53 protein-coding genes and 10 pseudogenes (1 of these 63 cut by a window edge) are annotated in these 56,080 nt (G+C 60.2%); 21 read left to right on the top strand and 42 right to left on the bottom strand.

Translation table 11 applies throughout. The features are described 5' to 3' along the window. Positions 1-630, bottom strand: the 5' portion of a protein-coding gene (locus tag KHP60_RS20050) for an SDR family NAD(P)-dependent oxidoreductase (RefSeq protein WP_213566072.1). It extends 174 nt beyond the left edge of the window; the window shows 630 of its 804 coding nt (coding positions 1-630); its start codon is at positions 628-630; the stop codon falls past the left edge of the window. Between the two features lie 192 nt (positions 631-822). Further along, the gene (locus KHP60_RS20045) at positions 823-1,479 is read right to left on the bottom strand and encodes a TetR/AcrR family transcriptional regulator (protein ID WP_213566071.1); all 657 of its coding nucleotides are present in this window, start codon (positions 1,477-1,479) and stop codon (positions 823-825) included. Between the two features lie 157 nt (positions 1,480-1,636). Between KHP60_RS20045 and gap the strand changes: the two genes are divergently transcribed. After that, positions 1,637-2,644: a type I glyceraldehyde-3-phosphate dehydrogenase gene (gene gap / locus KHP60_RS20040; protein WP_213566070.1), complete on the top strand. Its 1,008-nt coding sequence runs from the start codon at positions 1,637-1,639 to the stop codon at positions 2,642-2,644. Positions 2,645-2,706: 62 nt separating this feature from the next. Here gap and KHP60_RS20035 read toward each other — a convergent pair whose 3' ends face one another. Beyond that, positions 2,707-3,405, bottom strand: coding sequence for an IS6 family transposase (locus KHP60_RS20035; protein ID WP_213566069.1), 699 nt, complete (start codon positions 3,403-3,405; stop codon positions 2,707-2,709). Between the two features lie 282 nt (positions 3,406-3,687). On the opposite strand from KHP60_RS20035, the gene KHP60_RS20030 reads away from it, so the two are divergent. Further along, positions 3,688-4,113: a hypothetical protein gene (locus KHP60_RS20030; protein WP_213566068.1), complete on the top strand. Its 426-nt coding sequence runs from the start codon at positions 3,688-3,690 to the stop codon at positions 4,111-4,113. Between the two features lie 40 nt (positions 4,114-4,153). Here KHP60_RS20030 and KHP60_RS20025 read toward each other — a convergent pair whose 3' ends face one another. Then, positions 4,154-4,609 (bottom strand): nuclear transport factor 2 family protein, encoded by a 456-nt coding sequence (locus KHP60_RS20025; RefSeq protein ID WP_213566067.1) that lies wholly within the window; start codon positions 4,607-4,609, stop codon positions 4,154-4,156. A gap of 254 nt (positions 4,610-4,863) precedes the next feature. Here KHP60_RS20025 and KHP60_RS20020 point away from each other — a divergent pair, with 254 nt between their 5' ends. Further along, a complete protein-coding gene (locus KHP60_RS20020; RefSeq protein WP_213566066.1) occupies positions 4,864-5,253 on the top strand; it encodes a hypothetical protein in 390 nt (129 codons plus the stop codon). A 280-nt stretch (positions 5,254-5,533) separates the two neighbouring features. Here the strand turns inward: KHP60_RS20020 and KHP60_RS20015 are convergent, their stop codons facing one another. From KHP60_RS20015 to KHP60_RS20005, 3 genes are all read right to left on the bottom strand, one after another. Then, positions 5,534-6,451 (bottom strand): alpha/beta fold hydrolase, encoded by a 918-nt coding sequence (locus KHP60_RS20015; RefSeq protein WP_213566065.1) that lies wholly within the window; start codon positions 6,449-6,451, stop codon positions 5,534-5,536. A gap of 34 nt (positions 6,452-6,485) precedes the next feature. Continuing rightward, complete coding sequence (locus tag KHP60_RS25725) at positions 6,486-7,397, bottom strand: M23 family metallopeptidase (protein WP_213566064.1); 912 nt, start codon at positions 7,395-7,397, stop codon at positions 6,486-6,488. Positions 7,398-7,460: 63 nt separating this feature from the next. After that, complete coding sequence (locus KHP60_RS20005; RefSeq protein ID WP_213566063.1) at positions 7,461-7,631, bottom strand: hypothetical protein; 171 nt, start codon at positions 7,629-7,631, stop codon at positions 7,461-7,463. A 94-nt stretch (positions 7,632-7,725) separates the two neighbouring features. Here KHP60_RS20005 and KHP60_RS20000 point away from each other — a divergent pair, with 94 nt between their 5' ends. The 4 genes and pseudogenes from KHP60_RS20000 to KHP60_RS19985 all read left to right on the top strand — a co-directional run bounded on the left by KHP60_RS20000 (position 7,726) and on the right by KHP60_RS19985 (position 11,740). Continuing rightward, entirely contained in the window at positions 7,726-8,253 is a 528-nt protein-coding gene (locus KHP60_RS20000; protein ID WP_213566062.1) for an AAA family ATPase, read from the top strand. Between the two features lie 155 nt (positions 8,254-8,408). Continuing rightward, positions 8,409-8,761: pseudogene (gene irr, locus KHP60_RS19995) on the top strand (Fur family transcriptional regulator Irr); the annotation flags it as partial. A 282-nt stretch (positions 8,762-9,043) separates the two neighbouring features. Beyond that, positions 9,044-11,032, top strand: a complete 1,989-nt coding sequence (locus tag KHP60_RS19990; protein ID WP_213566061.1) for an alpha-glucosidase — start codon at positions 9,044-9,046, stop codon at positions 11,030-11,032. 279 nt (positions 11,033-11,311) lie between these two features. Continuing rightward, the gene (locus tag KHP60_RS19985) at positions 11,312-11,740 is read left to right on the top strand and encodes a VOC family protein (protein ID WP_213566060.1); all 429 of its coding nucleotides are present in this window, start codon (positions 11,312-11,314) and stop codon (positions 11,738-11,740) included. A gap of 213 nt (positions 11,741-11,953) precedes the next feature. Here the strand turns inward: KHP60_RS19985 and KHP60_RS19980 are convergent, their stop codons facing one another. Genes KHP60_RS19980 through KHP60_RS19965 form a run of 4 tightly spaced genes read right to left on the bottom strand, consistent with a single transcriptional unit; the run spans position 11,954 to position 13,853 of the window. Then, positions 11,954-12,388 carry a nuclear transport factor 2 family protein gene (locus KHP60_RS19980; protein ID WP_213566059.1) on the bottom strand — a complete coding sequence of 145 codons (435 nt, stop codon included), beginning with the start codon at positions 12,386-12,388 and terminating at the stop codon, positions 11,954-11,956. A gap of 1 nt (position 12,389) precedes the next feature. Next, on the bottom strand, positions 12,390-13,064 hold the full coding sequence (locus tag KHP60_RS19975; protein WP_213566058.1) for a glutathione S-transferase family protein: 675 nt from the start codon (positions 13,062-13,064) through the stop codon (positions 12,390-12,392). Between the two features lie 46 nt (positions 13,065-13,110). Further along, positions 13,111-13,536 carry an SRPBCC domain-containing protein gene (locus KHP60_RS19970; RefSeq protein ID WP_213566057.1) on the bottom strand — a complete coding sequence of 142 codons (426 nt, stop codon included), beginning with the start codon at positions 13,534-13,536 and terminating at the stop codon, positions 13,111-13,113. Next, the gene (locus KHP60_RS19965; RefSeq protein WP_213566056.1) at positions 13,533-13,853 is read right to left on the bottom strand and encodes a helix-turn-helix transcriptional regulator; all 321 of its coding nucleotides are present in this window, start codon (positions 13,851-13,853) and stop codon (positions 13,533-13,535) included. Before KHP60_RS19965 ends, KHP60_RS19970 begins: the two co-directional genes overlap by 4 nt. 99 nt (positions 13,854-13,952) lie before the next feature. Here KHP60_RS19965 and KHP60_RS19960 point away from each other — a divergent pair, with 99 nt between their 5' ends. After that, entirely contained in the window at positions 13,953-14,426 is a 474-nt protein-coding gene (locus KHP60_RS19960) for a VOC family protein (RefSeq protein WP_213566055.1), read from the top strand. Positions 14,427-14,742: 316 nt separating this feature from the next. Here the strand turns inward: KHP60_RS19960 and KHP60_RS19955 are convergent, their stop codons facing one another. The 3 genes from KHP60_RS19955 to KHP60_RS19945 form a co-directional block, all read right to left on the bottom strand. After that, a complete protein-coding gene (locus tag KHP60_RS19955; RefSeq protein ID WP_213566054.1) occupies positions 14,743-15,183 on the bottom strand; it encodes an NUDIX hydrolase in 441 nt (146 codons plus the stop codon). A gap of 3 nt (positions 15,184-15,186) precedes the next feature. After that, positions 15,187-15,879: an NnrU family protein gene (locus KHP60_RS19950; RefSeq protein ID WP_213566053.1), complete on the bottom strand. Its 693-nt coding sequence runs from the start codon at positions 15,877-15,879 to the stop codon at positions 15,187-15,189. A gap of 89 nt (positions 15,880-15,968) precedes the next feature. Continuing rightward, positions 15,969-16,586, bottom strand: coding sequence for a TetR/AcrR family transcriptional regulator (locus KHP60_RS19945; protein WP_213566052.1), 618 nt, complete (start codon positions 16,584-16,586; stop codon positions 15,969-15,971). Between the two features lie 133 nt (positions 16,587-16,719). Here KHP60_RS19945 and KHP60_RS19940 point away from each other — a divergent pair, with 133 nt between their 5' ends. Next, complete coding sequence (locus KHP60_RS19940) at positions 16,720-17,574, top strand: NAD(P)-dependent oxidoreductase (protein WP_213566051.1); 855 nt, start codon at positions 16,720-16,722, stop codon at positions 17,572-17,574. Between the two features lie 319 nt (positions 17,575-17,893). On the opposite strand, the pseudogene KHP60_RS19935 reads toward KHP60_RS19940, so the two are convergent. After that, positions 17,894-18,121, bottom strand: a pseudogene (locus tag KHP60_RS19935) (IS6 family transposase); the annotation flags it as partial. Between the two features lie 219 nt (positions 18,122-18,340). Beyond that, on the bottom strand, positions 18,341-18,562 hold the full coding sequence (locus KHP60_RS19930; protein ID WP_213566050.1) for a DUF2934 domain-containing protein: 222 nt from the start codon (positions 18,560-18,562) through the stop codon (positions 18,341-18,343). Positions 18,563-19,005: 443 nt separating this feature from the next. On the opposite strand from KHP60_RS19930, the pseudogene KHP60_RS19925 reads away from it, so the two are divergent. Next, positions 19,006-19,209, top strand: a pseudogene (locus tag KHP60_RS19925) (PRC-barrel domain containing protein); the annotation flags it as partial. 57 nt (positions 19,210-19,266) lie between these two features. On the opposite strand, the gene KHP60_RS19920 reads toward KHP60_RS19925, so the two are convergent. The 7 genes from KHP60_RS19920 to KHP60_RS19890 form a co-directional block, all read right to left on the bottom strand. Then, positions 19,267-19,674: a response regulator gene (locus tag KHP60_RS19920; RefSeq protein WP_311925213.1), complete on the bottom strand. Its 408-nt coding sequence runs from the start codon at positions 19,672-19,674 to the stop codon at positions 19,267-19,269. Positions 19,675-19,774: 100 nt separating this feature from the next. Then, a complete protein-coding gene (locus tag KHP60_RS19915) occupies positions 19,775-20,923 on the bottom strand; it encodes a histidine kinase dimerization/phosphoacceptor domain -containing protein (RefSeq protein WP_213566049.1) in 1,149 nt (382 codons plus the stop codon). A gap of 67 nt (positions 20,924-20,990) precedes the next feature. Then, the gene (locus tag KHP60_RS19910; RefSeq protein WP_213566048.1) at positions 20,991-21,368 is read right to left on the bottom strand and encodes a DUF6481 family protein; all 378 of its coding nucleotides are present in this window, start codon (positions 21,366-21,368) and stop codon (positions 20,991-20,993) included. Further along, positions 21,365-21,556: a hypothetical protein gene (locus tag KHP60_RS19905; RefSeq protein ID WP_213566047.1), complete on the bottom strand. Its 192-nt coding sequence runs from the start codon at positions 21,554-21,556 to the stop codon at positions 21,365-21,367. The genes KHP60_RS19910 and KHP60_RS19905 overlap by 4 nt, the downstream gene beginning before the upstream one ends. 121 nt (positions 21,557-21,677) lie before the next feature. Next, on the bottom strand, positions 21,678-21,887 hold the full coding sequence (locus KHP60_RS19900) for a cold-shock protein (RefSeq protein ID WP_036369095.1): 210 nt from the start codon (positions 21,885-21,887) through the stop codon (positions 21,678-21,680). 430 nt (positions 21,888-22,317) lie between these two features. Then, positions 22,318-22,665, bottom strand: a complete 348-nt coding sequence (locus tag KHP60_RS19895; RefSeq protein ID WP_213566046.1) for a response regulator — start codon at positions 22,663-22,665, stop codon at positions 22,318-22,320. 9 nt (positions 22,666-22,674) lie between these two features. After that, positions 22,675-23,064, bottom strand: a complete 390-nt coding sequence (locus KHP60_RS19890; RefSeq protein ID WP_213566045.1) for a response regulator — start codon at positions 23,062-23,064, stop codon at positions 22,675-22,677. A 329-nt stretch (positions 23,065-23,393) separates the two neighbouring features. On the opposite strand from KHP60_RS19890, the gene KHP60_RS19885 reads away from it, so the two are divergent. Continuing rightward, positions 23,394-24,392 carry an alpha/beta fold hydrolase gene (locus tag KHP60_RS19885; protein WP_213566095.1) on the top strand — a complete coding sequence of 333 codons (999 nt, stop codon included), beginning with the start codon at positions 23,394-23,396 and terminating at the stop codon, positions 24,390-24,392. Positions 24,393-24,429: 37 nt separating this feature from the next. Here KHP60_RS19885 and KHP60_RS19880 read toward each other — a convergent pair whose 3' ends face one another. The 4 genes from KHP60_RS19880 to KHP60_RS19865 form a co-directional block, all read right to left on the bottom strand. Continuing rightward, on the bottom strand, positions 24,430-24,666 hold the full coding sequence (locus KHP60_RS19880) for a hypothetical protein (protein WP_213566044.1): 237 nt from the start codon (positions 24,664-24,666) through the stop codon (positions 24,430-24,432). A gap of 356 nt (positions 24,667-25,022) precedes the next feature. Next, positions 25,023-26,105 (bottom strand): metallophosphoesterase, encoded by a 1,083-nt coding sequence (locus KHP60_RS19875; RefSeq protein ID WP_213566043.1) that lies wholly within the window; start codon positions 26,103-26,105, stop codon positions 25,023-25,025. 323 nt (positions 26,106-26,428) lie between these two features. Next, positions 26,429-27,736 carry a protein kinase domain-containing protein gene (locus tag KHP60_RS19870; RefSeq protein WP_213566042.1) on the bottom strand — a complete coding sequence of 436 codons (1,308 nt, stop codon included), beginning with the start codon at positions 27,734-27,736 and terminating at the stop codon, positions 26,429-26,431. A 32-nt stretch (positions 27,737-27,768) separates the two neighbouring features. Next, complete coding sequence (locus KHP60_RS19865) at positions 27,769-28,473, bottom strand: vWA domain-containing protein (RefSeq protein WP_213566041.1); 705 nt, start codon at positions 28,471-28,473, stop codon at positions 27,769-27,771. A 547-nt stretch (positions 28,474-29,020) separates the two neighbouring features. Here KHP60_RS19865 and KHP60_RS19860 point away from each other — a divergent pair. Continuing rightward, positions 29,021-29,722: an IS6 family transposase gene (locus tag KHP60_RS19860; protein ID WP_213566040.1), complete on the top strand. Its 702-nt coding sequence runs from the start codon at positions 29,021-29,023 to the stop codon at positions 29,720-29,722. A 152-nt stretch (positions 29,723-29,874) separates the two neighbouring features. Beyond that, positions 29,875-30,018, top strand: a pseudogene (locus tag KHP60_RS25905) (hypothetical protein); the annotation flags it as partial. Between the two features lie 348 nt (positions 30,019-30,366). Here the strand turns inward: KHP60_RS25905 and KHP60_RS19850 are convergent. Together KHP60_RS19850 and KHP60_RS25900 are read right to left on the bottom strand one after the other, a co-directional pair. Next, on the bottom strand, positions 30,367-31,305 hold the full coding sequence (locus tag KHP60_RS19850; protein WP_311925212.1) for a patatin-like phospholipase family protein: 939 nt from the start codon (positions 31,303-31,305) through the stop codon (positions 30,367-30,369). Positions 31,306-31,719: 414 nt separating this feature from the next. Next, positions 31,720-31,848: pseudogene (locus KHP60_RS25900) on the bottom strand (IS256 family transposase); the annotation flags it as partial. 169 nt (positions 31,849-32,017) lie between these two features. Here KHP60_RS25900 and KHP60_RS19845 point away from each other — a divergent pair. Then, positions 32,018-32,716, top strand: a pseudogene (locus KHP60_RS19845) (IS6 family transposase). Positions 32,717-32,880: 164 nt separating this feature from the next. After that, positions 32,881-33,889, top strand: a pseudogene (locus tag KHP60_RS19840) (zinc-binding alcohol dehydrogenase family protein). Between the two features lie 125 nt (positions 33,890-34,014). Here the strand turns inward: KHP60_RS19840 and KHP60_RS19835 are convergent. The 5 genes from KHP60_RS19835 to KHP60_RS19815 form a co-directional block, all read right to left on the bottom strand. Further along, the gene (locus tag KHP60_RS19835; protein ID WP_249688955.1) at positions 34,015-35,640 is read right to left on the bottom strand and encodes an ABC transporter ATP-binding protein; all 1,626 of its coding nucleotides are present in this window, start codon (positions 35,638-35,640) and stop codon (positions 34,015-34,017) included. 10 nt (positions 35,641-35,650) lie between these two features. Next, complete coding sequence (locus KHP60_RS19830) at positions 35,651-36,823, bottom strand: ABC transporter permease (protein WP_249688954.1); 1,173 nt, start codon at positions 36,821-36,823, stop codon at positions 35,651-35,653. Beyond that, positions 36,820-37,827: an ABC transporter permease gene (locus tag KHP60_RS19825; protein WP_213566036.1), complete on the bottom strand. Its 1,008-nt coding sequence runs from the start codon at positions 37,825-37,827 to the stop codon at positions 36,820-36,822. The genes KHP60_RS19830 and KHP60_RS19825 overlap by 4 nt, the downstream gene beginning before the upstream one ends. 74 nt (positions 37,828-37,901) lie before the next feature. Next, the gene (locus KHP60_RS19820) at positions 37,902-39,758 is read right to left on the bottom strand and encodes an ABC transporter substrate-binding protein (RefSeq protein WP_213566035.1); all 1,857 of its coding nucleotides are present in this window, start codon (positions 39,756-39,758) and stop codon (positions 37,902-37,904) included. A gap of 283 nt (positions 39,759-40,041) precedes the next feature. Beyond that, positions 40,042-41,535 carry an alpha-glucosidase/alpha-galactosidase gene (locus tag KHP60_RS19815; RefSeq protein ID WP_311925211.1) on the bottom strand — a complete coding sequence of 498 codons (1,494 nt, stop codon included), beginning with the start codon at positions 41,533-41,535 and terminating at the stop codon, positions 40,042-40,044. 283 nt (positions 41,536-41,818) lie between these two features. Here KHP60_RS19815 and KHP60_RS19810 point away from each other — a divergent pair, with 283 nt between their 5' ends. Then, complete coding sequence (locus KHP60_RS19810) at positions 41,819-42,625, top strand: AraC family transcriptional regulator (RefSeq protein WP_249688953.1); 807 nt, start codon at positions 41,819-41,821, stop codon at positions 42,623-42,625. A gap of 448 nt (positions 42,626-43,073) precedes the next feature. Here the strand turns inward: KHP60_RS19810 and KHP60_RS19805 are convergent, their stop codons facing one another. The 4 genes from KHP60_RS19805 to KHP60_RS19790 form a co-directional block, all read right to left on the bottom strand. Continuing rightward, the gene (locus tag KHP60_RS19805) at positions 43,074-43,922 is read right to left on the bottom strand and encodes a carbohydrate ABC transporter permease (RefSeq protein ID WP_213566033.1); all 849 of its coding nucleotides are present in this window, start codon (positions 43,920-43,922) and stop codon (positions 43,074-43,076) included. Beyond that, on the bottom strand, positions 43,919-44,782 hold the full coding sequence (locus KHP60_RS19800) for a carbohydrate ABC transporter permease (RefSeq protein ID WP_213566032.1): 864 nt from the start codon (positions 44,780-44,782) through the stop codon (positions 43,919-43,921). The genes KHP60_RS19805 and KHP60_RS19800 overlap by 4 nt, the downstream gene beginning before the upstream one ends. A gap of 77 nt (positions 44,783-44,859) precedes the next feature. Continuing rightward, positions 44,860-46,131 carry an ABC transporter substrate-binding protein gene (locus tag KHP60_RS19795; protein ID WP_213566031.1) on the bottom strand — a complete coding sequence of 424 codons (1,272 nt, stop codon included), beginning with the start codon at positions 46,129-46,131 and terminating at the stop codon, positions 44,860-44,862. A 37-nt stretch (positions 46,132-46,168) separates the two neighbouring features. Further along, complete coding sequence (locus KHP60_RS19790) at positions 46,169-47,302, bottom strand: mandelate racemase/muconate lactonizing enzyme family protein (RefSeq protein ID WP_213566030.1); 1,134 nt, start codon at positions 47,300-47,302, stop codon at positions 46,169-46,171. Between the two features lie 119 nt (positions 47,303-47,421). On the opposite strand from KHP60_RS19790, the gene KHP60_RS19785 reads away from it, so the two are divergent. Next, the gene (locus tag KHP60_RS19785; RefSeq protein ID WP_213566029.1) at positions 47,422-48,444 is read left to right on the top strand and encodes a LacI family DNA-binding transcriptional regulator; all 1,023 of its coding nucleotides are present in this window, start codon (positions 47,422-47,424) and stop codon (positions 48,442-48,444) included. Positions 48,445-48,509: 65 nt separating this feature from the next. On the opposite strand, the pseudogene KHP60_RS19780 reads toward KHP60_RS19785, so the two are convergent. Then, positions 48,510-49,474: pseudogene (locus KHP60_RS19780) on the bottom strand (IS5 family transposase). Between the two features lie 354 nt (positions 49,475-49,828). Further along, positions 49,829-49,978, bottom strand: a pseudogene (locus tag KHP60_RS19775) (helix-turn-helix domain-containing protein); the annotation flags it as partial. Positions 49,979-50,203: 225 nt separating this feature from the next. Here KHP60_RS19775 and KHP60_RS25895 point away from each other — a divergent pair. After that, positions 50,204-50,446 carry a DUF6894 family protein gene (locus KHP60_RS25895; RefSeq protein WP_409366304.1) on the top strand — a complete coding sequence of 81 codons (243 nt, stop codon included), beginning with the start codon at positions 50,204-50,206 and terminating at the stop codon, positions 50,444-50,446. Positions 50,447-50,559: 113 nt separating this feature from the next. Here KHP60_RS25895 and KHP60_RS19770 read toward each other — a convergent pair whose 3' ends face one another. Next, a complete protein-coding gene (locus tag KHP60_RS19770) occupies positions 50,560-50,943 on the bottom strand; it encodes an NUDIX hydrolase (RefSeq protein ID WP_213566092.1) in 384 nt (127 codons plus the stop codon). Positions 50,944-51,134: 191 nt separating this feature from the next. Here KHP60_RS19770 and KHP60_RS19765 point away from each other — a divergent pair, with 191 nt between their 5' ends. Both KHP60_RS19765 and KHP60_RS19760 read left to right on the top strand, forming a co-directional pair. Beyond that, a complete protein-coding gene (locus KHP60_RS19765; RefSeq protein ID WP_213566027.1) occupies positions 51,135-52,661 on the top strand; it encodes a CYTH and CHAD domain-containing protein in 1,527 nt (508 codons plus the stop codon). A gap of 215 nt (positions 52,662-52,876) precedes the next feature. Then, on the top strand, positions 52,877-53,722 hold the full coding sequence (locus tag KHP60_RS19760) for a metal-dependent phosphohydrolase (protein WP_213566026.1): 846 nt from the start codon (positions 52,877-52,879) through the stop codon (positions 53,720-53,722). Between the two features lie 163 nt (positions 53,723-53,885). Here KHP60_RS19760 and KHP60_RS19755 read toward each other — a convergent pair whose 3' ends face one another. Next, on the bottom strand, positions 53,886-54,749 hold the full coding sequence (locus KHP60_RS19755; RefSeq protein WP_213566025.1) for an ABC transporter substrate-binding protein: 864 nt from the start codon (positions 54,747-54,749) through the stop codon (positions 53,886-53,888). A 677-nt stretch (positions 54,750-55,426) separates the two neighbouring features. Here KHP60_RS19755 and KHP60_RS19750 point away from each other — a divergent pair. Next, positions 55,427-55,936: pseudogene (locus KHP60_RS19750) on the top strand (IS6 family transposase); the annotation flags it as partial. Positions 55,937-56,080: the final 144 nt, after the last annotated feature.

Below are 56,080 nucleotides of genomic sequence, written 5' to 3'. Positions count from 1 at the left end.
GCGAACACTGGTTCTCGTGTAGCCTGGCGCAATGGCATTGACCCGCACACCATGCCGCGCCCCCTCCAGCGCAGCGGCTTTTGTAAGGCCCTCAATCGCATGCTTGGCCGCAACATAGGACCCACATTGGGGAAAGCCGACTGCGCCATAGACCGAGGTCGTGTTCACGATGACGCCATATCCCTGCCCAATAAAGTGGGCCATTTGGTACTTCATGCACAGAAGCGTGCCACGAACGTTGGTCTCAAAGACCTCGTTGTAGTTCTCTACGGTTTCGTCAGCGATCAAATTGGGAGAGCCCAGAACCCCTGCATTGTTGAACGCGATGTCGAGGGCCCCGAAGCGGGTAAGGCAGCCCTGAACCAGTTGCTCAACGTCGCTGGGCGCTTTTAAATCGCACGCAATGAAGTGAGCCTTGCCTCCTGCGGCAACGATCGACGCGACGATCCCATCTCCGACTTCACGCCGGCGTCCGCTGATTACAACGCTGGCTCCGACCTGAGCAAAAGCAAGAGCGGTCGCCTCCCCAATGCCGCTGGTTCCACCCGTGACAAGCGCAACGCGGCCCGCCAGTACCTTACCTCCAGCCTGCTCATTGGCACCGACAGAAAGGCTATTGAGGGTACTCATCGTTTATCCTTTATCTTCGTCCCATCGACGATATGCCCGGGAAGCTAGAGCAACGTTCAAGCATGATCGATTACCCCACAGGTAATCGAACCGGAGCCAGGTAACCCGGCAGCGGATGTTGCCGTATCGGCCCGACGCCTTCCCGATAGGCTCCTCTCGAGGCTTAGGGCGACTGCCGACTGGCTGTGGCTCCTATGACAAGGCAGTGGCGCCCGCTGCCTTGAGGATTAAGGCGATACTGCTGCGTGCGATGCGCTCTAGTTCTGGCCGGGCCGTACCGGCACGGGCGCGGGCTGCAAGGCTGTGCTGCAGGGCGGCGAGCATGTCGGCGACTGCATCGATGTCGGTCGCGGGCGGCAACTGAGTGTCATCGCGCGCCGCCGCGATCCGCTCACGGAACCGTGCGTCAGTGCGTCCGAGAGCGGTAAACAGTTCCGCGCCGATCACCGGGTCGGCTGCGGCCTCGCCGGTGATGACGCTGAGGACGGGGCACCCGAGCGGGCGATCGTCACCTTCCGAAAAGATCGCGACGAGCGTCATGAAATAGCGATCAAGCGCCTTTGCAAGCGAGGGTTCGTCGAAGAGGGCGCTGTCCCGGCATTCAACACTGTCCTCGACATATTGTGCGACTGCCCGGAGATAGATGGCGCGCTTGTCGCCGAAGGCGGCATAAAGGCTCGGCCGAGCCATTTTCGTCGCTTCCGATAGGTGGTCAAGCGATGTGGCGGTGTAGCCGCGACGCCGGAATTCAAGGAGTGCGGCGCCGAGCGCAGCCTTGGCATCGTATTGGCGGGGGCGCCCACGGGCGGATTTATCTTTCATTTTTGTACCATATCGCAACAACTTCATTGCGCAACATTTTTATGCGAGTTAGTCTAAAAATCAGCGCCGTGAAAAGCAATCCCTCTCGAAGCGCCGGGTTTCGGATGGACTCGTGTGTCGCGCTCTGGGCCGCGTAGGCGAGCCGAGAGTGCGCCTTTCCACCGCCTTGATAGAAGGACAACTGATGACTGACAAAATCCGCATCGGCATTAACGGGTTCGGCCGCATTGGCCGGACCGTGCTACGGGCTGCAATGGCCCGAGAGGGCGTCGAGATCGTGGCGGTCAACGACCTGCTGCCAATCGATCATCTTGCTTATCTTCTCAAATACGACAGCGTGCATGGCCGCTTCTGGGGCAGTGTAACTGCCGCGGACAGAGAGCTTGATATCGACGGCCGCACGGTCAGGGCCTTCAGCGAGCGGGAACCGAGCGCGATCTGTTGGGGCGAGGTAGGGGTCGATCTCGTCATTGAGTCAACCGGCCTGTTCCTGACACGGGAGGCGGCAGAGGGACACCTTGCTGCCGGCGCCACCAAAGTACTGCTCTCAGCACCGCCCGAGGACGACACGCCCGTTTTTGTGATCGGCGTTAACGCCACCGACTATGCGGGCGAAAGGATTGTCTCGAACGCTTCATGCACGACGAACTGTGTCGCGCCGCTCGCCAAAGCGTTGAACGACGCTTTCGGCCTTGAAGAAGCGCTGATGCTGACAGTTCACGCGACGACGTCGAGCCAGAACACGGTCGACGGTGTGGCTCGCAAGGACTGGCGTTTCGGGCGTGGCATCCTCGAGAATATCATCCCGGCGACCACCGGTGCGGCGCGCATGGTCGGCAAGGTGGTGCCCGAGCTGAATGGACGGATCAACGGCCTGGCGGTGCGCGTGCCAGTATCGGACGTCTCGATGATCGATCTCACGTGCCGGCTCAGGGAAAACGTGTCTTACAAGGACATTTGCACGATGATCCGGGCGCAGGCGACAAACGCGATGGCCGGTATCCTCGCCTATTGCGATGAGCCCGTCGTCTCGACCGACATGCGCGGGAATCCACATTCTTCGATATTTGACGCGCTCGCCGGCATGCAGACTAAGGGCGGCTTGACCAAGCTCGTTGCCTGGTACGACAACGAATGGGGTTATGCCTGCCGTTGCCTTGACCTCGCAGCGCACATCTCGCGCGCCGAGTAGGCTTCGTTGGCACCGTTGCAGTAACTTGAAAGCGGCATAACGGACTCAGTTTAACAGGCCGCTCAGGCAGCAAGACCGAAGAGCTGATTGACGAGCCGGATTTCGCCTGTCGCTCGACGTTCCCGCTGGATGCAATGGCCGCGGCGGATCATGCGCATGTTTTCAAAACCCGTCAGGGTCGCGGCGGCGGTTTTCATGCTCTGGAAGCCGCGCGTCGGCCGGATCACACGCTTGAGCGCGCCATGATCCGCCTCAAGGATGTTATTCAGATATTTCGAGGTGCGGTGTACCACATCGTTCGGCAGCAGCCCTTCGTTCTGCAGGCGCAGGATGGCCATGGGATACGACGCCAGTTTATCCGTCGTGATGGAGGATGCTGGATAGTGGCTCATCGCCTTTATGGCTTTACGCAGAAACCGATAAGCGGCGTTGGTATTTCGGCGATCAGACAGCATGGAGGCGATCAACCGACCGTGCTTGTCGACGGCGCGAAGCAAGTACCGCCAGCGTCCGCCCACTCGTACATAGGTCTCATCCACCCGCCATGATCCTGAACGATGTCCCTGGTATGGTCGGATCCGCTTCTCGATCTCCGGAGCATAACGCTGAACCCATCGAAAGATCGTGGATGGGTCAACGGCGACACCGCGCTCGGACATCATCTCGGCGAGATCGCGATAGCTGATCCCATACTTGCAGTACCAGCGCACGCACAGCAGGATGATCGTGACCGGAAAGCGGCGGCGCTTGAAGATCGACAACAGGACGGCTCCTCAGGTAGTCGCCCTTTCCTAACCCGCCAAGGTTAATGCAACGGAGCCGAGTTAAGCGTTTGGTGGCCTTTGCTACCTAATGCCGGACAATTACCTCCCGGCATAGGCCATTTCGCACTTCATGCAGGCTAAGGCGCCGCTCGAGAGTAGAACGAGTGTCTGCTCAGGCGAACACATCGAACGTTCCTGCGAGGGCACGCGTAATCGTCTCCTGACACTGAGCTGACCTTGGCAGTTCTAACGTCACATACTTCCCCCACGATGCCGTTGATGACATCATGTGTCTGCCTCTTCCTGGAAAGCCGCATATCTGAGCATTACGAAGCGGAATGGCCGCCGAACCTGGATGCGCTGGCCACAGCCCCGGCCAATCATCGCCTTCTCTTCGAGGAAGACGCAGTGCGGGTGCTGGAGGTTGCCGTCGAGCCTGGCGAGCGCGAGAACCTGCATTATGACCGCTGGCCGAGCATCATGGTCGTGCTGGCCCGGCCAAACTATCGAAACTTCGACGCGGACGGGAACGCGTTTCCTCCATCGGGCGGAACCCCGACCAATCCGTCGCTACCACGGGCTCTGCGCCTGCCCCCACAGCGGCTACACGCCATTGAGGTCGCTGCTGACGCGCCACACAGCTTCCGTGGCATTCGGATCGAGTTCAAGCGCTCGTGGTGTAGAGGTCGTTTGGGCGTCCCATAAAGCGTCCTTCCGAACTCACGTGTCCGCGAGGCAAGCCAGATCACTGCATCGGCACCGGAATCGGCAGAACACTCGATATCTTCCAGCCTCCAGGCGTTTTGACCAAGAGCTGGGTCATGAGGAAGCGGGCAGGCTGGGCCGTCTGACCAGCCGGAGCGATCATGAAGGTGATCGGGACGTAGAGTTGGGCCACTCCCGGCTGGAGCTCGAACACCTTGAGCTCGTCCGTCTTGGGATCGAGAGACCATGTGCCCTGATACAACACCTCGAACCGCTTGAGAGCGGCCTCACGGCCCCAGATCGGCGCTCCCCGAGTAATCCAGAGAAACTGGGGGCTGTCGAGCAGCATGTCGCTAACGGCCTTCAGGTCATGGGCGTTCTGAGCGGCAACGAACTTGCTGAACTGTGCCTTCACCTCATCTTCGGTTCCGGCCTGAGCCGAACCAGCGAAGATCATGAGAACTGCCGCGACCGTGGCGCGTGAACCTGTCCACATGTGAGCCTCCTCCGATGCCAGCCCACAAGGCACTTTACACCCGATCCAAGGCATCCATCAGACCATGATGGGGTACATTGGTATCATACCCAGGAGACGCCTGACTTGGATCAGTTCGGCATTCGGCAGCAAGGACCACAAAGCAGTTCCGGAAGACGATTGTCCCAGACCCTGATCGGAGTAGAATTCCCGACGATCACGTCCATCCGCCATTGGACTCTGGTCGTTCATTCCGCACAACGCGGGAGGATCCCATGCGACAGGTGTTGCTTGGCTTCGTTGGGGCGGTGGCGGCCAGTTCTGCCTGTGACGAATCCTATAGCTTTTCGGCCGTTATTCAGGGTGCATCCCAAGAGCGGACGTCCATCGAATGTGATGGACCAAAGCTCAGTAGGCGGGTGCCGACAGGCTGCATCCTGAGTGAACGGGCCATCGCGTACCCGAACCACCAAAGGGATCGGCACTCTAGCGGGGTTGCCTGTGCGGCTGGGTATTCGATTGTGTTCCACCCGAACGTCACGCTGGCCGAGTGCGTGCTGGATGCTGTGCAGCCGGAGGCGGTCAGCGATTTTACCTTCAAGGTGCCATTGGGGGATTGCAAGGGACGGGTACGCTTCGACAAGACCGGCCGGGTGGACTGCTGATCCAGGATCCGCCGCCGTTCGGCCGGATCGGTTGCTGGCATCACCGGGTCGACCCAAGCAAATAGAGCGGCGTTCCGGATTGTTCGTGTCGCGCAGGATCTCTCGGGAGCCCGCCAGCGTAAGATAGCGAGGGACCGTGACCTTTCGGGTAATGGACCCGCGCAAGCGCGTCGGACTGATCCAACGTCAGGCCGACGGGCCGACATGGAACCAGCCGGCATAGGAACCTTCGAGGATCTCGGTGTCGGGAGGAGGGATAGCCGGCAACCCGCGCCGTCGATCAGTTTTCCGGGTCGATCACCCGGGTTGGGTGTTGACGCATATGCCCAAGGATGACCTTGGCAATCCGCTCGTGGGCAACGCTCGGAAGCGCATGTCCCAACCCGGGAATCTCCACCAGCGTCGCTCCTGGGATCAGGTTGGCGAGATGACGGCCATGCGGCGGTGGGTTCAGCGGATCCTCCCTGCCCTGGATGACCAGGGCCGGGGTCCTGACCCGACGCAGTTCCTCGCCTCGCTTGGTCGGCACGGGCCTGATCCGTGCGTGAGCGGTTGACGGCACCAGCGACCCCGTATGCTCAATAGCGGCGGCTTCGATCCGGCGAAACTCGTCCGGGTCGAACGGCAGCACGTCACCGGCCAGCACACGCCATTGCTCCACCCGGCGCTGAAGCTCGTCTTCAAGCGTAGCTCCGGGCGTGAACATGCGGCCGAGTTCGGCAACCACGTCAGGCCGCGGCGTGGGCAGCGATCCGACAGGTGGCTCTCCGCGCATGGCTCGCAGATAGTTGCCGGCAAAGTCCACGTCGAGGCCGGTCGTCAGCATGAGCGTGAGCGACGACAGCCGCTCGAGATGGTCGAGAGCGAGCACCTGGCCAATCGTTCCGCCCATGGAAAGGCCCACCACGTGAGCACGCCCGACGCTGCAGGCATCCAGGATGGCCACTGCATCACGGGCAAGGTCTTCGATCCCGTAGGGATGCTCGTCGAACGGACGCCGGGTCGAGCGACCGGTATCGCGATGATCATAGCGGATGACCCGATAGCCCTTGTCCGCCAACAATGCGACGAACCCATCCGGCCACATGAAGGCGGACCCGTTGGCTCCGGCCACGAGAAGCACCACGTCTCCGCCCGGCGGGCCGATCTCCTCCAGCCAGAGCGTGACCTCCCCTGCACGGATCAGCTTGCCACGCATTCCCGTTCTCCTTCCTTCCATCCTGACGTTAGGCTCAAGGCGCGACAGCGGCATTGCGGACGAGAAAGCGCTCACGGAACGTCATCGGAACGGCCTCGCCGGAGTCCCTGTTCACCGCATGGATGTGAAGGTGCGGCTCCGTCGTGTTGCCGGAGTTGCCGACCGCACCAATGACCTGACCGAAGGACACGGCATCGCCCGTCTCAACGGCAACACTCCCCTGCTTGAGATGCGCGAGTTCCACGTCGACCATGGCGCACGCGATCATGACATGGTTGCCGGTGACGTTCTCCCGGTCCCGCTGCGGCGGCGTCAGGTCGGCAATCCCGTCCCGCGCGGCACGGACTGTGCCATCGCAGGGACTGACCACCGGCTTCCCGAAGATCTCATAGCGGTCTAGTTCGGCCGGCAGGATGCCATTGGCCCGAAACCCCAAGCGATTGATCCCTGACAGGTCCAAGGCGAAGCGCTGTGCGGCGTGGCTGTTGTGGTAGTTGATCAGCGTACTGTCTCCGCCCTGTCCGACCATGAACCAGCCGTCCCGCAGCGGAAATCCCAAGGCAATGGCCTCGCGCGAAGCAAGGGAGCCCATCGCGATGCGGGCCAGCATGACACCGAGGAAAACGAGCACGAGCGCATCGATGCCATGGCGTCGCCAGTAGGGGCGATCTCCCGGGGCTGTCATTGGCAGCCCGCGGTGGCGCTGCCAGGACACGATCGCAGCCAAGGCGAACAGCCCGCCGATCAGGAACCGGGTGTAGTACCCGAGCATGTCCCAGCGACCGACGAGCAGGATTAATAGGACAATGGCGCCCGCCGTGAGCAGCCTCATGACCCAGCCTAGGCGGCTTTTTTGGCGTGTGTGCCACAGCGAGACCGTGTAGGAGAGTGGCAGGACAAGACACACAAGCGAGAGGGCAAGGATGAGGAGAAACTGCCTGGACACGGTATCTCTCATTCAGATTGCATGACGTTCATGGGCACGGTCCGCGCCCTACCGTGGGACGCGTTATTCCCGGTCCCGCCTCGTGCGGCTTCGGCTCACGCCTGCATCCACGGCGACACCGAGCGCAATCCCCACCACGATCCAGAGCGGCAGGTTGTCCGTGGCCATCCCGACCAGCACGCCGAGCGCAATGCCGATCATGATGCCGTAACCTGTAACAGCGTCTCTCTTCATGGCCGGACGCTGCCGGGCCGGATTGACAAAATGATGGCAGACGGGAAGTACTTCGGTGCTTGGCCCATCCCATGCCCGGGGCCTATGGTGGCCCATGGCCTCTTCTCGTCTTCTCATCATCACGGGCGCGATGGCGGCCGGAAAGTCCACGATCGCTGAGAGACTGGCACGGCGGCTGGACAGGTCCGTGCATCTTCGCGGTGACGTCTTCCGCAAGATGATCGTGAACGGCGCCGCGGCCATGGGGCCGGAGCTGTCGCCGGAGGCGGCTCGGCAGCTTGCTCTGCGCCATCGACTCGCCTGCGAGGTGGCGGAGGGTTACCTGGATGCGGGGTTTTCCGTTGTCTACCAGGATATCCTGATCGGCCCAGCTCTCCAAGAAGTCGCCGATCGCCTGCATCATCGTTCCCCGGCGATCATCGTGCTGGCTCCCAAACCCGAGGTTCTCGCCCAACGGGACCAGGATCGGGCCAAGACGGGCTACGGCGAGCACTTTCCACCGTCGGTCCTGGCATCGGCGCTGGAGCGGGAGACGCCGAGGCTCGGCCTGTGGGTGGATACCTCCGACATGTCCGTGGACGAGGTGGTCGAACGCATTCTCAGCGAGTTCGGACAGGATTGAACAGCCCACATCGCAAAGGGCACCTTGGCGGCTCCCAGGTTGCGCGGGTTCATCGAGCATGCAAGACTATAAAGATACACAGTTTTGATCCGTTCTAAACTGTGAGGTCCCGTTGATGCCTAGCGACGACGGCGTTTCCTTTCCCGGGCCTGGCCCGGCAGCGTGTCTGCCTGGGGTGGCTGCTGTTCGGCAAGGGACATCGTCACGTCACGGCGGACGAACTCTATGCCGAGGCCACGACGGCCCGCATTCCGCTGTCCTCGGCCACCGTGTACAACACCCTGCGCCAGTTTACCCAAGCGGGCCTGCTGCGCGAGCTCGCCGTCGACGGGTCCAAGTCCCACTTCGACATCAACACCACCGAGCATCATCACTACTACTTCCAGAGGAGGGCAGGGTGATCGACATGCCGTCCGAAGGCCTGACGGTGACAAACCTGCCCCCGCCGCCAGCCGGCATGGAGATCGCCCAGGTCGAGGTGCTGGTGCGGTTGCGGAAGGTGAGATAGCGGCCAGCATCGGAACCTGGTTCGTTCCTCCCGCCTGATGACGGAGCCGCCACCGGTCGTCACGCGTGATCCGTGGCGTTCGCGGCCTAGCCCAATGGGGTCATTCCTCGAGCGTCGGACCCGTGCGAGAGTGCCATTCCCGCGGACTGGATCGGGATTCTGGATGAAGCGTCGTGATTTCCTGACCGTCGGGGCCGGTGCGCTTGCCGCGACGTCCTTGCCCCATGGGGCCTCGGGGCAATCCGCGGCCCGGCGACGCAAACGCACTGGGTCGGCGACTTCATGCTTGCCCGGACAGCGACGGGCTTGCAGGTTGCGCATCGGGCCGTACCGGACCGGGTCATCTGGGACACCATAGCCGAGGGCAACTTCCTCACCGCCGAGATCGCCACCGCGGACATCCGCGAGTTCGGCACGCCGGAGGGCTCGTTCGAGGTCACCGATACTGTCTCGGCCTCCTTCGGACAGTCGACCATCGAGACCATCGTGGTCGACGGCAACGCGGCGGTGGGGACGGGAAAGCTCAGCGACGGCGCCAGAACCATCATGTACAAGCTGACTTTCGAAGCGGTGTCGACCTCCCACCTGCGCTTCGTCATCACCGTGGATGCGGCAGACGTAAATCGCATCCGCCTCGTTGCCGGATCGGTGGCCGACGAACCCATCTTCGGCTTCGGCCAGCAGCTCACCTACTTCAACCAGAAGGGCTTCGTCCTGCCCATCCTGGTGCAGGAGCACGGCGTCGGGCGTGGCCAATCCGTCATCACCGAGATTATCGACCACTTGGCCAATCGTGGCGGCGGCACACCCTTCGTGACCGAAGCCCCTGTGCCCCATTACCTGACGAGCCGCCTGCGCTCATTGTTCCTGGAGAACACCGAGTACAGCACCTTCGACATGCGCCGCCCCGACCGGATCGACATCAAGGTCTGGTCGGCGGCCATGACGGGGCGCATCCTTTACGGCAGGACACCGCTCAAGCTGATCGAGGCCTTCACCGAATACTCCGGCCGCAGGCGAGTCCTGCCCGACTGGATCCATGAGGGTCTCATCCTCGGAACCCAGGGTGGCACAGAGGTGGTGCGCCACAAGATCGACACGGCGAACAAGGCCGGCATCCCGCTCGCCGGCGTCTGGCTCCAGGATTGGCCCGGCGTGCGCGTCACCGCCACCGGCCGGCAACTCTGGTGGAACTGGCAACTCGACGAGAGCTACTATCCCGGCTGGAAGCAGCTCGTGACGGACCTGGAGAGTCAGGGCGCCCGGATGCTGACCTACATCAACCCCTTCCTGTCGACGGAGGAGGGGCATAACAGCCTCTACACCGAGGCCCTCGCCAAGGGCAATCTCGTCAGGAAGGCGGACGGGACGCCGTTCCTCAACCGGAACACCACCTTCTCCGCGGCACTGGTCGACCTCAGCAACCCAGAGGCTCGCACCTGGATCAAGGGCGTGATGAAGACCGAGATGATCGAGAAGGCGGGTGCCTCCGGCTGGATGAACGATTTCGGTGAGGCGCTGCCCTTCGACGGCAAGCTCCACGATGGCGATGATCCGATGATCTGGCACAACCGCTACGCCGAGGAATGGGCCCGGGTCGCCCGAGAGGCGATCGAGGAGGCAGGCCGAGGCGACGACATCGTATTCTTCGACCGATCCGGCTTCACGCAAAGCCCAGGGGCGGCAACGCTCGTCTGGCTTGGCGACCAGATCCAGAACTGGAGCGAATACGACGGCATCAAGACCGCGGTTGTGGGCATGCTGTCTGGCGGCATATCAGGAGCCAGCCTGATCCACAGCGATACCGGCGGCTACAGCGCCTTCAAGCTTGATGTTGCTGGTCGGGAGATCCCGATCATCGCACGCACGCCAGAGCTCATGATGCGGTGGACGGAATTGAATGCCTTCACGGCCGTCCTGCGCACTCATGAGGGGCTCGTTCCAGCCATCTCGGCCCAGTTCGACTCAAGCCCTGAACTCCTGGCGCACACAGCCCGCTTCGCCAGGGTCTACAAGGGACTGGCGGCTTATCGCAAGCGCCATGTGGCGGCGGCTGCGGCGCACGGCTATCCGCTGACCCGTCACCTCTTCCTCCACTATCCCGATGACCGCAACACGTATGGCCTGCGCTACCAGTATCTGCTTGGCCCTGACCTCATGATCGCGCCGGTCGTGGACAAGGGCGCCAGATCGGTGGAGGTCTACTGGCCGGACGGTGCCGCGTGGGTTGATCTCGGGACGGGTGCCGATGCGGGCAGGGCCGGCGAATAGACTCGGGTACCCGCGCCGCTAGGCAGGCCTGCGGTGTTCCTGCGCAAGGGAGCAGAGTCGGCGAATGAAATCTTCGGCGGGCTCAGAGGTGCCAATGTTCTCAACTGACAGAGCTGATCTTTCTCAGAGTGTGGAAGGGCCGCTTCAGGCACATCCCGAAAGTAGACCGAATGTCAGCTTGAGAGAGGATCACGGGCGTTCCCGATGGTCAGGCGAGTCTCTTGATCGATCGCGTGCTGGATGGAATGCTCATTGAGAGATCTCGTCCGGAGGAGAGGCATGGAAGCCCAAGAACTTCATCGTGGCCGCCTGATTGATCATATTCAACTCGTGGTCAGAGACCTGTCGGCCAGTCGCCGGTTCTATGAGGCGGTTCTTCAGGCGCTGGGTCTTCCGCTTGGTGGCGCTGCCGAGGACTATTTCTGGTGTGACGAGCTTTTTGTGTCGTCCGCCGACAGCGAGGCCGCTCAGGGCAAGCTGACAGGCCGCCATCACCTTGCTTTCCAAGCTCGTGATCGTGCAATGGTTGAAGCCTTCTACCGGGCTGGCCTCGCAAACGGCGGGCAGGACAACGGCGCGCCGGGTGAGCGCCCATACCATCCCGGGTACTACGCCGCGTTTGTGCTCGATCCTGACGGGAACAACATCGAGGCTGTTTATCATGGTCCATCAGACCGCAGCGCTGCTTCCGTGCGAGTCACCTTCTAACGACGCTGCGACTGGACAGCAGGCTTCGGGTCTTTGGCACGTGAGCGACGTAGATCATGAGCCTGCTCGCCTGGCCTAAGCCGTCATCCACGAAGGGCAGGGGAGCTCCAGATAGCGACCCAGAGTAGACTCAAGCCGCCGTCAGTTCAGGCGCTGCCCTCGCATCATGAACTCTGTCGGTTGAGATCGATCAGCCGCCAACCTGCGTGCGTTTCACAGTACCAGATCTGTTGCGGCAATTCCGCTTCCGTCCATTCGCATCGGGAACGAGCTATGCTCGTGGCTGATCTTCCAGATGCCATCGCGACGGCGAAGCACGATCGTGCGACGGTGCCATTGGTCGAGCGAGCCAACATCCTTCTTGATCCCTCGCATTCGCGCCAGGCCGAAAACGACGGCGAGGTCTCCATCCTTAACAACCTGTGGATCTTTCAACTCAACCGTAACACCGTCCTGCCAGGTCGTGAACCATTCCGGGAGTCCCTCCACCGCAGGCGTGCCTGCACCACGATACTCAAGTGGCGGCGGGAGGTCATAGGTCACGACGTCATCGGCCAGGGCCGAGATCGCTGCCTCGGCATCGCCTCGCCCGATCGCGGTTTCCTGGTCTCGCAAGACTTGCAGGATCCGCCCCTCATCATCACTCATATCAAGCCTCCTCGTATCGCATGTCTTCCATCCTGTGCCGGGCAATCGTCGCGCATTGATCATCGATCGCCTTGCGGTAGGCCGGACGCTCGAAGCACCGGGCCTGATAGGCCACCAAGGCAGGGAAATCCTCGAGAACCTTGAGCGACGAGGCGATCTTGAGCACCGAGGACATCATCAGGCCACCAACGGTAAAGCTGTCGCCCACAAGCCACTGGCGCCCACCCAGAGCATCCTGGAGCTCTCCTAGGCGCTTCTTTGCGGCAGCCAGCACTGCCGGGCGCCGCAAGCTCTTCTCCGTCTCGTCCGACATGAAGAACTCGACCTCGGCAAGGTTCATGAGGAAAGGCTCGATGGAGTTGAGCGCCGCGATGACCCACATGATCGTCTCGGCTCGTTGGTTGGGATCACTGGGGAGCAGTTTGCCCGAACGGGTCGCCACGTCGAGCACAATGGCGCCTGACTCGAACAGCGTGGGGCGCCCGTCCTCTTCCATGATCGGCACCTGACCAAAGGGCTGGAGGGTGCGGTATTCGGCCGAAGCCAGTGTCGGCGCATCGACCAGGCGCACCTGATAGGCCCATCCCACCTCGTTCAGGATCCAGCGTCCGCGATGATCGCGGACGCTTCCGGCTGCGAAGGGTGGCACCCACTTCATGGCAGTGATTGTGATCAAGGGAATATCCTCCAGCACATTGGTCTCTCCATCGGATCAGGGGCCATCAACCTCTCGCGAAAACAGCCTCAAGCTTGTCAAGAGCGCCATTCCAGCCCTGCTCATGGCTGTCACGCGAGGCCTGATCCGGCAGGCGGGCATGAACGAAAACCAGTTCGGTCCCGTCCTCGACCGCCTGCAACGAAACCTCCACCCGGGAGGTCTCTCCCGGGTCCGAATCCCAAGTCCAACTCATTGCAAGACGATGCGGTGGATCGTACTCCTCGAAGATACCCGTGCTACCGTGCTCGGTCCCATCCTCCATCCGGAACCGAACATGGAAACGACCGCCCAGGCGAGGATCAACTTCGGCCAGGAGCACCGGCCCTTGATCAGGTCCCCACCAGAGCGCGATGGTCTCGGGATCAACAAAGGCCGCAAACACGGCTTCCGGCGGGGCCTTGATCCGGCGGATGAGGGTCAGGCTCGTCATCGGTTCTCCTGCTTCTCAACGAGGCTGGCGAGACGGTCGAGCCGCTCCGACCAGAAGGCAGAGGTACGCTCCAACCACGCTCTTGCCTCATCCATGGCTTGCGGGGCGAGCGACACCATGACGGTTCGCCCGGTCTTGTGGCGCTGGATCAGACCGGCCCTGGAGAGAACATCGAGATGCTTCATCACCGTCGGAAGGGCGATGGGCAGGGGCGCGGCAAGCTCAGAGATGGACAACTCCGGGGTTTGCGCGAGCCTTTGCAGCATGGCGCGTCGGGATGGGTCCGATAGCGCAGCGTAAGTCTGATCGAGCGACATGATGACAAAACTTCGCTAAGTGGTAAAGTGTTCCGCCGCATCATTCGCAGGAGTGATGGAAGGTCAAGAGCTGGCCTCATCAGGAAAAGGGAACACGCAATGGCCAAGAACACGATCTGCCTGTGGTACGACAAGGACGCCGAGGCTGCCGCCCACTTCTATGCCGAGACGTTTCCGGATAGCGCGGTCGGGGCCGTGCATCGTGCGCCCGGGGACTTCCCATCCGGCAAAGAGGGCGACGTGCTGGTGGTTGAGTTCACGGTTGCGGGGGTTGCCTGCATTGGCCTCAACGGAGGACATGCGTTCACGCACAACGAAGCCTTCTCATTCCAGATCGCCACGGACGACCAGGAGGAGACGGATCGATACTGGGATGCCATTGTCGGGAACGGCGGCCAAGAGAGCGAGTGCGGGTGGTGCAAGGACAGGTGGGGCGTGTCCTGGCAGATCACGCCGCGCGTGCTGACCGAGGCGATGGCGGCAGGTGGGGCAGAGGCCAAGCGCGCGTTCGATGTGATGATGACCATGAAGAAGATCGATGTGGCCGCGATCGAAGCTGCTCGGCGCGGCTGAGATCCATCGAAGATGGCAGCAAGAACGCCGCCATCTTCGGTTTGGAGAACATGAAGTTTCGTGGGACAGCTCTGACTGACGGGCAGGTAAACGTGTCGAGATGGCCTGCGTATGAAGCTGATCCACAGTTGGGTGACCCACAAATCCTTATGCTCTCCTGATTGGCTTTGACGGCGCGATGTCGGAGTGACGAGCAAGCCCTCATGGCGCCACGTCTTGCCAGTTCATTTCCATATACTCATGCGTAACCTTCATCGATTTCGAACAGAGGTGAGCCGGGTGGCCTCGTCCGCCCGAGCTGACAGTCCCCTGACCGCTACGGTGGAACGCATGTTGTGACCTCGAGCGAGCGAAAGATTGAAACGTACTCCGGTGCGGCGAGATGGGTCATCGTGCAAGCGGCATGAATTGGGAACCACCTCAATTCAACATGCTCATCGTTCCGTAGCCGTGGTTCGCCGCCTGCCCAGTTGACGATTTGTAACAGCACGAGCACGCCGCCCTGCGGCAATGGGTGGCGAGAGTGCTTGTCGTAACCAAGCGGCCGGATTCCAATCTCCTCCTCCACTTCCCGCAACAACGCGTCCTCGAACGTTTCTCCCGCTTCAACGTGGCCGCCGATGACATCCCATGTGTCGGGACAGATGGCCTTCTCGGCGCTTCGTCGGCCGAGCAGCAGCATCCCGTCGCGCACGATCAGCGCCCCGACCAGTGCCGCTCCCTGTTCATTCTTGGCGCTGGGAAGTCCTTCATGCATGGGCTAAGGCACCGCCGAGACACCGAAGAGGTACGGATGTGCGAGTACTAGAAGCCCGTAGAGGGTGACGGCGAGCAGCGGCCGCCGCCAGCCGATCTCTCTAAGCTTGAGGCGTTGGCGTCCGGTCGCGATCGCTTGAAAAGGAAGGTTGGAGGTTGCTGCGGCGAACACTGTCCAGTCGTCGCCGTGCGCCCGATGCCGCTTCGCGTCGATGCTCAGCGTGCCTGTCAACGCAAGCACGAGCAGCGCCCCGAAAAATCCCCACGCGGCGACGTTGGGAACTACGAGCATGTGGCCGACCGCAAAAAGGGCTATGCCCCAAAGGAAGGGATGCCTCGAAATCCGCAGCACACCCCGCACGATCCCGCGATCAGAGACCGCCGCACCCATCCCCGCAATGGTCGGGTTGCGAGTTGTTACGCCCGCAACAATGAGCAGGATAGCCAGGAGCTGCAGGGGAAGTTGCAAAATTACGAGGGCCGCATGTGGGGCAAATAGCACCCCGTTCCAAGGGCTGTTGCGAGCTGATAGAAATCCGAGCCACAGCCAAATCAGGCAAGCCAAGGACGCGAGCGCGAACACCCGTCGGAACGGCCTTTCGCCGATCAAACCTACGATGTGGTCACGGACAGAGCTCCCGGAGACGATCCGGTGAAGAGCGAAGAAGGTCAATGCGGCAGCAGCCAGATTCAGCATGTCACCGCATCCGCATGATCAATAAGGCGCAGCAGCCATCGTGCCAGGTTCCGGCCACAGCGCCCGAGCCATGTGGTCTAGGGTTCATGTCAGCCTCCCTGTTTGCGTACCCCCGCTGCGTGTTGGTCAAGGATCGCATTGACGGCCGCAGCAATGAGGCGATCCACCTCCTGGGGCGGAACCTCATTGGCGCCGACGTAGCGGCGGACCGCCGCGAACGGCACGTCGAGGATCGCAAAGTGCGTCGTCAGCCTTGCCGCTTTGGTATTGCTGTCGAACAGCCGGGACGTAAACTCATTCATGACGTCGCGAACCTGCTGACCGAGACGCTCTGCTTCGTCCTGCATCGGCTTGGGCCAGCCGCCGCTCATGAAGTCCTCGCGCCGATGCAGGAGCATGATGCGGGCTCCCGCGAAGTCAGCCCTCACAGTACGCGGCAACGACAGGGCTGCCTCGACTGCAGCCGTGCGAGGATCGACTTCGTCGAGAGCCCGCGCGAACGCATTCTGAAAGAAAGTTGCTTTCTGAAGCCAGAGCCGGCCGAGGAGCTCGTCTCGCGACTGGAAGCGGTGATAGAGGGATCCGCTCGGCGCACCAACCTTCGCGGCGATCTCACCCATGGTGGTCGCACCCGGCCCGCGGACGGCGACGATCTCTGAAGCCGCCTTTAAGATGGCGTCGGGCGTAAACTTGGCTGGGCGGGGCACTGCTGAATCACCTCCGCGCTCTGAGCTTCCAGGTGGGCTGAGCTAATTAGATAATAGATTCTAATATCAAAAACGGGTAACTTCAACTGGGTGGGTCGCCCGAATTCCCAGCTAGAACTCAAGGGAAGGTTCCATGCGCATCTTCCTGACCGGAGCAACCGGTGTGATTGGTCGCCGCGTGGTTCATGAGTTGAGCACGCGAGGGCACCAGGTGACGGCGGTCGGCCGCACCGCTGCCAAATATGAGGCTCTGCGGCAGGCTGGAGCTGAACCTGTCGCCGTTGACCTGTTCGATGTCGAGGGGCTGCGGCGGGCAGTGGCCGGCCACGATGCCGTGGTCAACCTGGCCACCCACATGCCGACCTCAACCACCACGATGCTGTTCCGCAGTGCTTGGCGGGAGAACGACCGGATCCGGAAGGTGGCCTCCCACATCTTGGTCGATGCGGCGCTGTCCGGTGGCGCGAGCGTGTTCGTGCAGGAGTCCTTTGCTCCGGCCTACCCGGATAGCGGTGATCGCTGGATTGACGAGACGACGCCTCTTGCCCCGGCCGCCTACAACAGGACCGTCATGGATGCCGAAGCGGCGGCTCGGCGTTTCACGGATGCTGGCGGTCGCGGTGTCGCGCTGCGCTTCTCCGCCTTCTATGGCCCGGATGCCCTGCAAGTGAGAGATCTGATCCGGTGGGTTCGCAAGAGATGGGCGCCTCTCCCGGGGAAGCCCGAGGCCTACATCTCATCGATCTCGCACGATGATGCCGCCGCAGCGGTCATTGCGGTGCTCGGGGTGCCTGCCGGTGTTTACAATGTCGTGGATGATGAGCCCGTCACACACCGGGCGTACGTGGACGCTCTGGCGGCGGCGCTCGGTGTGCCTTCCCCCAGGCTGCCTCCGACGTGGCTTGAATCCATGATGGGCTCGGTCGCACAGGCATTGAGCCGGTCGCTCCGGATCTCAAACCGCAAGCTTCGGCAGGAGAGTGGCTAGGCTCCGCGTCTGCACAGTGTCCGTGAAGGGTGGCCTGAGGTCGTCATGGCTCTGGGCGAGGAGACACGGCGTCAGAGATCGTGATTGACCAAGCCGCTGACACCAACGGCCGTTTGGATCTGANATGCCCCTTGCGCTGATCAACCTTGTCAATGCAGGCTTACCCGTCGTGGGATGACCTTTGATACCGTCCAATCTCAGCTGGGGCGCGTGGTGAGGCCGGGTGCACTATCTACATCGCAGACTTCCGTCTTACGTCTCGTTCGAGCTATCCCGGCCTCATGCTGTGGGAATGACCCGCAACACCCATCAAATACAACGTCTCGTCCACGTGCCACCTCTTAGTGACAGCTCGCTTTCGGCGGTTGAAGCGCTCAAGCAGTTCGGGCGAGTAGCGGACAACCCAGCGATGCACGGTGGCATGATCAACGCCGATGCCGCGCTCGGCCATCATCTCCTCCAAGTTTCGGAGGCTGAGATTGTAAGCGAGATACCACCGCACACAGAGCAGGATCACAGATCGATCAAAATGTCTGCCCTTGAACACGCGACCCTCCGTCCCTGAACCCGGGGAACAGTAGCTGAAACTCTGAAACAGAAAGTTTGCGACGGATCCCTTTCAGCAGGTGCTCAATGTGCCCCGTTCAACTTCTTCCCACGGCATCAAATCCGATCCTTGGGACGACTGGGAACTCAGAGCCTTAGTTCCATGACTGGCGACCTATGAGGACGGGTTATCAACCCTAGCCTGCCACTTCTCCAGAAGTCACGCCTTTCCTGGGCCATCCGATCCGGAGCCGCTCCTGGCGGAGGGAGCGTTCGCGGTGACGCCTCTGCTGGTGTCGCTACTGCTCGCTTCACCCTTTAGCTCACGCTCCGCCTGATGCCAGAACTCCGCCTCATGACCTTCAAGCCGACCGTGTTGCTCCCAAAGCTCGAAGGCGCGCTGTCTTACCCGGTCCCGTGTCTCATTAGCATGCTGTTCCATATTACAGTCCTTCCTGCGTACTCTTCCAAAAGCATGCGTTCCGAATGATGCCTTATTAATGGTGTTTACCGTATATTATCAATAATAGCTATGAGATTTTTAGGTATTATTCTGGGTTCAAGTGTGCATAATTCATCGACAATGCTTCTTGAATGGCATCGTCAGCGCCGATAGGTACTCGTTTTGCTTAAGTATTCATGTTTAATAATTACGGGTATTCGCAACGGCATCGCGGCGCCGTTCATTATTCCAGGTTCGTATCGCGGGCAGCAGCGGACGGCTTTTATCTGGCAACCTGCCTTTTCCCTAGAACGGATGAAATATGAAGCCGGCACGAATTCTCCTTACCGTTACTCTCCTCAGCATGCTCGGTGTCACGCAAGCGATGGCCGACTGCCAGATCGCCGATGCCAAACTCGAGGAAGCCATCCTGCAAAAGCCCAGGAGGGTTCTTTACCCCTGGCAAGGACAGCATCGTCGTGCCGATCCGGTCCCTCAAGGTCTCACAGGAGCGCGACAGCTTCTTCCTTCCCATGCCCGAGGCGAAGGTGAAGACCATCCCGCTCATGCCCGACCAGGACTATAAGTGGCTGTCGAATGAGGCATGGCGCACCCGGAACGACGCGCTCTTTGCGGGCCGGCCATAACAAAGGCACAGGCTTGCGCCGACGCTTCAGTGCCACGAGCGCTCGTTCGTGGCGCTCTCAGCCCTCACGGCGCAGCGCTCGGATGAGCTCAAGCAGTTTTTCAGGACGAACGGGCTTTTCGACGAAATAGGCGCCCTCTGGCAAGTCCCCGGGTGCGGGGGCCACGCGTCCGGATGCGATCACGACACCGATATCCTGTCGATCATCCCGCACTCTGCGGGCCAGCTCGAAGCCGTTGATGCTCCCGCGTGGCATCTCCACGTCCGTGACGACCACCTGGACGTCCGGAACAGCCGCTAGAATACGGAGCGCCTCGTCCGCGTGAGCAGCCTCCATGACCTTGAAACCGGCATCATCCAGCACGTCCACCAGCATCATGCGGACGAGAGCTTCGTCCTCGACAACGAGAATGAGCGCGCGAATGTCTGATTTCTTCTCAGGCATGTCGAATGGAATAGCGATCAATCCTCTTCGTTCCTAAGGGCAAGATCATAGTCGCCCGGCGCGACCCACGGCTTCAATCCGCGTCACCACCTGTTGCGCCATATGGATTGTGTTCTGCGGCCTATTGGGCCGCTTCCGGGAACGAGAGCGTCACCACGAGCCCAGCGTCATTCCGAATATCGATCTCACCCCTGATCTGCTGAACGAGCGACCGAACAAGGCCATAGCCGAGCGATCCTTCCCGCAGGCTCGACATCCCGATCCCATCGTCCTGGACGATCAGTTCAACCCATCCCGGCTGGCTGCGGCGCGCCCGGACGAGGATCGTCCCGGACCGTGGTGCCGGGAAAGCATATTTGACGGCGTTGGTGATCAGTTCGGTCAGCACGATGCCGAGCGGCACCGCCGTGTCGGCGTCCACCAGGATCGCATCCTCCATCTTCGCCTCAAGTCGGATGCGGTCGTCGTTTTCCGTGATCGGTCTTAACGCCTCGCACAGATCCGCCACGTACACGGAGACATCGACCTGTTGAGCCTTTTCCGACTTGCTCAAGAGGTCGTGCACCCGCGCCATAGCGTTGAGACGCTCCTGAGCCTCCTCGAACAGAGCCCTGACGGCCGGATCCGGCTGCCGTCGGCCCTGGATGGCGAGGAGAGACGCTGCTATGGCAAGGCTGTTCTTGGCCCGGTGGTTGACCTCGACCAGCAGCATCTCCCTCTCGGAGACCAGAGCCGACAGCCTGACGGTGGCAGCTTCCAGCTCCCGGGTTCTGGCGGCCACACGGGCTTCCAGTTCCGCGGTCAGCGCACGAAGGTCCTCTTCGGCATCGTAGCGCCGGGTGATGTCGAGGTAGGAGAGAAAGTGATTGGTGACGGTGCCCTGGCCGTCATCAATGGGACTGGCGAACAGCATCGCCCGAAACGGGGTGCCGTCCTTGCGGTACTGGAGGATTTCCAGCGTCTCGTCCCGCCCCTCCATGGTCGCCGCCTCATAATGGCGGATGGCCTCAGGGTCGGTGCCTTCGCCATTCATGAAGTGTGGGTCCTGTCCGAGCAGCTCGTCCATGCTGTAGCCCGACAGTTTGACGAAGGACTGGTTAGCAAAAACAATCGGATTGCCGGGCAGGGTGGCGTCGGTCACGAGCATGGGCATGCGGGTGCGGCGGACAGCCTCGACGAACAGGCCGCCTTGCTGCCGAACGGCTTCGATGTGACGCTCAGACACAGTTCGTTCGGCGGTGTCCACCTTGTTCTCCTGAAACTCGTTCATGACCAACCCGGTAGTATGTGAATGCAATAAGGGGACTTGAGGTGTTCAGCCGATATCCCGGCTCAGCTCACTTGCGCGCCTTTCGGGCGGCATAGCGGGCATCGCGGGCTGCCTTTTGCTCGGCTTCCAGAGCAACCTGACGCTGGGCGCTCTCCGCGCTCTCTACAGCCTCGTTGGCTTCCTGAGCAAGGCGCTGCTCCTGTTCGGCCGTTTGCTGCGCCTCGCGCTCTGCGGTCTCGCGGATCTGCTGGGCGATCTTGGCAGCCTCGCGTTCGGCCAGCCGTGCCTCACGCGCCGTGCTGACAGCCTGGCGCGCTGCTCGGCGCTCGGCAACGGCGGGATCATCCGCACCGGGCTTTGCTCGGACGCGCTCCAGCGTCGCCTTGCGGGCATTCTGCGCCGTGCTTAGCCGGTCGCCAAATCCCTTGTCTCGGAAACCATTCATGCTCTGATCTCATACTCTCGGACGGCACGCTCCGTCACACCCGATTTGATCCGGTATGAGACTTCGCCCGTCTCATCAGCCGGCATGAGGCGCACGACCTCGTAGATGCCGCTGCCGCTGGCGCGGCTGTCCGCAATCGGCGCACGGACGAGGCGCACCATCTGACGGATCTTATACCTGTGAAACATCTTGGTTCTCCAGCGTGTGACTGCGCAGCAGCAGCCCTATGAGGGCAAACAAAAAGGCCGCTCCCGGGGGGAGCGGCCTCGATGGCTCAGTGCAGACTAGCTTGCACCGAAGAGACTGGCTTTATGCCGTCTCGATGTTGTTGACGGCGATCTTGCCGGAGCGGCGGTCTTCGGCCGTGTCGAAGGCAACCTTCTGGCCCTCAACGAGGTTGCGCATGCCGGCGCGCTCCAGAGCGGTGGCGTGAACGAACACGTCCTTGCTGCCGTCGTTGGGCTGGATGAAACCGAAGCCCTTCATGTCGTTGTAGAACTTTACTGTGCCCGTAATCATGGGGGTAACCTTTCGCGGTTTTTGCAGATGCACGTGAGGGGAGAGCGCGCAGAAGCGCGGCCTCAACTCGGTTCGTCGATGTAATGGAGAGAAAGTCCGAACGTGCGCCTGGAAAGACCAAAAGCGAAACGACCCGATTGTCCGGCCAAAATCCGATAATATTTATATAGAACACTTCATGAAAAATAGCAAGTACTGGATGATGCTGCCATTTGTGTGCGACTAAATTATCGCTATCCTAGTTAAGACGTAGTTTTAGATGTGAAATGCGGGAGCGGAAAGTGCTGCAATACTGATAGGAACAGCTACGCTCAATCCAATCGATGGTGAATTGATATAAGTCCCGTTCCGCCAGAAGGACACATGACGTGGCCACGGATCGGCCTGGCACTGGAAGTGCTCCGGACCCCACCTGGGTCCGGTAGGGTGCTCACCCTTCACCACGCAAGGCGTTCAGAAGGTCCACCAACTGGGCCATCCTGTAGGGCTTCGAGATGACGATCCCTCCGGGCACAGGCTGCAACTGCTCCGCATACCCGGTCACGTACACGACTGGGAGATCCGGGAAGCGCTGGCGGTACGCTCTGGCCACTTCCCAGCCATTAGCCTCAGGCATGCGAATGTCCGTCAGCAGGGCATCGACGGCAATGCCGGTCTGCAAAAGCCGGAGGGCCTGTCCCCCACTGGCAGCTTCCATGACCTCATGACCCGCTTCCTCCAGCTCAGTCACGGCCATATCGCGGATGAAGGGATCGTCCTCAACAACCAGAATGTTCATCGCACCCACCTATGCCTGCCGCCGGTTCGGTAAGATCCTGAGGCCCGCGAGAGCATGGAGAAGGGCCGTATGTGTGGATGGCTTTTCGACCCAGACAGCGTCTGTAAACTCCTTCAGGGCTTGCTTGTCCTGCAGATGGCCCGACCAAAGCACGAAGCCCACGCCCCGCCGGGCGAGTTCCGCGGCAAGATCCCGACAGGTGCCATCCTTCAGTACGGTATCGAGCACAGCAAGATCTGGCGTTTCACGCTCAAGCCAAGCCAAAGCGGCTGCACAGGTGTCGAACGGCCCGACGACGGCGTAGCCAGCCTCCTTCAGGTCGTCCTGGAGGTTCATGGCTACAAGAGCTTCATCCTCCACGAGGAGAACAAGACAGCGGTTCTGGGGGTATTCGGACATAAGGGTAATCCTGGCGCAAATTGAAGTGTCCGGGCGGGACGACCATCGAAGCGCCAAGAGGCCAGTCCGGGAGCGTTTCCCAGACGGCGAGCCTCTCTGTAACACGCTCTACCGGAATCGCCTAAACCAGCTCTCCGCCTTTGAGCGAACGACTTTGTGCGCTGCAGCAACCGACTGGCGTCTGGGGCGTTCTCCCCGATCGGCCCACATGGAGAGCCAGCATGTCCCGCACTGAGACGAGAGACGAGACAAGCTCGCGCAACCCGACCAGGGCCGTGCTTCGTTCCACAGAACCGCAGCGGCCAAACACCCAGCGGCATGGGCGGACGATGGCAAGGTCGGGCGGTACACCTCGTCCCAAGCAGAGCTCTCATGCGAGCCACTGGCGTTGGCTTGCGCCCGTTCTGGCGGGCTCAGCCGCAGCACTGGGCGCCGCCGTTCTGTACAACCGGCAGAAAGCCGGAACTGCCGAGCGCAAGACGCCGCCGATGGGCCGGTTTCTCGATGTTGATGGCGTGCGCCTGCACTACATCGAGCGCGGCCAAGGCGAGCCTGTCGTGCTGATCCATGGCAACGGCACCATGATCCAGGACTTTACCGTCAGCGGTCTCGTGGACCGGCTGGCGTCCCGCTACAGGGTGATCGTGATTGATCGTCCTGGTTATGGCTACAGCAGCAGACCTCGCCAGCTCTGGACCCCACGGGCCCACGCGAAGCTCTTCCGGCGTGCCTTGAAGCAGCTCGGCGTTGAACAAGCAGTCATCCTAGGGCACTCCTGGGGCACCCTGGTCGCGGTGGCCCTTGCCCTGGAATATCCGGCGCTGGTTCGCAGCCTCGTGCTTGCCTCAGGGTACTACTACCCGACCTTGCGGGCCGACACGTTTCTGTTCTCCCCGCCGGCTGTTCCCGTGATCGGCGACGCGATGCGCCACACCATCTCTCCCCTGATCGCCCGCGCGATGCTGCCGGGCCTGATCAAACAGATGTTTGCGCCAGCGGAGGTCCCGGAGCGGTTTGATCGCCTATTCCCGAAGGAGATGATGCTGCGTCCGTCGCAGCTTCGCGCCGCGGCGGAGGACGCAGCCCTTATGCCTCCGTCAGTGATGGAGCTCCAGCATCACTACAGCGAGCTCCAGATGCCGATCACGATCATCACAGGTGCCGACGATCAAATTGCGGATGTCGGCCGTCAATCGGAGCGCCTGCATCGGGAGCTGCCACAGAGCGAGTTCATCGCGCTCCCTGGACTTGGCCACATGGTCCATCACCTGGCTCCAGATGCCATCATTCGGGAGATCGATCGTTTGACGCAACAGTCCAAAGTCTGAACACACTAGCAAGTCCTGTGCCCGGGTACTCGCGGCTTCAGAGGTAATAACCTCCAAACATCTGCAACAGCGACCCGCCGACAAGTGAAAGCATCAGAAAAAAGACGAGCAGCAGGAACATCGCGAGGATCACGAAGCGCATCAGACAGCCGCCGAGTGCCGCCCCCGCCGCTGGAGCTTCCGAAGGGGTGTAAGCTACTCCCCCGGACTTACGGCCAGTCCGCGCAGCGGCCCGGAGGATTTCCAGCATCCTTGCCGTACGGAAGTCGCGCACTGAGGCGCGCTCGTCGCCTGCTTCAACCTCCAGGGCAGGAGATTTCCCCCGTTCTCTGCGGCCCCAGGGTTCGGCACTCGGCCTAGGTGGTAGTGGCGAAGGATCGGCTCTCGTGGGCGTAGGGGAGGTGACTGTCGCCCGCAGCCGAGCAGGAGCGGCAGGCGGAATAGGCTTTGCTGGCGGACGAACTGGGTCACCGAACTTCGCGCCGCACTGCGGACACGCGGACGTATCCAGCCAGCGCCCGGGCTTATGGTTCGTGCAGTAGTAGCGGACTTGCGCCTCGTGGCATGCATCGCATTCGCCTGGAGCCGTCTTTGAAGTGCCGCAGTTCGGGCAACGCAGGATTACGCCGGTCATCGATGGGAGTCCTGGATTGTTTCACTCTCAGGGCTGCCGGAATCGGGCTCCGGATAGACCTCACGGATGATGTCCGCAGGAATGTGCAGCCGATACACTCGGGGGAGCCCACCTTCGACGAATTGCGCCATGGTGGGAACGCGCTCGTAGGGGCCGAAGCTCTCACGGCTCAATCGGCGGGAGAGCGCTACGGTCGTCAGAACCGGATGAGCCCGATAGGTTGGATAGGCGGCGTATCTCTCTTCCACATGATCGTGGCCGCGCACCATGTGAGTGACCGGCCGTCCCAAACTGGCGCTCAGGGAACAGAAAGCGGCGAAGTCCTCATACCCGAACTGGCTGCCCCGCGAGAAGCGGTTCGGGAGCTTCTTGCGGGCTTTCGGATGCGCCCTGGTCCACACGAAATCCGACAGGCACAACGGATCGTTCCATTCACCCGTCTCGGCAAGCCGCGGATGCAGGTCCACCAGCGGAAAGCCTCCATGAGCAAGGAGCAGACCGTCGGGGAAGAAGAGCGCGCGCGGGGCGCGCGCGAACAGCCGCACAGCCAGCTTGCCAGCTCGTTCGATCCATTCGTGCGTAAGGTTGGCGTTGAGGAAGTCCACAAAGTCTGACGGAGCCACGCTCGAAGCAAACCGTACGCCGTCATAGGACAGCGCCTCATCGTGGTTGCCGGCTATGAGACACATGCGATCCGGCGCCTCCACGATCAGCTCGAACACGCGGAGAAGGACTTCGAGCCCGAAACCTTCATCATCGAAGAGATCGCCCAGAAATACGATCCGGGGCTGGCCCCCATCGGGTTGCCGGGCCGGATCATGCATGGCCGCCAATGTGGCTTCAAGCGCCAGAAGATCGCCGTGCAGGTCGCCGACGATCCACAGCGGGCTTGCGGCATCCACAGCGGAGACCTGGATCACCTGATCGGCAGGATCGGCCCGGTCGTTGTCGAACAGCAGGCCAGGCCCGTCAGCTCTATCGAGCAACGCCTCCATGCGCTCCACTATCGACCGCATGTTGGAGCGGATGGAGGACGGGTTGACCGCATTGCGGACAGCCTGCCAATCTAGGCTGTCCACCTCCACAACCTGTAAGACGTCTTGCACCATAGCAGCAGGAGGAGGTGGGTCTGAAGGTGGGCTGCCCGTGTCAGGCGGAGACTCACCGATCAATGGTGGGAAGGGAGCAGCATCCGATGCACCTTCGACGCCCGGGATAAGAGCATCTGGGGCAGGAGGATCTGGGGCCAGTGCATCCGGCGCAAGAGTCTCAGGAGTTTGGGCGGGAGTCTGCGGATCAGGTTCATCCTTGGGCCCACCCGCCGTTGTTGAAGTTACCTCTGACGTCTTCGGCTCCTCGCAGGAGGGATCAGGCTCAGGTGCTTCAGGTCCGTCGGGCAGGTTCATTTCAGCGCCCGCGCCGTGAGCGGCATCTTGACGATGCCCTTGGCTTGGCGTCCGACCGAAATCCGGTCACCCTGCCTGAGCGGGCGAGGAGCCGTCAGTGCCGTACCGTTCACGAGAGTTTCGTTGGTTGTGCCGGCGACGGGCGATAGCACCCATTGGTTGCCAGAATGGCGTTCAAGAACACATTGGCGGTTGTCCCAGAACTCGCTGTCCGGCCCGAACTGCCGCACCAGGATTTTTCCGAGTTCCGTCCTGACTCCGATCTTCAGTGAGCGTCCGTCCGGGCCCAGCAGTTCGATTCTGTCAGAAAGGATCAACTCGGCGGCAGCTCGCGGAGCGCCGTCGCCCGTTGCCGCTGTCGAACCTTCTTTGGTGGCGGGTGACCCTGCGCCCCGCCCGCTCAAAACAGCCCGCAGTTCTGCAGCCGTCGGTCTCGCGGCGGGGTCCGGTGCGAGGCAGCGGTGCAGGAAAGCGCTAACCTCGGCATTGCTCGCCGGTAACGGCATCAACCCGGCCAATGCCGGAGGTTTCGCGGCGTGGCTCTGGACGAGCTTCGCATACTCGGCCTGGTCCTCGGTCCAATAGGGATGATAGCCGGCGAGAAGCTCGTAGAGCATCAGCCCACAGGTAAAGACATCCGAGGCGAGGCCGGGCACAGCACCCCGCGTCATGTGTTCGGGAGAGCGGTAGTTGTCGGTGCCCACGTATCCCTGGTGACCGTGCCAGGGCGCACGGCGGTCAGCCAGGAGCGAGAAGTCCATGTCGATCAGCTTGAGCTGGTAGCCGGAACTGATCGTCGGATCCTGGATCAGATACGCATTCGCGGGCTTCAGATCGGCGTGGACGATCTTGGACTCATGCAGCGCCGCCATTCCGGTCATGAAGACCTTGGCCCAGGTGACGTGACGCGCCCAGACGGCGGGGTTGTTGGTGGCTGCCACCTTGGTGCGGCGATGCTGTTCCCGCTCCTCATCAAGCATTTGCTGTAGGTCGGCGCCGTTCTCGACGAACTCATAGGCCTGGAAGTAGCAGGGTCCGCCCCAGACCTCTTCGAACGCTTCCACTTGGCGCACTGCGAACTGAGCCGCCCGCCCATTCCGGACGCGGGCTCCGAGCTCGTTCTGGTAGGCGACGAAGGCCTTGTACCAGACAACCGTCGGAGCGGGAGACTTGTACTGCTTCAGAAAGACCTTCTCTCCTGTCGGTCCCTCGGCCCCATAGGAGATCGCCATCATGCCCGGCCCGAAGACCTTCGTGACACGGTAATGCCGGATCCGATCACCGACCTTCAGCTTCTTGGCCATGGATTACGCTCACTGTGACAGGGGCGGGGTGTCTACAGCGCCACGGTCGCTGCCGAACGGGATACGCTGGCGGCCAGCTGCTTCAGGGTGTTGCGGAAATTGACCGGATCAGATGTAAATTTCTGCAGAGCCTCCTGCGGATTCAATCCTTCGTACTCCACGACCTCCCATTCCGATTTGTCGATTTGGCTCAGGCGATCATAGCCCTCAAAATTGGGGGCAAAGAGGCTGAGGATGATGCGATTGGCCATCACAAGGTTCGCAACATCCTGGAGCGACCCGCCCTTCGCCTCGGGAAGGCTCATGGTTTCCTTGAACGAGGCGTCGGTGAAGACGATGACAACCCGTGCCGCATCGCTCCTATAGCGCCACTTTGCCGGATCTTCGGTCTGTGAACCTTTTGGTACTGCCTCCATGGAGGCAACCTTGTAGAGAGCATCGAGAAGAGACTCCGGCTCGTCGCCGCCGCCATTCGCCTGCAAGGTGCCAAGCTGCGCTTTGAGTGCACCGGCATCACGCACGAAGGGATTGTCGATGATCCAGGGCAGGCCTTCGGCTTGCGCAGCCTCAATGTCGCGATATCCGACGACCTTGCCGCGCCAGTCCCGAACAGGAGCGGCATTGTTGGCATCGCCCTTGCTCAGGGAGTCGATGAATGCCTCGATGTTCCGGCGGAGCGCATCGATGCACGGGGACATGCTGCCACTGATATCGACGAGGAAGACGATATCGGCCACACCCTTAGTCTTTGGACGTTCCTGCACGTTCGGCGGAGGGGCCACGTCAGCCCGTGCGCTTTCTATTGGAGTTGTCTCCGTTGAGACATCAGGCGTGGATCCAGCCGGTTCCGTGGGCGTTCCGAGCGCCGCTTCCGTCGAACTTTCCGTCTCCGTGGAAGGTGGGTTTCCAGGTGTTGCCGGAGTAGGTTTGTCGGAATGCTCCATATCACTCATGCTATCAGCTCCACTTAGCGCAACCCTGTTCTCAGCTCGATGGGCCGAGCTATCCAACAACAGGGCGGCCAGATCGAAGTTCCCGGCTATGCTTCAGGTGCCCAGCCGTAGAAGCGTGCCGGGGTGAGCCGCAGGCGTCCTCAAAGGGGCAAGTTGCTGGGCAACCAATGTTGCGAATGTAGCCTTGCGGCACGAGACGGAAGTACACCGAAGGTCAACTCACGCGGGGAGCACCAGACAGTACTGTCAAGTTGTCGAAGGTTCGGGGTCTGTGGCAGGGGTGATGTCACGGTAATTTTTGGTCAGCGGCTTATGAGCTATGAGCCGCAGCATGACCCATCCCATCAGCTACAAGCGCCACCGTTTCCCGCCCGAGATCATCGCTCATGCCGTTTGGCTCTACTTTCGGCTTCCGCTGAGTCTACGCTTGGTTGAGGAGATGCTGCTCGAGCGCGGTATCGTCGTTTCCTATGAGACTGTACGCCGATGGGCTCTAAAGTTCGGACCTGAATACGCTCGCCGCCTCCAGCGCAAGAGGCCGAGCCGCCGCGATATCTGGCACCTCGACGAAGTCGTGATCACCATTGCTGGCGAGACGCATTGGCTGTGGCGGGCGGTGGATCAGGAAGGCTATGTCCTTGATGAGATCGTCCAGGCTCGCCGCAACACCAAAGCGGCCAAGCGCTTGCTCAAGCGTCTGCTGAAGAAGCAGGGGTGTCCACCGCGACGGATGATCACCGACAAGCTCGGCTCGTATGCTGCCGCCCGACGGCAGGTCATGCCGGCAGTTGAGCATCAGCAACGCAAAAGGCTCAACAATCGCGCGGAGAACTCGCATCTGCCGTTGCGACGGCGAGAGCAAGCAATGCAAGGGTTTCGATCTCCCGGAGGCCTGCAGAAGTTCGTCAGTATCTTCTCAGCAGTTCGCAACCTCTTCGTTCCACCCCGGTCCCGCCGCTCTGCTCTCGCAACCCATCTTCACCGCCTCGACGCCATGGCGGCGTGGAAGTCTGCAGCCTGCGTTGCCGCTTGAGGTAAACAGGCAGCAAAGTTTGCCTTAACTCGTCCGACTTCGGTTAACGTGACAAGCCCGCGGATCGACCATCTGATCTGCGAGATGTTCATGCGCGTCCGAGCCGTTGGCCTCTCAGACGGATGGAGCTTTGACTTCCCGGTCACCAAACCAAGTTGGCCGACACGGTGGGGCTGACCCTGGTCCACACCAACCGAATGCTCCAGGAACTTCAGGCCGAGGGGTTGATCACCTTGGAAGGGCAAGCGCCTGACGATCCGCGGCTTCGACCGGCTGGCGGACCTGTCAATGTTTAACAGGAACTATCTATACTTGGAACACGAGGGGCATATCGTGGCGGTCGATTAGGTGGACGCTTCTGACTAGTGAGAGAGGAACCGTTCACGCCCCAAGCTGCTCTTGGTTAATCTCATCCCGCATCCAAGAGAAAACCCTGGTGCCGTTCAAAGCAAACCAGGGTTCGTTTCGACCCATCCCCATCGATACACGTGGCGATGGCTATGTCGTTGTGCAGGGTATTAATCCGGCTCTCCTTTTCCGGCGAGATACTGAAGAAACGCCAGGGCAAGCGTCAATGTTCCCCGAGCGGCGTCCTTAAGGAACCGGCAGGGCCTTATCGCCTGGAGCGAGACTATCTGCCGTGGCTAATGTTCCGCTTGCCGCTTAAGCCAGGCCTCCGCTGCCGACCGGCCTTGATCCCGCAGATGCTGAAGATGCCCCCAGTCCGTGTTCATGAAGCTGAGCCCACTCAAGCCATCAACATGATCCTCAGCAATCAGGTGGTGCAGCTTAAGGCGTTGCAGCTTACGTCCGAGAGCCGAGCCCTGCATGTCGCCTTCCCGGCAAAGCTGAGCCATCATCGACAAGGCCTCCAAATCTCTCTGGAGTGAGTTGCTGAAGGTGATCTGGTTCACCCGCTTATCGATGGCCCCTGAGGTTGTCGGTAAATCAGCATCGTTCGTGGGAATGATCTGCACGACCACCAAGTCCGATGCCCGTGTGGCGGTCACCAGCGGCATCAGCGGAGGATTGGCCGCGTAGCCGCCGTCCCAATGCGGCTCGCCATCGATCAACACGGCCTGATGCAGTTGCGGCAGGCAGGCTGAGGCGAGGACAACATCATAGGTCAGCTCCTTGTTGCGGAAGAGCCGCAGCGCCCCGTCCCGGACCCGTGTCGCTCCAAGCAGCAGCCGCACGGGCGCCCGCCGGCACACGGCCTCGATGTCGACCTCGGTCGTGAGGATGTCCCGCAAGGGGCTCAAATCGAAGGGATTGAACTGGTAGGGCGACAGGTGCGACGTCATCCGCGTCAGAATGGGATTTGACGTGAGAAGGCGGCTCTGACTCCCTACTTCGCTAACCTTGCGCCAGAACCGCTCCAGCGTGGCGCGCGCTTCCGCGGCACTACCCTGCGCCAACCCGGAGGCGAGCAGCACGGCGTTCATGGCGCCCGCACTGGCGCCGCTCACGACATCGAAGGATACGCCCTCCTCCAGAAACTGGTCGAGAACGCCCCACGTGAAGGCGCCGAAGGCACCCCCACCCTGGAGCGCAAGCGAGATCCGCCTTGGCCTGGTTCCCACTGTCTTGAGTCGGGAGGAGCGGGCCGGCGGCCGAATGCCTGCCTGTGCACGCGGGAGCGGCTCTGTGATGGAATTGAGAAGGGTCAGGTCTGCCTCCATAGTGCAGCGGGTTATAGTTGTGGTAATCGGTGGTGCGGCACGCCGATCGGATGAACAGCCCGACAGGAGCACTGTGAACGTGTGAGATGAGCAGCAGTTGCTGCATTGCAGCATAGGCTCGGGCACAGGCTGCACTGCACAGTGAGCATGGAACAAACGGCACTGCTCAAGGCAGTGTCACAACGGGCCGAGGCCTGATGGAATGTGAGGCAACGCATCGATTGCGCATGGGCCTCTTGGCCGGACAGGCACTTCTGCTACTTCAAGGTTGACAAGGTTCAGGAGGCCATCCGATGGCGAATCTGCTGGCACCGNCTTGCCTTCCGGTGTGGCGCCGATCAGCACCAGGATGCATTCGGCCTGATCCTCCATCCGGGCCTGGAGGTAGACGCCGTCGGCCCAGACGTAGACGTAATGCCGGGCTGACAGGTCGCGCGGGCACCATTGCATTAACCTTGGCAGTTTAGAGGAAAGCGGCTATCTGAGGAGCCGCCCTGTTGTCTCTGTTCAAGCGCCGCCGTTTTCCCATCGAGATCATCCTGCTGTGCGTGCGCTAGTANTTGCATTAACCTTGGCAGTTTAGAGGAAAGCGGCTATCTGAGGAGCCGCCCTGTTGTCTCTGTTCAAGCGCCGCCGTTTTCCCATCGAGATCATCCTGCTGTGCGTGCGCTAGTACTGCAAGTACGGCATCAGCTATCGTGACCTCGCCGAGATGATGCAGGAACGCGGTGTGGAGATCGACCCGAGCACGATCTTTCGTTGGGTGCAGCGTTACGCCCCAGAGATTGAGAAGCGGGTTCGCCGATACCAGGGACATCGGTCCGGCTCATGGCGTGTTGATGAGACCTATGTGCGGGTCGGCGGGAAATGGAAATATCTGTTTCGTGCGGTCGACAAGCATGGGCAGTTGATCGACTTCATGCTGTCAGACCGCCGCACCACCAGGGCTGCCTATCGCTTCCTGCGCAAGGCACTGAGGACGGTGAGCGACTATCCGCCATCCTCGATTACGACTGACAAACTGGCGTCGTATCCCAAGGCAATTCAGCGCCTGCAGAAGGAAGGCCTGCTGTCGAAAAATGTTGAGCACCGGACATCAAAATATTTGAACAACATCATTGAGGCCGATCATGGAGCGCTGAAACGCGTCATCCGGCCGACCCGCGGCTTCCAGAGGATGAAAACTGCCTCCGCCACCATCAAAGGCTTCGAGGTGATGCGGATGATCCGCCGCGGCCATTGCGGCTTGGCACAGCGCGGCGTGACAGGCGAAATCCGTCTTGTGAACCAGCTCTTCGGTCTTGCGGCCTGAATGACCCATTCGACTGGGTTCGTTGTGCGCTTTTCAAGTTAATGCAACAAAGCCGCNNNGCCGCGGCCATTGCGGCTTGGCACAGCGCGGCGTGACAGGCGAAATCCGTCTTGTGAACCAGCTCTTCGGTCTTGCGGCCTGAATGACCCATTCGACTGGGTTCGTTGTGCGCTTTTCAAGTTAATGCAACAAAGCCGCTGAGCATTATCCAGCGGGATATTCCTAGAGCCGTTCCGGGTGAGGTCCTTGTGCGCATCCGGCGCGTGGGAATTTGCGGGACCGATTATCATGCTTTTCAGGGCAATTAGCCATATCTCGAATACCCGCGCGTTATTGGCCATGAGCTTGCAGGCGAGATCGCCGAGGCGTCCCCTGTCAGCCCCCTACGGGTCGGGGAAATTGTCTGCATCGAGCCCTATCTTTGCTGTGGTACATGCCGCGCCTGCCGCCGGGGCAAGACCAATTGCTGTCAGCGCTTGCGGGTATTGGGAGTGCACCGTGATGGCGGAGCATGCGAGTACATTGCAGTTCCCGAACGCAATGTCGTGCCTGCAGCCGGCCTGAATTGGACGAAGCGGCCATGGTCGAGTTCCTGGCGATCGGCGCTCACGGCGTGCAGCGCTCCAGCGCCGGACCAACGAGCCGGGTCGCTGTAGTCGGGGCCGGACCCATTGGGATCGCTGCCGCGATCTTGGCGAAGGCACGAGGCGCCGAAGTGTCCGTCCTCGACATGAACACCCGACGGCTCGCCTTCTGCAAAGACGAGATCGGGGTCGATCACGCCTTCGAGGTTTCATCCGATATCGATGACCGTCTCAGGGCCGCTACGGAGGGTGATTTCTTCGACGTCGTTCTTGATGCAACGGGAAGTCCCAAGGCGATGATGAAGGGCTTCTCGTATGTTGGCCACGGGGCACCTATGTTCTCCTGTCGATCGTCCGAGCCGACATCACGTTCAACGATCCGGAATTCCATAAGCGGGAAACGTCTCTGCTCGGCAGCCGCAATGCCACGCGGCACGATTTCGAGGCTGTGCTTGATACAATGCGCAGCGGCAGAGTACCTGTTGCGGCGCTTGCCAGCCATCGCGGCAGCCTCGATGAAGCTCCTGATCTTGTCCAAGCGTGGGCAAAGCCTGACGCGGGCGTCATCAAGGCACTGGTCGAGCTCTAGGCTGATTAAAGACTAATCATTGGTGTGCGCTCGGCAGCAATCCGGCTTTGCCGAGCGCTTTATCTTAAATTTCTTTGCCTGGGCGGGCTTTACTCGAATGGCCCAGCCCGCCGCAGTTTCACAGATTATGCCTCAACGGCAAGCGCTGCATTGACAAGTTTGCGCGTATAATCCTCCTGAGGCGAGGACATGACCTGCTCGGTGTTTCCAGTTTCCACCACACGCCCCTTCCTCATCACTACGACTCGATGACAAAGCGCTCGCACAACTTTCAGGTCGTGGCTGATAAACAGATATGTAAGGCCGTAGCGTGCCTGAAGGTCCTTCAACAAATCGATGACCTGGGCCTGGACAGACAGATCCAATGCGGAGGTTGGCTCGTCAAGAAGGATGAACTCGGGATCCAGAACAAGAGCTCGCGCGATGGCAATGCGTTGGCGTTGCCCCCCTGAGAACTCGTGAGGAAAGCGATTCAGAGAGTTCGGATCGAGGCCCACATCCGACAGCGCGCGGCGCACACGATTATCACGCTCACGGCTGCTCTTTCCAATACCATTGACGACCAGCCCCTCCTCGATAACCTGCTTTACCGACAGGCGGGGGTTGAGTGACGAGAATGGGTCCTGAAACACGACCTGCATGCGGGTGCGAAATTCCCGCATGGTGGCTTTCGTCTTCCCATCGAGGCGTTCACCCTTCCACGTGATGGCACCTCGATCGTTTTCTATGAGCCTCAGGATCGCCTTGCCGAGGGTCGACTTGCCCGACCCCGATTCTCCGACAACCCCCAGCGTCTCGCCGCGTCTGATGGACAGATCCACGTCATCGACCGCCACGAGAGTGCTGCGCTTACGGTTGAGAAAGCTGCCCGAGCTGAGCTTATAGGTCACGCGAAGCTTGTCCACGTCCAGAACGGTTGGCGCGGTGGGATCAAGCTGTCCCGGCTCGCCGGACGGCTCCGACGCGAGCAGCTTCTGGGTATAGGGATGCTGAGGCGACGTGAAGAGCGCCTTGGTGGTGTTCTGCTCGACAAGCTTGCCAAGCCGCATCACCGCGACCCTGTCGCTCACCCTTTGCACAATGGTCAAATCGTGCGTGATGAGCATGACGGCCATCCGGTAGTTTTCCTGCAACTGCCGGATCAATTTCAGGATCTCGGCCTGAACCGTCACGTCGAGGGCGCTCGTCGGCTCATCGGCAATTAGGAGTTCCGGCTGGTTTGCAATGGCCATGGCGATCATGACCCTTTGACGTTGGCCGCCGGAAAGCTGGTGCGGATATTGCTCCAGCCTCGCCTCAGGCTCCGGAATCATCACCTCTTTCAAGAGATCCAGAGCATGGGCGCGAGCTTGTTTTTTCGTCAAGCGCTGGTGCAGCATGATCATCTCGGTAATCTGATTGCCGATCCTGTAGATCGGGTTCAGAGATGCCATGGGCTCCTGGAAGATCATGGCGATTCGATTACCGCGTACACCGAGCATCTGCTTCTCAGTGAGCTGATCAATACGGGTACCGTCAAAATGAATGGAGCTTTCCTGCCCCAGCCTGGCGGTGCCCGGCAGAAGTTTCATAATGGATCGGGCCGTGGTGGACTTCCCCGACCCCGACTCGCCCACAAGCGCCAGTGTCTCGCCCCGATCGAGATCGAACGATACCCCGCTCACGGCATCAACGATAACCCTATCGCCAAGCTGGAAACGTATAGCCAAGTCGCGCACCTGCAGGAGAGGTGACGAGTTTTTCGTGCTCATGATCATCTCCTCAGGTGTGATAGGGGTCCATTGCGTCGCGCAATCCGTCACCGAGCATGTTGAAGCTCAGAACTGTTACCAGGATCGCTGCGACGGGAACCAGGGCCCAAGGATACGACCCAAGCGTCTGAAGGTCTTTTGCAGAGTTCAGCAAGAGACCCCATGACACGAGGGGTGGCTGCACTCCCAGCCCGAGGAACGACAGGAAGCTCTCCAGCAGAACGATCTTTGGGATCATCAGGGTCGTGATGACGATCACGTGGCTCATTACGTTGGGCAGAATGTGACGGAAGATGATCCGCGGCGTTCTGGCCCCCACTGCAATAGCAGCCGTCACATAATCGTACTGGCTGATCGACAGAGCCTTGCCGCGAACCTCGCGGGCAAGCTGCGCCCAATGCAGGAAAACGAGAATTCCCGCGAGCATGACGAACACGGTCAGTGCATCCACGTTTCTCGGAATGATGGCTACCAGCGCGAAGAAGAACGGCAATTCGGGAAGCGCGAGGAAAAACTCGACCACGCGTTGTATGTAGTGATCGGCCCTGCCGCCAAGGTAGCCGGAGGTGATACCGATGATGGTGCCGATGATCACGGAGGCCAACACAACCATGATAGCCATCATCAACGTCAAGCGGCTTCCAACGAGCAGACGCGATAGCATGTCCCGGCCTTCGCGGTCGGTGCCCAGGATGTGGAAAGGACAGTTGGCCGGCGCGGCGAAAAGATGCCGTTCGAGAGAGAAGCCCAGAAATGAATAGCTCCAGCCCTTACCCATGAATGCCGGCGTGCACCGTACGGCGGTGTTTTCCGTGGGCTTGGGTTGGTAGGTCGCAGGGTCGAGCTCGATTTCGATCGGGTGAGTGAACGGAACAAGATGGAACCCGTCAGCGGCGAAGAAGTGGAGCCCTTGCGGCGGGAGATATATGCTCGTCCGGCTGCGCTCTCCCGGATCGTACGGAGAAAGGAAATTGGCGAATACCGCGATCAGCAGGATTAGGGTAACAAGGAAGCCGCCTACAAGTCCGCCGATACTGTGCCGGAATCGGCGCCAGACGAGGCTGGCATAGCTCTGAGACTTGGTCTGGGGCGTCTGCGGAGCGGCTGTTCCCGCAAGGAGTTCGCTGCCCTCCGCTTGAGCTCCCGCATTCGCTGGCGGCTCAAAAGTCTGCGTCATCGTCATGAGCTCGCTCCAAGTCTGATACGGGGGTCGATCAACGCGAGTGCAATGTCGGCGATGAAGTTCCCGATGATGAGAATCACGGAAAGAGCCATGAAGATCGTGGCGGTGACGAAGATGTCCTGCCGTGCCAGGGAGTCCAACATCAAGGGTCCAATGGTGGGAACGGACAGAACGATGGCGACCTCCAACTCACCGGAAACCATGTAAGGCAGGATGACGCCCTGGTACATCACGAGCGGGTGTATGGCGTTCGGCAGAGCGTGCTTGAGGACGACCTTTCCCTCTGACAGCCCCTTTGCCCGAGCAGCTTCAATGAAGGGCTGTCGAAGCACGTCCAGAAGGTTGCCGCGCATGACTCGCAGATTGTAGGCAAGGCCGCCAACGGCAGCGACCAGAATAACAGGCCAGATGTGAACCAGCGTGTCCCACAGCTTTGCAAAGGACCACGGCGCGAATACGAATTCTGGCGAGTTGAGTGAGCCGATGTAAGGCGAGCGAATGACAAAGGCGAGCCAATAGAGGATCACGAGCGCCATGAAGAAACGCGGAATCGTCATGCCTAGAAACGCGAGCACCGTCGCAGCGGTATCGCCGAAGCGATGCTGATGTCGTGCTGCATAGACTCCGAGCGCCACACCGATCAGCGTTGCGAGAGCATGGCAGGTGATGGCAATGCCGAGCGTGCGCCAGAGTCTCTCACCTAGCAGTTCGCTGACCGGCTTGTTGTAAACAAAAGACGTTCCGAAATCGCCGTACATGATAATGTTGCCGATCCAGGTCAGATATTGGATCGCCATAGGCCGGTTCAGTCCCAGCCTCTCCCTCATCTGCTGTGCGTATTGATCGGCTTCCGTCTCGCTCATGCCGCCCATACTTAAGGCTTCAGCCTTGGCATGCGATGCAAAGTCGCCCTCTGGCACTTGAATAAGAACAAATGCTACAAGGCTGACAAGAAAAATCAGCCCGAGTGCGGATATGAAACGATGGGCTAAAAATCCGGCCATCCATGGTGCTCCTAGTCGGGGGGACGGAGCGGGAATGACCCGCTCCGTGACAACTATCGGGCTGGCAGCCAGCCTTACTGAATGCCTGGAACCACCCGTGGAAGCAGCTCAACCGCCTTTCCCTGTTCGGATTGCGCAACCCAGAGGCGCTCACGCATGATGTTCTCCTCGCCCCACTGATAGGCAAGAACCGGCGCGCCCGGCGGTACGTTCTTGAACCGCTTGTTGATCACGATTGCAGCCGGAACCGACACCAGACCAACATGGTAGATGTTCTTGGTCGCGATCTGGTTGTACTTCCGCAGAAGCTCGTTGCGGGCCTTGCTGTCCTGAGTGCTCCGCACCGCATCCAGAGTTTGAACAAGCTCCTTCTCGAAATCCAGAAGCTGCTGCGGCGCTTCACTTGTTCCGCGATGCCACTGGGGCGTTTGGGTCGTGATGGGAGCAAGAGCCTCAAGGTTCGCAACAGGCACCTGGAAGTCGCGATAGCCTCGGTCGATCACAAGATCCCACTGGCACCGGTCGGTCACAGTCGTCACAAGCTGGTTGACAGGCCTGAGGATCGTGCGGATTCCCGCCTCGCGCATCATGGTGGAAACGGACTCGGCAAGTGCCACCGCCATTGGGTGCAGGCTGGTATAAACGAGGCTCAGCTCGAGGTTCTGGCCTGCAAGCGGCGATTGCTTCGGCCAGTTCACGATCCCGTCCTTGTCGGTATCTTCAAAACCCAGCTTGGCCAAAAGGGCTTTGGAGCTCTTGGGATCATAGGGGTAGTAGACGATCATGCTCGGCTCACCGAAGTCCGTCTCCAGATGGAGACCTCCGGCATAGGGGACAATGAACGGCCCGCGAACGAGCGATTGACCCAACGCCTCACGGTCCATGGCATGCGTCACGGCACGGCGGAACTCGAATGTCCGGTTGAGTTCTCTGACCGCCTTGTCGCGCTCGTTCTGGACGCCGCAGGTCTTAGAGAGGTTGAGATCGACACGCCAGCTCAGGGAGCGCGGCCCCCAACTAATCTTATTAGGAAATTCCGGAGCCTGCGCGCGCCGCAATGTTTCCAGGAACGTGAGCGCATCTTCGAGGTTTGCATAGTCGGCGGAACCCGCCGCAGTCTGCACGATGCGGTCCTCCCATGACGAGAGCTTGTACTGCACCTCATCGAGGTAGGGGAGTTGGTTGCCCTTCTCGTCGACCTCGAAGAAATAGGGGTTCCTGCGCAGAACCATCATCTGGTCCGGCTGGTAGCGAACGACCGTCCAGGGCGCCATGGTAACCCACGGCATCTTTTCCGGCTTCAGGCTGTTGACGTATGCGTCGTAGGTTGTGTCCTTGTTATACTTGGGGTGCAGCGGCTTCAGAACGTGAGACGGTCCCGGGCACACTTTGCGGAAGCTCATCTGGAACAATGCCGGGACCGGGAACGGCTCCTGGAACGTCCAGCGGATTGTGTAGGCATCCACCTTTTCGAGCTTGGTGCCCTGTCCGAATGCACCGGGGCGCACCCAGGCGGGCACGTTCGTATCAGAGATGTTGTCATCCCACATGAACATGATGTCATCGGCATCAAAGGGATCGCCGTCCGACCACTTAGCACCGCGCAGAAGCTCCATCGTGAGCTGCTTGCCGTCTGCCGACCAGTTCCAGGATGTCGCAAGTTGAGGCAGCGGCTCCACTTTGTCGGGTGTCAGCATCCAGGAGGGCCCGGAGCGGACTAGGCACATGGTGAGCAGCTCGTCGAGCGTGCCGCTGCCTAGGCTCAGACCAGCCATCCAGTTCCAGCCCTGAGGCCGGGAGCCGGTGACATGCCGGAGCACGCCTCCGTACACGCCTGTTCCCTCGACCGATGACGTGTCGACAATGATCGGTTTCTCCGGAAGGCGGTCCTTGACCGGAGGAAGCTTGCCTTCCGCAACAAGGTTCTTCACCCAGTCGGGCTCATTGTAAGAGGCCAATGCCTCAACGCGCATCAGCTTGCCATGCGGCACTTGAAGTCGGGTGCCTTGCTGCATCGACTTTACAGGCGGGTACGGAATGGGATCCGCAATTTGTTGAGCCGAGGCCCAGCTCCCCTGCCCCAGCACTAAGGCAGCTACGGCGACGCATGACAACCAACGCTTCATCTTAATCCTCCCTCTGAGTTGATCCGATGCCGCTTTGCGGCTTATTGCGGCGCTGCCGTAGCAGCGCCGAGTAGTCCCAGCATGAGGCTCATGCCATCAGTGTCTGACCCAGCATCGCCTCCGTGCGTTTGCTCATGTCCTGGCGCACTTCATCGACAGGCCGCACCTGGCGTCGGGCAGCCCCTTCCCACGTACGGGTCGCAACCGTGGTACGTGAAAGACGTGCGACTGCTCCTTCGACGGCGGGCGCGTACTGAGGAAGCCACTGTGCCTGTGCAACAAGCATCTCGTCGACCATCTGCCAGACCTCTTCCGGAGAGCAGACGGCACCGACGAGTGGATCGTGGAGCATCGCCTGCTTCAGGAGATCGACATCACCCGTGAGCGCTGCTTTGACCGACATCCGTTGAACGTTGATGGATGCCATGCAGGTCGCGGCGCATGCATCTGGAAGCGTGATGCCCGCCACCATATTCACGCCAAAGCGATCAACGAAGCCAGGAGATTCGATCACTGCATCATCCGGCAGGTTCGTAATCACCCCGCGGTTTTTCACATTGAAGTGACCGCGGTAGACCCGACCGGTTTCAAGTGCTTCCAGAATATAGCTGGCATGTTCGTTGGTTCGCTGCGAGTGGTCCAGCGGCTTCCCGGCTTCATCGAGCAGACGAGGAAAATCGGTCTCGAACCAGTTCCGCTTCTCTGTGCATTCGCGGAGATAACCTCCGGTCTCACCATGAATCCACCGCGACATATCAATCCAATTCGGGATTTCCTGCGGGCGCTTGCGATACCATGGCAGGTACTCGGAGAGATGTCCATTGCTCTCGGTCGAGTAGAACCCGAACCGCTTCAACACATCGATCCGCACCTTCTCCTGCTGGCTGTAGACCGGGTGCGCTTCGAAGGCTTCAAGGAGCTCATCGCGACCGATCTTGTGGCCTTGATACCGAATGTCAACGTACCAAGTCTGGTGGTTAATTCCCGAGCAGATGATATCAACCTCATCGATGCTCTGCGCTCCGAGGACGGTCGCAATCTGCTTCCAGCCGTTTTGCACGCCATGGCAGAGACCGATGGTCTCCACTCCGCCATTGTCGATGGAGGTCCACGTGTTCATCGCCATGGGATTGGCATAGTTGAGCAACTTGGCGCCGGGCTCTGCCACTTCACGAATGTCTTTGCAGAAGTCGAGCATCGCGACCATCGAACGTTGGCCGTACATGATGCCGCCCGCGCAGATGGTGTCACCCACGCATTGGTCCACACCATACTTAAGTGGGATTTCAATATCGGTCTTGAATGCCTCAAGACCGCCGACACGGGCGCAGTTCATCACATAGCGAGCCCCCTCCAGCGCCGTGCGACGGTCTGTCGTTGCGCTGATCTTGGTCGGCAGGCGATTGACCTCTACGATCCTCTCGAGGATCTGGCGGACCATGGTGAGATTGTGCTCGTTGATATCCGTCAGAGCGAACTCAATTTTGCGAAGCTCCGGGACACTGACAATGTCAGTAAACAGCTTCTTCGTGAAGCCGACACTGCCTGCACCAATAATAGCAATCTTCAACTGTTTAGTCACGACCTATGGACTCCTGCTTGGCGCCTGGCTCTCGGCAGGCGCGCCTTCATGATCCTGATCCGCCCCAACACGCCTTGCCCGGAACGGCATGCCGACATGAGCACCCATGGGTACATTTTTGCTTCCAGAGCCCATGCCTGAGCTCCTAGTATGCAAGGCAAAGAAATCCGAAAAAGAGAAATGTTGTGCTTAAATGGGTAATTCTGTGCTCCGAGAACTTCGCGAACTCTGCCCGGCCATGCAGGTTATTTCGTTACCTAGAAGCCGATATCGTCTGCACTGCATGCCAACCAGCACAGGCTACGATGTCAGAGCGGCGCCGGATTATGACTGGGATGGCAGACGGAGGGGGCGCACAGCCTTCAGTGTCATTCAATACACGGTCGCAGGCGTAGGAAACCTCGTCTACGAGCAGAAGCAGTATCGCCTCACCCCAGGCGATACGATGCTGGTCACGATCCCCCATAACCATCGCTACTGGATAGAGCCTGGAGAGACGTGGGAGTTCTTTTGGCTCGCCATAACCGGACAGGATGCTGTGCGAATTCACCGCATGATCCAGGCGAATGCGGGACCGGTTCTTCACTTGGGTCCTGAAGCGGTGGAGAAGCTTGCCCGCTGCAGTCTCAGGCTAATCAAGGGCGAGGGCAATGCTCCAGGCGCCGCATCGGCGATCGCGTACGAGGCAACGATGATCCTCTATGACGATCTCCTGGGTTCTCACTCCCGGTCGGCTGCTCCCGGTGACATCGATCCGATCCGCCGAGCCATCGACCATATCCGCGACCATCTCTCCGAGCCGCTTAACGTATCGGCGATGGCCAAGATTGCAGGCCTCAGCCGAGCTCACTTCACGCGGATGTTCGCCATAAGAGAAGGCCTGTCTCCTGCGGAGTTCGTGCTGAACGAGCGAATGACTCTTGCGACGAAGCTCCTCATTGAGGACGACATATCCGTTAAGCAGATCGCCTCCGCTTGTGGCTTCGACGATCCGAACTATTTCGCCAAGGCGTTCCGGCGGGTCTTCAGCACCAGCCCAACGGAATTCAGGACGACGGGTATGTATGCGTCCCAAAGGGGGGTACGGTAATCCGCCTTAACCAATTGCATGGCGCCCCCGTCTTTGGCGAATTTTTTCACGAACCTGGAATGAGATCGGGAGTAAGGAAGCAAGCCGAGACTAAGTCCGGATTTAAAACGTGACAGAAAATGCCTCGCGCTTTTCACAGATGTGTGAGATCGTCAGCGGCGCGCTTGCTTGCCTCTAAAGAGAGCCAATCTCATCGAAGCACACGTTGGGCCGTGCGTTACCCTGAACAAGAGCCACGTGGGAGATGTCACATTAACTGAGTATAGCTGTTGGGCTGCCCGATGAGGCCAGCTTTTGCCCAGCTCAAGTCCTTGCTTTTCCTCGCCGCGAGATTTTCCCTTGACGAGCAAACGGCAGTCTTCGCGGTTAGTGTGATATTTCCTGATCCGTCAGCTGTTCCCGTGACAGTGCCGTCCCTGAATCGAAAGGTATACTGAGTTGAAAGGGCTCAAGATTTCACCGCCCCGTGGGTCAACCCAGAGATGATCTGGCGCTGAAGCAGGAAGAACACCGTGATAATGGGCAGTGACGACAGCACCGCGGCTGCCATGATCTTCCCGTATTCCGGGGACTGTTCGCTGTTGAGCCCGGCAATGCCGACCGGAAGCGTGAACATGTCCTCTGAGCGCATCATCACGAGCGGCCAGATGAAGGAGTTCCAGGACGCGATGAAGATCAGGATGCCGACGACACCAAGCGCCGGACGGGCAAGCGGAAGCATGATGCTCCAGAACAGGCGTATCTCGCTGCACCCGTCGATGCGCGCTGCCTGGAGCAACTCGTCGGGCAGGGTCGAGAAATACTGCCTCATCATGAACAGGCCGAAGGCATTGGCCGCGAACGGAAGGATCAGCACAGGGTAGGTATTGATCAGTCCGAGTTTCGCCATCCATCCGAAGAGGGGAATGACCGTGGTGAAGGGCGGAATCGACATCGAGGCGATCACGGTCCAGAAAAGCACCGTCTGGCCGTAGAACTTGTACTTCGCGAATGCAAAGCCCGCCATGGAGCACACTGCCATACCGAGGGCCATGGCGCCCACCGACACGAGAACACTGTTGAGAAGCCAGCGCAGGAACGACGTCTCGGTAAGAAGATGGACGTAGTTCTGGAAAACCCATGTACGGGGCAGGAAGCCGGGTGACATGATGTCCCCGCGCTCCTTGAACGAGGACATGATGGCCCAGACGAACGGCGAGATCACCACCGCAAGCAGGCAGGAGACGCCAATCAAGGCTACCCATTGCCAGAGCGGAGAAGGGGCATCGTTCGTCGTGACGTTGTCGGATTGGCTCATTGTTGCTCCCGTCCGATCGTCAATCGCTGAACTACCGATATGATCAGGATGATGAGTGTGAGGATGTAGGAAGCCGCTGCGGCCTGGCCCAGTTGAAGAAACTGGAAACCCTGCTGGTAGAGATACATCGCGACCGTCAGTGTGGCATCGGCCGGGCCGCCTTGTGTCAGGATCATTGGTTCATCGAACATCTCGAGGGCCGAGATCGTCGATATGACAACGCAAACCAACATCACCGGACGGATCACCGGCAACGTGACATAGCGGAAGATCTGCCATCCGTTTGCACCGTCGATCCGCGCAGCTTCGCGCAGATCGGACGGTACCGTCTGGAGCCCGGCCAGATAGATGATGGTGTAGTAGCCCATGGTCCGCCAGACCCGCATGATGATGATGGCCCAGACGGCCAGATCATCGTCGACGAGCCACGACGGCGTCCTGATGCCCACAACGGCACCCAACTTCGAGATGAGTCCGACGTCGCCGGCATAGACCATCTGGAAGATGACGGCGCTCACCACCATGCTGATGGTCATGGGAAAGAAGAAGGCAGTGCGAAAGAACTGACGGAAGCGGAGCCAACTCGCGTTGAGGAGCAATGCCAGCGCCAGCGCGAGGGCGTTGGCGAGAGTCACGTAAAGAAAGGTGAAAAGCAGCGTGTTGGAAACCGCTGTGTGAAAGCGCGGGTCGTTCCACAGGACCTGGTAATTCTGCAACCCGATGAAAGTCGGTGGCGTGATCCCCCTCCACGCCGTGAACGAATAGCCGAACGAGGCCGCGATCGGCCCGATCCAAAAAGATCCGAACAGCACGAAGAACGGCAGAATGAACAGGTAGGGCGTGATCCGCTCGGCGAGCAAACGTCTCTCGGCCGACGCCCTTTTCAGGGAGCCGGCCTTCCCAAGTATGGAGGATGGACTGGTCAAGGGTCGATCTCTCAGCCGGTGAAAGCGGCCATCTCGGCCTCGAAATCCGCCCAGGCCTGCTCGGGCGTACGATCGCCCTTGAACATGAGGTCGAGTTGCCGTCCCATGGCGACCTGCACGCGGGGCCAATCCGGGATGAGATTGAAATATTTCGTCTCACGGGGCTTCAGCGAAGCCTCGTACATGGACTGCCCGAGATACGACTGCGTCTCTAGCATGCGCGGATCCTTCTGCGCGAGCAGATTGGTCGGATAGCCATAGCTGCTCTGCCAGAGCCCGACCTGCGCGTCTACGTTGGTGCCGAGGAAGGTCGCCCATTTGACGGTCGCATCGATGTTCTTGCCGGACTTTGGAATCGCCAGGACGCTGCCGCCCCAGGTTCCAGTCGTCGCGGGGGCGTCCTTGGACCATTTCGGCCATGGCATGACGCCCCATTTCCCCTTGTTCTCCGGCGACTCGCTCTCAATGCGCTCTAGGCCCCAATTGCCGGAGTGAAGAGCGGCGAGCTTTCCTGTCTTCATGGCCACGAAATACTCGGGCGAGTTGTGGCGCACGAGCAATGCGATGTCGTGCTTCTTCACCAGATCGAAGTAGAACCGAAGAACGTCGGCCGCGGCCTTGTTGTTTCGGATGGTCTTGCCCTTCTCGTCGAAATACTGGACGCCCGCGGATTCCATGTACCCGTCGAGCGGACCGTTGCCGGCCACTCCGCCTGAGACCTGATGCATGTAGACGTTGCTGTCCATCGCGCGCACTTTTTTGCCGGCCTCGATCCATTCCGGCCAGGTGTCGATTGGTGCGGTGAGCCCCGCCTTCTCGAAAATGTCGCGTCGGTAGAACATCACGGCGCTGTTGTTGATATAGGGAACGCCGTAGGCCTTGCCTTCATAGTGGAGGCGGGCCCAGAGGCGGGGTTCGTACTGGCTCTCAAGACCGGCAAGACTCTTGGTGACGTCGAGCAGGCCGCCTGTTTGCGGGTACGTCGGAAACCGCTTTTCGATGATGAGCGCGACATCCGGCGCTCCCACGCCAGTCGTGAGCGCGATCAGCATCTTGTCCTGGATCTCCTGCGGATTGAGGTTGATGATATCGACTTCGATGTCTGGATGCTGCTGCTGGAACTTCGGGTACACGGCCTTGGCACCCCGGACGTGCTCGCTCCAGGCCCAATAGGTGATCTTGGTCGGGGCTGCCTGTGCGGACGGGATCTTCAGGGATGAGGTGGCCAGGGCGGTCGCACCTGCAACCTGTAGGAACCTGCGCCTGTTGACTGGAAAGTCCATCGGTTTCCTCCTTCGGTTATTGTTGTATCTCCCGGCCCTACCACCACAGCGAGCCGGGCCGGGAACGGGCGGGCTGTGGTTGCGGGGAATACTTCTCCATCGCGTCCAGATTGAAATCGAGCCCGAGGCCAGGGCCTTCCGGCAGCAGGAAGTGTCCGTCCCGCAACTCGATCGGTCTGCTTGAGGCGGCGTCCCTGACGTGCCGCTGATCCTCCATCTGCTCCAGGATCAGGAAGTTCGGAATGCTGGCCACGAGATGCATGGTAGCGGCGCAGGCGATGGCGCCGCCGGAATTGTGCGGGGCGATGGGAATGCAGTAGGTTTCGGCAAATGAGGCGATCCGCCTGACCTCCGTGATCCCGCCGGCATGCATGAGATCCGGCTGGGCGATCCGGCACCCGCCCTGCTCGAACAATTCGCGGAACTCCTGCCGAATGAGCAACCGTTCGCCGGTGGCGATCGGCGTCCTGATCTGTTGCTGCAACTGCGCCATGACCTTCGCGTTCTCGAAGGGGACCGGCTCCTCGAACCAGCCGGGACGGCTTCCGATCAGTGCGTCCTCGAGGCGACACAGAGTGCGGGGGGACAGGAACTCGCTGCACTCGACGAAGATCTCGCAGTCATCGCCTGCGCCCTCACGCGCGGCCGCCATGATGTCGGCAGCCAGGGCGAATTCGGAGGCCTCGTTGGCCCGGAGCCCCTCAAAGGTGAAAGGCATGAACTTGAACGCCGAAAAGCCGCGCTTCCTGACCTCGCGCGCCCCCTCGAAGGCCTTTTCCGGGGTGCGGACTCCCGAAAGCCAGTGGCTGGCATAGGCCTTGATCGATTTACGCTGCGCGCCGCCCAGCAGGCGATACACGGGAACCCCGAGCCGTTTCCCTTCAATGTCCCATAAGGCAATGTCGATGGCCGCCAGCGCGGTCATGAACGTGGAACCACCCCGCCAACGCCAGGAATTGTAGATCCGGTGCCAGTGGTTTTCCGGACCCGCCGGATCGAGCCCTATAAGACCTCGTCCCATCTCTTGGATCGTCGCATCGACCCCATCCATGGCTCCATGAAGGGAGCCCTCGCCCCAGCCGACGATGCCCTCGTCGGTGGAGATCCGGACGACCAGCCAGTTGCACCAGTCGACCCAGTGGCGAAACGTTTCCACCTTCGTGATCTTCATCATTCATCTCTTTTGAAACGTTTCAAAAGATACTAGATAGAATAGAGGGGATGTGCAAGTACTACTTAAGCAATACAAGTCCGGGGCTATGGAGTGCCCATGCCGAGAGATGCCAAGAGATGAAAAATGGATCGGTGCCGACGATCAAGGACGTGGCGCTTCGAGCGGGGGTTTCGGTGGGAACGGCATCCCATGTCCTCAACAACACAGCCGTCGTCAGCAAAGCCCGACATGACCTAGTGGTCAAAGCAGCCGCCGAACTCAACTACCGGCCAAACCAGCTTGCGAGAAGCTTGCGGCAAAGCAAGACGAATGTCGTTGGACTGTGCATTCCGATGATTTCGAGTGCTTACTTCGCGTCGCTGATCGAAGCGCTCGATGAGCTTTCCATATCCCAGGGACACCAGGTCATGCAGGTGCTCAGTGGCGGGAGCCCCCAGCAGGAACTTGACCGGGTCGAATCGCTCATCAGCCGCCGCGTCGACGGGATCGTTCTGATGCCCACCACGGATCCGACGCGTACTCTCGACCTTATCGCCAGACACCACGTTCCGGCTGTGATCGTTGACCGCATCCAGCATGAGGAACGCTTCGACCTCGTATTGCTCGATCATCAGCGTGCCATGCGCGAGGTGGTGGAGCATTTACGCCTCCTCGGGCATGAGCGTTTGTTATTCGTGGTTCGCAATCCAAACCTTATCACAACGCGCCTGCGGATCGACACGCTTCGTTCGATGGTCACCGAGTCCGCCGGCCGCCTGACCGCACAGGTGATCGGTACCCCGAACGAGGCCCAAGATCTGCAAGACCAGCTCAAAGGCCTTCTGTGGCGTGATGATGCTCCCACGGCCATCATCACGAGCAACAGCATCAATACCCTATGGGTGCTTCGGTACCTGCAAAGCTGGAACATCCGGATTCCGCACGATGTCTCTCTCGTCGCCTTCGACGAACTGCCCTGGGGCGAGCTTGTTTCCCCGCCATTGACCGTCGTTAGGCAGCCGACCGCGGACGTTGCTGCGACCGCATGGCAGCTACTGATGGAGCGGATGGAAACCCCGACCGCACCGAAAAGGCGAGAAATGCTGCAAAACCATCTCGTGGTGCGGGCCTCAACCTCGCCACCGATCTCCAGCAGGTGACGCATGTGAGAGACCGTGTTGCACGGATCGGATTGTGCACGCATTGATGGACCTCGGGCCTGGCTTCAGGTGATACGGATGGACTTCGGGCATCCAAGCTCGAGCATGCGGTTCAAAGCGCTGACGGCAATGGCGACCTCTGTCGCACGACGCCGATCGGTCTGCGAGCGCAGCGCATCCCCGATCACTCGTTTGAAGCGGCTGATGGCGGTTCCACCAAAGTGCGGCGCGTGTACCCGGACCGCTTCTGCCAGCCCACACGTCCATGCTCAGCGATGCTGTGGAGATGCCGATCGCGCTGGGTCGGAGTGCTCTCGGCCATGTCGCTCGGTACCGCCGTTGATCCAGGTGGAACGATCACGTGAGCCTCAGGATGACGTTCGGCTACGTTACCGTAGATGCCCTCCTGATCGTAAGCTCCATCGCCTGTAAATGAGGCGAGTGGACCTGAGATCTGGTCGAGCAAAGGCTCAACCTGCGAGCCATCATCGACGTCGCTCGTGGTCAATTCGGATGCAAGGATCTGCCCGGTGTGAGCATCGACACCGATGTGCAGCTTGCGCCAGGATCGGTGTCTGCGGGTTCCGTGCTTCTCGACCAGCCACTCGCCGGGTCCACACAGCCGCAACCCGGAGCTGTCGACCACCAGATGCACTGGCCCGGCACGTGAGATTGGTCTTGGCACCTCGAGGGTCTCGGCGCGACGGCTGAGGGTGGAATGATCCGGTACCACCAGATCGAGACCGAGGAGCCTCAGAATTGAGCCGATTAACCCTTCGGTTTGGCGTAGCGCCAGTCGGAACACCGCCCGGAGCGTCAGAGCTGTTCTGATCGCCAGGGCTGAGTAATGCGGCTGACCGCCTCGTGTGGAGCGGGGTTCGGCCCGCCAGGCGGCAATGGCTTCCTCAGAGAACCAGACTGTGAGGCTTCCGCGCTGGCGCCAGGCCGCGTCATACTCCGCCCAGTTCGTCACCCGGTGCCGCTGCTTGGGGATGCGGTGACGGCGAGCGGCAATGGTCTTGAACGGCACGGTCGAATCCGAGATCTGGAAAGCACCGTCCTTCTATGCGTTCCAGTCTCGGCAGCCAAATCGCCTATCCGTGCAACACGGCGGTGCGTCGTGGTCAGCCGCGACAGATCAAGTCCAAGCGTTCTCGCGACAAACCAGGTTTGATCCCCCTAAGGCATTCCAACAGTCAAGTAGATCGCACCGGCTATGCCGGCCAGTCCTACAACCAGACAAAGCAACCGAAGCCCCGTCGATGGTTCCCGTCGGACCCACTGATGCTCATCGACATGCAGAAGATCATCCTCGTCCTCAGTGCGCATAGGTAATCTCATGGTTCTGCGGAAGTGCGAGTGGTTTTGACCGTCGACGCGCGACTTAGTAACTTCCGCATGCAATCTGTTCGAGGCCAGGGCGGTCGCGGACTGTGATGGCGCCTCTGCCCTGATAGATCAACCCCGCCGACCGAAGCCCATACGTGACGAGGCTGATCGTTGACCGTTGCACTCCCAACATGCGGGACAAATGCTCCTGCGTGGGTCCTACCTATGGCAACTGCGAGCATAGGTAGACGGCAATGATCGCAGCCGAGGTGGCCGAGGCGGTCAGACAAACATCAACGACGGCTCGTGGCCGATGCTGCAATATTCGATTCAACATCTATACCTCAGACGGGGTTATGATGCTCAATATGAAATCAAGTCGGAGTAGCAAGAAAGACCTTAGCCTACGTCCTGAGAGGAGACATGGCCTATGCCTCGCTACTACTTTAATCTTTATCAGGGATCTCAACTCATATCGGAAGATGATTCTGGTTATGACTGCACCAGTGACGAAGATGCCCGGCAGTTCGCACGAATGAGCCACGGGCTTGTCGCTCTTGACCCAGTCTTGTCCAGTCCCTCACGGAGCTATCGCTTTGTGGTCTTGAACGAGGACAGACAGAGCATCTTCACCATGCCCATATCGCAAAGAGTCTCCTCGACCGCCGCTTAATCGGGTGTCTCACTTCTTTCCTGAGGCTGAGACGGCACTGGGGCCTGCGAGGTAGACGATAACGTGCGAGGATGTGGTCGCGCAGTGTCTTATGGATGAGCAGGCGCGGTCGGTTATGGCGACGGATGAGGCAACCCGTCAGTGGAGCTCCCTTGGACGTCAAAGCGAAGCAGAATCTCCCTCAGGCCAGTCTCGGAAACGAGGCTGGCCGCCTTCCTGGAGCTGAACCACTTCGTCTCCCGCTCCCCCTGCTCAAGCCAGTGGTCCCTCTGATGGTCAACATAAAGCGGAAAGACCTCAACGACACACTGAACTTCACGTCCATGCCCAAGCCGCTTGTTGTACGAAATGGATCCTATGGCTTCAGCATGGACATCTCCGACTAAGCCCGCCTCCTCGAGCGCCTCCCGGGCAGCGCTCTCGTGCGGATCAAGTCCTCGGATCGGCCAGCCTTTCGGGATCATCCAGCGCTTGCGCCCGCGTGTGGTCACGAGCATGATCTTCAAAGACCCATCGCGGCTCCGGCGAAACGGCAGAGCTCCGTACTGCACGTAGCAGCCCCTCACCTGCTTGGGATCCTGTCGGAAGTAAATTAGCCAGCTCACTGCAATTCGCTGCTCCGCTTCTTGTGGAACTACCCTGTTGAGCTTGCGTTCCGACTTCCAGTGAGCGGAGGCTTCAAGGCCCTATGAACAAGGGATCCAACACTCCTCAGGAAGTCGAACTCAAGCTGGAGCTGGAACCCGAAGCGCTGGACCAAGTGCTGGCGCATCCACTCTTTGACGCACAGTCTCGTACCAACCCTGTTACACAGACCCTTCAATCCACCTACTTCGATACACCGGATCAAGCGCTGCGACAGGCTGGGATTTCGCTCCGGATCCGGCGCAACGGCCACCAGCGCATCCAAACTATCAAGGCCTCTCGCTCACCTGACAGCGTGGCCTTGACCCGCAGCGAGTGGGAGCATGAGGTGGCAGGCGACAGGCCGGATTACACCCTTGCGGCGGAGACGGCTCTCAAGCCCCTTCTGAAACATCAGGAAGCCATCCGACCTGCTTTCAGCGTGACTGCGGAGCGAACACTCCACATCCTGTCATACGGCAAATCGACCATCGAGGTGGCGGCAGATCGTGCCACGGTCGAGGCTAAGGAGCGGACGCTCAGGTTCGGCGAGCTTGAGCTTGAGCTGAAGAAGGGTCATCCGGCGGACCTCTTTGACTTGGCCCAGACACTCTCGCAGCAAACACCGCTGCGCCTAAGCTTCACAACCAAGGCCGAACGGGGCTATGAAGTGAGTTCGGATGAGGCACCCCGGCGGATAAAAGCTGATCCTGTTCTCCTCAGGCGCCGGATGACGAGCGCGCAGGCCTTTCAGGTCATTGGCGCGTCTTGCCTGCGGCACCTGATGGCCAATGAGGCGATTGTCAGGGCCACACCAGAGGGTGACGCCGTTCACCAGATGCGGGTGGCGCTGCGCCGGCTTCGAGCTGCCATCACCCTGTTCAAAACCGTGGTCGAAGACGAGCAGCGGGATCAGGTGAAGGCCGAGCTCAAATGGATGGCCAACCTCCTCGGAGAGGCCAGAGATCTGGACGTCTATATCACAAAGGTTCTCGAGCCTGCCGGAGACCAGCACAAGGACGATCAGGGCTATCAGCAGCTACTTGCTGGTTATCAGGACCGGCGCAACCGAGCTTACCAGACGGTGCAGGAGACGATTGTCTCGTCTCGCTTTGTCAATGGAGTCCTCAACACGGCAGCCTGGATCCAGGCTGGAGGCTGGGTGGTCGATCAGAGCAAGCCCGCCCGTCAGCGCCGCAAACAGCCTGTTGTGGAGCTCGCAGAGCGGGAAATCGGCCGGCGCTGGAAGCGCGTGCTCAAGCGCGGCAGAAACCTGGCCGACCTTGATCCGGAAGAGCGCCATCAGGTGCGCATCGAGATCAAGAAGCTGCGCTACGCTGGCGAGTTCTTCGACAACCTGTTCAAAGGCGGTGGTGCGAAAAAGCGGAAGCGGGCAGCGCTGAAGACCCTTGAGGCGCTTCAAGAGACGCTGGGCGAGCTCAACGACATTGCGGTCGGGTCCGAGATGCACACCTCGGACGTGGCTGAGGCGCTTCACCAGGAGCAACTGACCCGTGTGGACGACCTTCTTGCCGCGGCACAGGCGCAGTACCAGGACCTGGCGGCGGTAGAACCATTCTGGAACAGTTAGGTGCCCGAGGATGACAACGTCATCGACATGCTGGCGGCATCCTGTAGGATACGGGCGAGCTCGGTGACCCTGTGGGGCCAATGCATTGGCCGAGACGCCGTCTCGAAAGACGCTCAGGCCAAACCTGGCAACCCGCTTTGCTGAACTCGCACGAGATGCGTTCGTGAATTCGAGCGTCCACCAAAGGCCTGAGCAGACATAACCCTGGGGGATTCGTGCTTACCATCGATGCTCTCACGGCCAGTGCCCTTGGTGACCACCTGGCTACAGACTTCCAGGGCATGTTTGGATCATCCGAGACCCGCCTCGCAGAGGTTCTTCGTACCAATGCTCGCCTGGCCATTGAGTGCATCGCGAACTCGGATGCGCTCTACCACAACTACGAACATACGGTGCTTGTGACGCTCGCCGGCCGGGACATTCTACGTGGCCGCAGCTTGCGGGAGGCCGTTTCTCCGTCTGATTGGGTGCACTTCTTGGTGGCCTGCCTTATGCACGACATCGGCTATGTTCGTGGGCTCCTTGCCGGGGATACCGAAGGGGCTTACATCGTTGACGAGACGGGGCAGACGGTAGAACTGCCCCGGGGCGCCTCCGATGCGGCCCTGACCCAGTACCACGTGGATCGCTCCAAGCTGTTCGTCCGATCCCGCTTTGAAGATTGCGACCAACTCGACGCAGAGCGCCTGGCTCGCATGATCGAGTTTACGCGCTTTCCGGCACCGGAGGGCCGCAACGACCGTGAGCTGGATGCTGAAACTGGGCTTGTGCGGGCAGCCGACCTGATCGGGCAGCTGGGTGATCCGCTTTACTTACGCAAGGCCAACAGGCTTTACCACGAGTTCGCAGAAGCTGGAATCAACGAGCGGCTTGGTTACACCTCCCCGGCCGATGTTGTCGACCGTTACCCGACCTTTTTCTGGGCGAGCGTGTCAGCGCAGATCGCCCCTGCAGTCCGGCATCTCAAGGTGACGGCCGAGGGGCGGCGATGGCTGGCGCAACTGCACGCCAATGTCTTTCGGGCCGAGCACAGCGAGGATCTGAATGAACATGAGAGATAACACCTCTCCCATGCTGTCATAAGGCTACCAATCGCTGTATGCTCTAAAACGACCCTCTTGCCACCGGGTAGCGTCAAGTCGCCCCATGTTTCCTCGTACCCGTCGATAAAGAAACTCCCCTGATCCAGCCCCTCCTGTGGGTCCTGGCTGAACTTGGGATGCCTTATTCGATCAGCACGTCAGCCTGCACCAGCAGCGCTGGCGGCACCGTGATCCCAAGGCTCGTCGCCGTCTTCAAATTGATCGCGAAGGTGAAGCGGGTTGGATTCTCAAACGGTAGCTCGGCCGGATTTGCACCCCTAAGTATATGGCCCACCAACGCCGCCCCACGCTCAGCGCTTCCGCCCTGATCCGGTCCGTACGACATCAATCCGCCATCCCGCACAAGAGACTCGAACTCGTAGATGGCAGGCAGCCGGTGAGCAGCGGAGAACTCGAACACCCGGCGCCGGTTCAGAAGGGTGAGAGAGTCACTCACCATGAGGATGCTATCGGGCATATGGCGGATCATGGCGGCAAAGGCTGCAGCGAAGTCGTTCGGCTCGCGGACACCGAGGGCCTGTACGCTCAGATTGAGCGCCTTTGCCGCTTGTTCGGACTCCCGGACCCGGAGGGACATGCCGAGATCGTCGGCATTCCACAGCATCGCCACCTGCTTCAGCGTCGGCGTCAGTTCTTTCAGAAGCTCCAGGCGTTTCGGCGAGAGCTGGACGGATACGTCCGATATGCCGGTGATAGTGCCTCCGGGCCGGGCGAGGCTCTCGATCAGGCCTGTGGCAACGGGATCGCCCGTTCCGCCGAGAACCACCGTCGGAACGGTGCCAATCTGCTTGGCCGCGAGGGCAGGCGGAAAGCCCTGCACGACCAGCACGTCGATCCTGCTCGCGATGAGATCCTGAATCAACGCGGGTATGCGCTCGAGATGCCCCTCGGCCGCTCGGGTCTCGATGATCAGATTGCGCCCGAGCACATAGCCATGCTGGGCGAGGCCGCGGACCAGCGCTGGACCGTAGACGCTCTCAGTCATCGGTGTGCCTGGACTGAGCGTGCCGACGCGAAACACCTTCGAGGATGTTTGTCCCCTTGCTCCTGAAGTCCCAATCGTGAGGGGGAGCGTGCCTAAGCAGCGGAGAAAGTCGCGGCGCTTCATGTAAACCTCCCAAGGAGGCAAGCGATATATCGAGCGCACTCGCGCGGTCATTCAACCATGAAACAGTGCCTGCGCCTACCAGTACTAACATGAGATGAAGTTCGCGGCGTGTTGCGGGACACCGACAGAGTGCTGTAGGCACCGTTGCAACAATGCACCGTAGTGGGCGGGCCGGTACCACTGTGGCGCGATGCTTCAATCTCGCCTGTTGTTACGGTGGCTTTATGCCAGAGCAGTTCTTCCGCAAGACCATGGTGAGGGGAAGGCATTTACCCTTACCCAAAGTCAGATACTCTAACAGAGGCTGCGGAATGGATGTTCGGATGTGAGCTAGTTTGGCAGCATGCCCGCTCGACCCGGAAGCTTACGCGGCCTCCTCAAGCACCTTTCGGACGGCGGCAAGCGGCAGGCCAAAGTGCTTAGCGACTTGTGCCGGCGCCACCCCCGCCAGAAGAGCGGCCCGCACCGCCTTGCGTTGCCCCTCCGGTTCCGTCGCAAACCGTTTGTTTCAGAGTTTCAGCTATTGCTCTCTCGGTTCAGCGACGGAGGATGGTATGTTCAAGGGCGGGCATTTTGATCGATCGGTAATCCTGCTCTGTATCCGCTGGTATCTCGCGTACAATCTGAGCCTGCGAAACCTGGAGGAGATGATGGCCGAGCGCGGCATCTCGGTTGATCATGCCACGATCCACAGGTGGGTTATCCATTACTCACCCGAACTGCTAGAGCGCTTCAATTCACGCAAGCGTGCCGTCACTGGCAAGTGGCACATCGACGAGACATACATCAAGGTCTGCGGGCATTGGCGGTATCTTTACCGCGCGATCGACAGCAATGGCGACACGGTCGAATTCTGGTTCAGTGAGAAGCGCAATCTGACAGCCGCCAAACGGTTCCTGTGCAAAGCACTCAAGCGGCATGGCCGACCTGAGCGAATCGTGATTGACGGCAGCCAAACCAATCGTGAGGCAATCCTGTCCTGTGATAGTACAGACCGGCTTCAGGATAGGTCACGCCGGAAACTCAAGCCGATCTGGATCCGGCAAAGTGCCTATCTCACGGATGTATTTGACGGATGTATTTGACAAGGCGTTTTCGAGCTCCATAGGTGCATTTTTCTTATCGTCAGCTGGTTTTGAGGCAGGCGCTGTCCCCGTATTGAACGGCCGGACCTGGGTTTGATCGCGTCATCGCGTGACGAGAGGCTC

The organism is Microvirga sp. 3-52, assembly GCF_018383585.1.
Classification (GTDB): domain Bacteria; phylum Pseudomonadota; class Alphaproteobacteria; order Rhizobiales; family Beijerinckiaceae; genus Microvirga.
Note: the sequence above shows the minus strand (reverse complement) of the source record. Positions and strands in the feature narration are given on the sequence as shown.

What these genes read in the sequence shown, in the direction of transcription:
- KHP60_RS20045 (WP_213566071.1), bottom strand. Translation starts at nt 1,479, where the DNA reads ATGAAGTTGTTGCGATATGGTACAAAAATGAAAGATAAATCCGCCCGT.
- gap (WP_213566070.1), top strand. Translation starts at nt 1,637, where the DNA reads ATGACTGACAAAATCCGCATCGGCATTAACGGGTTCGGCCGCATTGGC.
- KHP60_RS20030 (WP_213566068.1), top strand. Translation starts at nt 3,688, where the DNA reads ATGACATCATGTGTCTGCCTCTTCCTGGAAAGCCGCATATCTGAGCAT.
- KHP60_RS20025 (WP_213566067.1), bottom strand. Translation starts at nt 4,609, where the DNA reads ATGTGGACAGGTTCACGCGCCACGGTCGCGGCAGTTCTCATGATCTTC.
- KHP60_RS20020 (WP_213566066.1), top strand. Translation starts at nt 4,864, where the DNA reads ATGCGACAGGTGTTGCTTGGCTTCGTTGGGGCGGTGGCGGCCAGTTCT.
- KHP60_RS20015 (WP_213566065.1), bottom strand. Translation starts at nt 6,451, where the DNA reads ATGCGTGGCAAGCTGATCCGTGCAGGGGAGGTCACGCTCTGGCTGGAG.
- KHP60_RS20005 (WP_213566063.1), bottom strand. Translation starts at nt 7,631, where the DNA reads ATGAAGAGAGACGCTGTTACAGGTTACGGCATCATGATCGGCATTGCG.
- KHP60_RS20000 (WP_213566062.1), top strand. Translation starts at nt 7,726, where the DNA reads ATGGCCTCTTCTCGTCTTCTCATCATCACGGGCGCGATGGCGGCCGGA.
- KHP60_RS19990 (WP_213566061.1), top strand. Translation starts at nt 9,044, where the DNA reads ATGCTTGCCCGGACAGCGACGGGCTTGCAGGTTGCGCATCGGGCCGTA.
- KHP60_RS19985 (WP_213566060.1), top strand. Translation starts at nt 11,312, where the DNA reads ATGGAAGCCCAAGAACTTCATCGTGGCCGCCTGATTGATCATATTCAA.
- KHP60_RS19980 (WP_213566059.1), bottom strand. Translation starts at nt 12,388, where the DNA reads ATGAGTGATGATGAGGGGCGGATCCTGCAAGTCTTGCGAGACCAGGAA.
- KHP60_RS19970 (WP_213566057.1), bottom strand. Translation starts at nt 13,536, where the DNA reads ATGACGAGCCTGACCCTCATCCGCCGGATCAAGGCCCCGCCGGAAGCC.
- KHP60_RS19965 (WP_213566056.1), bottom strand. Translation starts at nt 13,853, where the DNA reads ATGTCGCTCGATCAGACTTACGCTGCGCTATCGGACCCATCCCGACGC.
- KHP60_RS19960 (WP_213566055.1), top strand. Translation starts at nt 13,953, where the DNA reads ATGGCCAAGAACACGATCTGCCTGTGGTACGACAAGGACGCCGAGGCT.
- KHP60_RS19955 (WP_213566054.1), bottom strand. Translation starts at nt 15,183, where the DNA reads ATGCATGAAGGACTTCCCAGCGCCAAGAATGAACAGGGAGCGGCACTG.
- KHP60_RS19950 (WP_213566053.1), bottom strand. Translation starts at nt 15,879, where the DNA reads ATGCTGAATCTGGCTGCTGCCGCATTGACCTTCTTCGCTCTTCACCGG.
- KHP60_RS19940 (WP_213566051.1), top strand. Translation starts at nt 16,720, where the DNA reads ATGCGCATCTTCCTGACCGGAGCAACCGGTGTGATTGGTCGCCGCGTG.
- KHP60_RS19930 (WP_213566050.1), bottom strand. Translation starts at nt 18,562, where the DNA reads ATGGAACAGCATGCTAATGAGACACGGGACCGGGTAAGACAGCGCGCC.
- KHP60_RS19915 (WP_213566049.1), bottom strand. Translation starts at nt 20,923, where the DNA reads ATGAACGAGTTTCAGGAGAACAAGGTGGACACCGCCGAACGAACTGTG.
- KHP60_RS19910 (WP_213566048.1), bottom strand. Translation starts at nt 21,368, where the DNA reads ATGAATGGTTTCCGAGACAAGGGATTTGGCGACCGGCTAAGCACGGCG.
- KHP60_RS19905 (WP_213566047.1), bottom strand. Translation starts at nt 21,556, where the DNA reads ATGTTTCACAGGTATAAGATCCGTCAGATGGTGCGCCTCGTCCGTGCG.
- KHP60_RS19900 (WP_036369095.1), bottom strand. Translation starts at nt 21,887, where the DNA reads ATGATTACGGGCACAGTAAAGTTCTACAACGACATGAAGGGCTTCGGT.
- KHP60_RS19895 (WP_213566046.1), bottom strand. Translation starts at nt 22,665, where the DNA reads ATGAACATTCTGGTTGTTGAGGACGATCCCTTCATCCGCGATATGGCC.
- KHP60_RS19890 (WP_213566045.1), bottom strand. Translation starts at nt 23,064, where the DNA reads ATGTCCGAATACCCCCAGAACCGCTGTCTTGTTCTCCTCGTGGAGGAT.
- KHP60_RS19885 (WP_213566095.1), top strand. Translation starts at nt 23,394, where the DNA reads ATGGCAAGGTCGGGCGGTACACCTCGTCCCAAGCAGAGCTCTCATGCG.
- KHP60_RS19870 (WP_213566042.1), bottom strand. Translation starts at nt 27,736, where the DNA reads ATGGCCAAGAAGCTGAAGGTCGGTGATCGGATCCGGCATTACCGTGTC.
- KHP60_RS19860 (WP_213566040.1), top strand. Translation starts at nt 29,021, where the DNA reads ATGACCCATCCCATCAGCTACAAGCGCCACCGTTTCCCGCCCGAGATC.
- KHP60_RS19835 (WP_249688955.1), bottom strand. Translation starts at nt 35,640, where the DNA reads ATGAGCACGAAAAACTCGTCACCTCTCCTGCAGGTGCGCGACTTGGCT.
- KHP60_RS19830 (WP_249688954.1), bottom strand. Translation starts at nt 36,823, where the DNA reads ATGACGATGACGCAGACTTTTGAGCCGCCAGCGAATGCGGGAGCTCAA.
- KHP60_RS19825 (WP_213566036.1), bottom strand. Translation starts at nt 37,827, where the DNA reads ATGGCCGGATTTTTAGCCCATCGTTTCATATCCGCACTCGGGCTGATT.
- KHP60_RS19810 (WP_249688953.1), top strand. Translation starts at nt 41,819, where the DNA reads ATGCCAACCAGCACAGGCTACGATGTCAGAGCGGCGCCGGATTATGAC.
- KHP60_RS19805 (WP_213566033.1), bottom strand. Translation starts at nt 43,922, where the DNA reads ATGAGCCAATCCGACAACGTCACGACGAACGATGCCCCTTCTCCGCTC.
- KHP60_RS19795 (WP_213566031.1), bottom strand. Translation starts at nt 46,131, where the DNA reads ATGGACTTTCCAGTCAACAGGCGCAGGTTCCTACAGGTTGCAGGTGCG.
- KHP60_RS19790 (WP_213566030.1), bottom strand. Translation starts at nt 47,302, where the DNA reads ATGAAGATCACGAAGGTGGAAACGTTTCGCCACTGGGTCGACTGGTGC.
- KHP60_RS19785 (WP_213566029.1), top strand. Translation starts at nt 47,422, where the DNA reads ATGAAAAATGGATCGGTGCCGACGATCAAGGACGTGGCGCTTCGAGCG.
- KHP60_RS25895 (WP_409366304.1), top strand. Translation starts at nt 50,204, where the DNA reads ATGCCTCGCTACTACTTTAATCTTTATCAGGGATCTCAACTCATATCG.
- KHP60_RS19770 (WP_213566092.1), bottom strand. Translation starts at nt 50,943, where the DNA reads ATGCTCGTGACCACACGCGGGCGCAAGCGCTGGATGATCCCGAAAGGC.
- KHP60_RS19765 (WP_213566027.1), top strand. Translation starts at nt 51,135, where the DNA reads ATGAACAAGGGATCCAACACTCCTCAGGAAGTCGAACTCAAGCTGGAG.
- KHP60_RS19755 (WP_213566025.1), bottom strand. Translation starts at nt 54,749, where the DNA reads ATGACTGAGAGCGTCTACGGTCCAGCGCTGGTCCGCGGCCTCGCCCAG.